General features: G+C 44.6%; 50 protein-coding genes, 1 tRNA gene and 1 pseudogene (2 of these 52 cut by a window edge). 31 read left to right on the top strand and 21 right to left on the bottom strand.

What is annotated here, in order from left to right; genetic code table 11:
• Nucleotides 1–643, bottom strand: partial view of a phenylalanine--tRNA ligase subunit beta gene (gene pheT, locus KO501_RS12035; RefSeq protein WP_216029915.1) — the beginning only. The gene continues 1,745 nt to the left of window position 1, outside the view; only the first 643 of its 2,388 coding nucleotides appear in the window; its start codon is at nt 641–643; its stop codon lies beyond the left edge, outside the window.
• A 16-nt stretch (nt 644–659) separates the two neighbouring features.
• Nucleotides 660–1,640 (bottom strand): phenylalanine--tRNA ligase subunit alpha, encoded by a 981-nt coding sequence (gene pheS, locus KO501_RS12030; RefSeq protein ID WP_216029914.1) that lies wholly within the window; start codon nt 1,638–1,640, stop codon nt 660–662.
• Between the two features lie 239 nt (nt 1,641–1,879).
• Between pheS and KO501_RS12025 the strand changes: the two genes are divergently transcribed.
• Nucleotides 1,880–2,704 carry a hypothetical protein gene (locus tag KO501_RS12025; RefSeq protein WP_216029913.1) on the top strand — a complete coding sequence of 275 codons (825 nt, stop codon included), beginning with the start codon at nt 1,880–1,882 and terminating at the stop codon, nt 2,702–2,704.
• A gap of 155 nt (nt 2,705–2,859) precedes the next feature.
• Here the strand turns inward: KO501_RS12025 and rplT are convergent, their stop codons facing one another.
• From rplT to thrS, 4 genes are all read right to left on the bottom strand, one after another.
• Complete coding sequence (rplT, locus tag KO501_RS12020; protein WP_018981377.1) at nt 2,860–3,216, bottom strand: 50S ribosomal protein L20; 357 nt, start codon at nt 3,214–3,216, stop codon at nt 2,860–2,862.
• 18 nt (nt 3,217–3,234) lie between these two features.
• Entirely contained in the window at nt 3,235–3,432 is a 198-nt protein-coding gene (rpmI, locus tag KO501_RS12015) for a 50S ribosomal protein L35 (RefSeq protein ID WP_044056810.1), read from the bottom strand.
• A 116-nt stretch (nt 3,433–3,548) separates the two neighbouring features.
• Entirely contained in the window at nt 3,549–4,088 is a 540-nt protein-coding gene (gene infC / locus KO501_RS12010) for a translation initiation factor IF-3 (protein WP_216029957.1), read from the bottom strand.
• A gap of 86 nt (nt 4,089–4,174) precedes the next feature.
• Nucleotides 4,175–6,091, bottom strand: a complete 1,917-nt coding sequence (thrS, locus tag KO501_RS12005) for a threonine--tRNA ligase (RefSeq protein ID WP_216029912.1) — start codon at nt 6,089–6,091, stop codon at nt 4,175–4,177.
• Between the two features lie 285 nt (nt 6,092–6,376).
• Here thrS and KO501_RS12000 point away from each other — a divergent pair, with 285 nt between their 5' ends.
• From KO501_RS12000 to KO501_RS11990, 3 genes are all read left to right on the top strand, one after another.
• Entirely contained in the window at nt 6,377–7,432 is a 1,056-nt protein-coding gene (locus KO501_RS12000) for a DUF3080 family protein (protein WP_216029911.1), read from the top strand.
• A gap of 80 nt (nt 7,433–7,512) precedes the next feature.
• The gene (locus KO501_RS11995) at nt 7,513–8,331 is read left to right on the top strand and encodes a MurR/RpiR family transcriptional regulator (RefSeq protein WP_216029910.1); all 819 of its coding nucleotides are present in this window, start codon (nt 7,513–7,515) and stop codon (nt 8,329–8,331) included.
• Between the two features lie 153 nt (nt 8,332–8,484).
• Nucleotides 8,485–9,045 (top strand): DUF924 family protein, encoded by a 561-nt coding sequence (locus tag KO501_RS11990; protein ID WP_216029909.1) that lies wholly within the window; start codon nt 8,485–8,487, stop codon nt 9,043–9,045.
• Nucleotides 9,046–9,054: 9 nt separating this feature from the next.
• Here the strand turns inward: KO501_RS11990 and KO501_RS11985 are convergent, their stop codons facing one another.
• On the bottom strand, nt 9,055–9,450 hold the full coding sequence (locus tag KO501_RS11985; RefSeq protein ID WP_216029908.1) for a rhodanese-like domain-containing protein: 396 nt from the start codon (nt 9,448–9,450) through the stop codon (nt 9,055–9,057).
• Between the two features lie 134 nt (nt 9,451–9,584).
• Here KO501_RS11985 and KO501_RS11980 point away from each other — a divergent pair, with 134 nt between their 5' ends.
• From KO501_RS11980 to KO501_RS11935, 10 genes are all read left to right on the top strand, one after another.
• Nucleotides 9,585–10,820, top strand: a complete 1,236-nt coding sequence (locus KO501_RS11980; RefSeq protein ID WP_252728382.1) for an amidase — start codon at nt 9,585–9,587, stop codon at nt 10,818–10,820.
• Nucleotides 10,817–12,418: a gamma-glutamyltransferase gene (locus KO501_RS11975; RefSeq protein ID WP_216029907.1), complete on the top strand. Its 1,602-nt coding sequence runs from the start codon at nt 10,817–10,819 to the stop codon at nt 12,416–12,418. The genes KO501_RS11980 and KO501_RS11975 overlap by 4 nt, the downstream gene beginning before the upstream one ends.
• The gene (locus KO501_RS11970) at nt 12,418–13,236 is read left to right on the top strand and encodes a sulfite exporter TauE/SafE family protein (RefSeq protein ID WP_216029906.1); all 819 of its coding nucleotides are present in this window, start codon (nt 12,418–12,420) and stop codon (nt 13,234–13,236) included. Before KO501_RS11975 ends, KO501_RS11970 begins: the two co-directional genes overlap by 1 nt.
• 8 nt (nt 13,237–13,244) lie before the next feature.
• Nucleotides 13,245–14,471 carry an alanine--glyoxylate aminotransferase family protein gene (locus KO501_RS11965; protein WP_216029905.1) on the top strand — a complete coding sequence of 409 codons (1,227 nt, stop codon included), beginning with the start codon at nt 13,245–13,247 and terminating at the stop codon, nt 14,469–14,471.
• Nucleotides 14,464–15,693, top strand: coding sequence for an allantoate amidohydrolase (locus KO501_RS11960; protein WP_216029904.1), 1,230 nt, complete (start codon nt 14,464–14,466; stop codon nt 15,691–15,693). Before KO501_RS11965 ends, KO501_RS11960 begins: the two co-directional genes overlap by 8 nt.
• Nucleotides 15,694–15,707: 14 nt before the next feature.
• Entirely contained in the window at nt 15,708–16,076 is a 369-nt protein-coding gene (locus tag KO501_RS11955; protein WP_216029903.1) for a hypothetical protein, read from the top strand.
• A gap of 339 nt (nt 16,077–16,415) precedes the next feature.
• Nucleotides 16,416–17,786: an adenosine deaminase gene (locus tag KO501_RS11950; protein WP_216029902.1), complete on the top strand. Its 1,371-nt coding sequence runs from the start codon at nt 16,416–16,418 to the stop codon at nt 17,784–17,786.
• The gene (locus KO501_RS11945) at nt 17,786–19,165 is read left to right on the top strand and encodes a nucleobase:cation symporter-2 family protein (protein WP_216029901.1); all 1,380 of its coding nucleotides are present in this window, start codon (nt 17,786–17,788) and stop codon (nt 19,163–19,165) included. Before KO501_RS11950 ends, KO501_RS11945 begins: the two co-directional genes overlap by 1 nt.
• A 269-nt stretch (nt 19,166–19,434) precedes the next feature.
• A complete protein-coding gene (locus KO501_RS11940; protein WP_216029900.1) occupies nt 19,435–21,861 on the top strand; it encodes a TonB-dependent receptor in 2,427 nt (808 codons plus the stop codon).
• A 63-nt stretch (nt 21,862–21,924) separates the two neighbouring features.
• Complete coding sequence (locus KO501_RS11935; protein ID WP_354667829.1) at nt 21,925–22,992, top strand: purine nucleoside permease; 1,068 nt, start codon at nt 21,925–21,927, stop codon at nt 22,990–22,992.
• A 50-nt stretch (nt 22,993–23,042) separates the two neighbouring features.
• On the opposite strand, the gene KO501_RS11930 is transcribed toward KO501_RS11935, so the two are convergent.
• Complete coding sequence (locus KO501_RS11930; protein ID WP_216029898.1) at nt 23,043–24,041, bottom strand: adenosine deaminase; 999 nt, start codon at nt 24,039–24,041, stop codon at nt 23,043–23,045.
• 361 nt (nt 24,042–24,402) lie between these two features.
• Between KO501_RS11930 and KO501_RS11925 the strand changes: the two genes are divergently transcribed.
• A complete protein-coding gene (locus KO501_RS11925) occupies nt 24,403–25,734 on the top strand; it encodes an NCS2 family permease (RefSeq protein WP_216029897.1) in 1,332 nt (443 codons plus the stop codon).
• Nucleotides 25,735–25,803: 69 nt separating this feature from the next.
• Here the strand turns inward: KO501_RS11925 and puuE are convergent, their stop codons facing one another.
• Nucleotides 25,804–26,721, bottom strand: a complete 918-nt coding sequence (gene puuE, locus KO501_RS11920; protein WP_216029896.1) for an allantoinase PuuE — start codon at nt 26,719–26,721, stop codon at nt 25,804–25,806.
• Nucleotides 26,718–27,371 (bottom strand): TetR family transcriptional regulator C-terminal domain-containing protein, encoded by a 654-nt coding sequence (locus tag KO501_RS11915; protein WP_216029895.1) that lies wholly within the window; start codon nt 27,369–27,371, stop codon nt 26,718–26,720. Before KO501_RS11915 ends, puuE begins: the two co-directional genes overlap by 4 nt.
• 374 nt (nt 27,372–27,745) lie before the next feature.
• Here KO501_RS11915 and xdhA point away from each other — a divergent pair, with 374 nt between their 5' ends.
• From xdhA to KO501_RS11880, 7 genes are read left to right on the top strand one after another with little or no spacing between them, the layout of a single operon-like run.
• Nucleotides 27,746–29,188 carry a xanthine dehydrogenase small subunit gene (xdhA, locus tag KO501_RS11910; protein WP_216029894.1) on the top strand — a complete coding sequence of 481 codons (1,443 nt, stop codon included), beginning with the start codon at nt 27,746–27,748 and terminating at the stop codon, nt 29,186–29,188.
• The gene (gene xdhB / locus KO501_RS11905; protein ID WP_216029893.1) at nt 29,181–31,529 is read left to right on the top strand and encodes a xanthine dehydrogenase molybdopterin binding subunit; all 2,349 of its coding nucleotides are present in this window, start codon (nt 29,181–29,183) and stop codon (nt 31,527–31,529) included. Before xdhA ends, xdhB begins: the two co-directional genes overlap by 8 nt.
• Entirely contained in the window at nt 31,526–32,347 is an 822-nt protein-coding gene (gene xdhC / locus KO501_RS11900) for a xanthine dehydrogenase accessory protein XdhC (protein ID WP_216029892.1), read from the top strand. Before xdhB ends, xdhC begins: the two co-directional genes overlap by 4 nt.
• Complete coding sequence (gene uraD / locus KO501_RS11895) at nt 32,344–32,850, top strand: 2-oxo-4-hydroxy-4-carboxy-5-ureidoimidazoline decarboxylase (protein WP_216029891.1); 507 nt, start codon at nt 32,344–32,346, stop codon at nt 32,848–32,850. Before xdhC ends, uraD begins: the two co-directional genes overlap by 4 nt.
• Nucleotides 32,851–32,859: 9 nt before the next feature.
• Nucleotides 32,860–33,183: a hydroxyisourate hydrolase gene (uraH, locus tag KO501_RS11890; RefSeq protein ID WP_216029890.1), complete on the top strand. Its 324-nt coding sequence runs from the start codon at nt 32,860–32,862 to the stop codon at nt 33,181–33,183.
• Nucleotides 33,183–34,493 (top strand): guanine deaminase, encoded by a 1,311-nt coding sequence (guaD, locus tag KO501_RS11885; RefSeq protein ID WP_216029889.1) that lies wholly within the window; start codon nt 33,183–33,185, stop codon nt 34,491–34,493. Before uraH ends, guaD begins: the two co-directional genes overlap by 1 nt.
• 3 nt (nt 34,494–34,496) lie before the next feature.
• On the top strand, nt 34,497–35,711 hold the full coding sequence (locus KO501_RS11880; RefSeq protein ID WP_216029888.1) for a urate hydroxylase PuuD: 1,215 nt from the start codon (nt 34,497–34,499) through the stop codon (nt 35,709–35,711).
• A gap of 121 nt (nt 35,712–35,832) precedes the next feature.
• Here the strand turns inward: KO501_RS11880 and KO501_RS11875 are convergent, their stop codons facing one another.
• Together KO501_RS11875 and KO501_RS18355 are read right to left on the bottom strand one after the other, a co-directional pair.
• Nucleotides 35,833–36,240, bottom strand: coding sequence for a GFA family protein (locus KO501_RS11875; RefSeq protein ID WP_216029887.1), 408 nt, complete (start codon nt 36,238–36,240; stop codon nt 35,833–35,835).
• A gap of 280 nt (nt 36,241–36,520) precedes the next feature.
• Nucleotides 36,521–36,697, bottom strand: coding sequence for an SMI1/KNR4 family protein (locus KO501_RS18355; protein WP_354667828.1), 177 nt, complete (start codon nt 36,695–36,697; stop codon nt 36,521–36,523).
• 235 nt (nt 36,698–36,932) lie between these two features.
• Between KO501_RS18355 and KO501_RS11865 the strand changes: the two genes are divergently transcribed.
• The 3 genes from KO501_RS11865 to KO501_RS11855 all read left to right on the top strand — a co-directional run bounded on the left by KO501_RS11865 (nt 36,933) and on the right by KO501_RS11855 (nt 40,280).
• A complete protein-coding gene (locus tag KO501_RS11865; protein WP_216029886.1) occupies nt 36,933–39,257 on the top strand; it encodes a methyl-accepting chemotaxis protein in 2,325 nt (774 codons plus the stop codon).
• A 166-nt stretch (nt 39,258–39,423) separates the two neighbouring features.
• On the top strand, nt 39,424–39,975 hold the full coding sequence (locus KO501_RS11860; protein ID WP_216029885.1) for a YaeQ family protein: 552 nt from the start codon (nt 39,424–39,426) through the stop codon (nt 39,973–39,975).
• On the top strand, nt 39,972–40,280 hold the full coding sequence (locus tag KO501_RS11855) for a hypothetical protein (RefSeq protein WP_216029884.1): 309 nt from the start codon (nt 39,972–39,974) through the stop codon (nt 40,278–40,280). Before KO501_RS11860 ends, KO501_RS11855 begins: the two co-directional genes overlap by 4 nt.
• A 22-nt stretch (nt 40,281–40,302) precedes the next feature.
• On the opposite strand, the gene KO501_RS11850 is transcribed toward KO501_RS11855, so the two are convergent.
• From KO501_RS11850 to KO501_RS11820, 7 genes are all read right to left on the bottom strand, one after another.
• Nucleotides 40,303–41,628 carry a Na+/H+ antiporter family protein gene (locus tag KO501_RS11850; protein ID WP_216029883.1) on the bottom strand — a complete coding sequence of 442 codons (1,326 nt, stop codon included), beginning with the start codon at nt 41,626–41,628 and terminating at the stop codon, nt 40,303–40,305.
• 94 nt (nt 41,629–41,722) lie between these two features.
• A complete protein-coding gene (locus tag KO501_RS11845; protein WP_216029882.1) occupies nt 41,723–42,343 on the bottom strand; it encodes a flavin reductase family protein in 621 nt (206 codons plus the stop codon).
• 157 nt (nt 42,344–42,500) lie between these two features.
• Nucleotides 42,501–42,707 (bottom strand): cysteine-rich CWC family protein, encoded by a 207-nt coding sequence (locus KO501_RS11840; protein WP_216029881.1) that lies wholly within the window; start codon nt 42,705–42,707, stop codon nt 42,501–42,503.
• A gap of 73 nt (nt 42,708–42,780) precedes the next feature.
• Entirely contained in the window at nt 42,781–43,104 is a 324-nt protein-coding gene (locus KO501_RS11835; RefSeq protein ID WP_216029880.1) for a DUF3392 family protein, read from the bottom strand.
• 375 nt (nt 43,105–43,479) lie between these two features.
• A complete protein-coding gene (locus tag KO501_RS18350) occupies nt 43,480–43,671 on the bottom strand; it encodes a hypothetical protein (RefSeq protein WP_252728380.1) in 192 nt (63 codons plus the stop codon).
• A 198-nt stretch (nt 43,672–43,869) separates the two neighbouring features.
• Nucleotides 43,870–45,255, bottom strand: a complete 1,386-nt coding sequence (locus KO501_RS11825) for a hypothetical protein (protein WP_216029879.1) — start codon at nt 45,253–45,255, stop codon at nt 43,870–43,872.
• A gap of 878 nt (nt 45,256–46,133) precedes the next feature.
• A complete protein-coding gene (locus KO501_RS11820; protein WP_216029878.1) occupies nt 46,134–47,006 on the bottom strand; it encodes a DUF1566 domain-containing protein in 873 nt (290 codons plus the stop codon).
• A 137-nt stretch (nt 47,007–47,143) separates the two neighbouring features.
• Here KO501_RS11820 and KO501_RS18345 point away from each other — a divergent pair.
• The 6 genes and pseudogenes from KO501_RS18345 to KO501_RS11790 form a co-directional block, all read left to right on the top strand.
• A pseudogene (locus tag KO501_RS18345) lies at nt 47,144–47,585 on the top strand (helix-turn-helix domain-containing protein); the annotation flags it as partial.
• 909 nt (nt 47,586–48,494) lie between these two features.
• Nucleotides 48,495–51,851, top strand: coding sequence for a glycosyltransferase family A protein (locus KO501_RS11810; RefSeq protein ID WP_216029876.1), 3,357 nt, complete (start codon nt 48,495–48,497; stop codon nt 51,849–51,851).
• Between the two features lie 10 nt (nt 51,852–51,861).
• Entirely contained in the window at nt 51,862–52,935 is a 1,074-nt protein-coding gene (gene ribA, locus KO501_RS11805; protein ID WP_216029875.1) for a GTP cyclohydrolase II RibA, read from the top strand.
• Nucleotides 52,936–54,372, top strand: coding sequence for an asparagine synthetase B (locus tag KO501_RS11800; protein WP_216029874.1), 1,437 nt, complete (start codon nt 52,936–52,938; stop codon nt 54,370–54,372).
• Nucleotides 54,369–55,037, top strand: coding sequence for an arylamine N-acetyltransferase (locus KO501_RS11795; protein WP_216029873.1), 669 nt, complete (start codon nt 54,369–54,371; stop codon nt 55,035–55,037). The genes KO501_RS11800 and KO501_RS11795 overlap by 4 nt, the downstream gene beginning before the upstream one ends.
• 359 nt (nt 55,038–55,396) lie before the next feature.
• Nucleotides 55,397–56,293, top strand: coding sequence for a hypothetical protein (locus tag KO501_RS11790; protein WP_252728379.1), 897 nt, complete (start codon nt 55,397–55,399; stop codon nt 56,291–56,293).
• A gap of 77 nt (nt 56,294–56,370) precedes the next feature.
• Here the strand turns inward: KO501_RS11790 and KO501_RS11785 are convergent.
• Together KO501_RS11785 and KO501_RS11780 are read right to left on the bottom strand one after the other, a co-directional pair.
• Nucleotides 56,371–56,447 (bottom strand) — tRNA-Val (locus tag KO501_RS11785).
• A 110-nt stretch (nt 56,448–56,557) separates the two neighbouring features.
• Nucleotides 56,558–57,671, bottom strand: partial view of an MFS transporter gene (locus KO501_RS11780; protein WP_216029872.1) — the 3' portion only. It continues 116 nt past the right edge of the window; 1,114 of the gene's 1,230 nt are visible here — the last part of the coding sequence; its start codon lies off the right edge, out of view; it ends in the stop codon at nt 56,558–56,560.

The following is a 57,671-nucleotide window of genomic DNA, read 5'->3' as shown; positions in this document are numbered from 1 at the left end:
GAGGACAAGCGTCTGGTGCACTTAATGTAATAGCCAATTTGTCATCAATAGTGGGGGTGACATTGGCCACTTCCGGCTCGTTGACATCGGTACTATTTAATACGCCAACTTCACGAGCAAGGCCGCGGATCCCAAGACAATCGGCACGGTTGGGGGTTAAATCCACCTCGATAATATTGTCATCTAAGTCTAGATATTCGCGAATATCGGTGCCAATAGGTGCATCATCCGGCAATTCGATAATGCCGCTATGATCTTCACCCATGCCAAGCTCAGAAAAACTACAAAGCATGCCGAAGGAAGGCTCGCCACGAAGTTTCGCTTTTTTAATTTTAAAATTACCGGGTAACACAGCGCCCACTTTGGCCACGGCTACCTTTAATCCTTGACGACAATTAGGGGCACCACAAACGATGTCGAGTAAATCGTCTTCACCCACATTGATTTTTGTTACCCGCAGCTTGTCGGCGTTGGGATGTTGCTCACATGCCACAACTTCACCGATCACTACACCAGAAAATTCTGCTGCAACAGGTTCAACCCCATCCACTTCCAAACCGGCCATGCTCAACTGTTCAGACAACGCATCGGTGGAAATTTGCGGGTTAACCCATTCTCTTAACCATTTTTCACTGAATTTCATTGTTACCTTGCCTGCCTTAGTTAAACTGCTTCAAAAAACGAAGGTCGTTTTCAAAAAATGCGCGTAGGTCAGTTACGCCATAGCGCAACATGGTAAGACGCTCTACGCCCATACCAAAGGCAAAGCCGGTAAACTCTTCAGGGTCGATATTGACGGCTTTAAGCACATTAGGATGTACCATTCCGCAACCCAACACCTCTAGCCACTTTCCGTCTTTACGCTTCACATCCACTTCTGCAGACGGCTCGGTAAAGGGGAAATAAGACGGGCGAAAACGCACTTCTAAGGATTCTTCGAAGAAATGTTCAAGAAAATCATGAAGTATGCCCTTAAGTTCGCTAAAGCTCACATTACGATCCACCATCAAACCTTCCACCTGATGGAACATGGGGGTATGAGTTTGGTCGTAATCGTTACGATAAACACGCCCAGGAGAAATAATACGCAAGGGTGGCTTTTCTACTTCCATGGTGCGAATTTGTACACCGGATGTTTGGGTACGCAACATCACATCAGGATTAAAGTAAAAGGTGTCGTGATCGGCTCGCGCGGGGTGATTCGCTGGAATATTCAGCGCATCAAAATTATGGAAACTGTCTTCTACTTCAGGGCCAGTTTTTGATACGAATCCCAACTGACCGAAAAATTGTTCTATACGATTGATAGTACGGGTGACAGGATGCAAGTTGCCCGGTAATTCACCACGACCGGGTAAAGACACATCTACGGCTTCTTCGGCCAGCTTGGCGTTAAGCTCTGCACTGCGAAGTGCATCACCTTTAGCACCGATTAGCTGCTGAATTTGTTGTTTAGCCTGATTGATCTTCTGGCCCGCGGCTGGACGTTCTTCCGCAGACAGCTTACCTAACCCCTTTAATAAGTCGGTTAGCTTGCCTTTCTTCCCCATGAATTCTACTCTGACCTGGTCGAGAGTCGCTACATCTTGTGCAGCGTCAATCTGGCCTTTGGCCTGATTGATAATAGCGTCAAGCTCCATGTTTTCCTCAATTCACATGATGACTGCATGGCCAACAAGATTGCATCTGCATTTGTTCCCGATGGCTAGCCTGAAATAAAGGCAATAGTTTACACGACAGGCAGTGATGAGGGCTACCTTATATCTCTGATATTGACCAATTTTCTTTGTCTTTTTATACAATTTGCAATCTTATTGCTATCTCGCTGCCCTTATGTCATTTTTTGTTCATCTAACGTGACAGCAATGGGTAACCTGTAATGCGCCACATTTTGATCGTTTTATACACTCTTTTACTGACCTCATGTGCAACCTATGTGCCTAGCAACCCATGGCTTATGGTGGACGATTTTGAACACACGGATTTGCAAGGTTGGTACCTTAAAGACCCCCAAAATAACACCCAGCCCTTTATCCCTAGCCCGCAAGTCACACAATTAGTTTACCAAGACGAAAACCAGTCTTTGTTAAAAAAACCGGCAAAAGATGGCGTAGTGGGAAATCGTAAGGCCCTGACATTTAAAGCCCTTCCCCAACCTATTGCGGTGGGAGAAATCGCGACCTTATACACACGAATAAACGTTCAAAGCTTTCCCAACAACCATGCTTTTGGGGTAAGTAACCTGATGCCAAAAGAGATTGTGGATCAAGGATATGATGCCTTTGAAGCCACCTTAAGAGTCACCGATAAACATGAATCTGACGGCTACAAAAATGACGGCACGTTAATGGTAAAAGTGGACAGTGATCACACGTATCGCCAATACGCCAACATTCACAATCCAAATACAAAGGTCGACGGGAAACCCTTGCTACCGGGTATATGGTATGAAATATGGTATGTGGTCAATAACAAAACTCAGGGCCAAGGGGGGCAAGTGTACGACGTTTATGTTAAAGGCGGCGAATTTGAACAGCAAACCCGGGTTTATCAACACGCTGATTTTAGGATGAAGCGAGCGTTACCGCTGATATACTTTCTAGCAAATTGTAATACGGGTCCCCTTAAACAGCCTTATGGAAACGGCGGCCTGTATTATGACGACATCTTTATGAGTAAGGGATTAAACCTGACAACACCGTGATAAAGGTGGTAAGCGGTAAAGGCCAATAGTCGTTAGCCCTAGTTAAACCCGATGAACAAGTTTACTCGCAGAAATTCTAGCGGATTTAGAACGAAAAACGGCGAGCATCCTGCTCGCCGTTTCCCGAAAGAACTTAAACTTAATTTGTTAAAAAATTAAGCTAACGCGCCTTTAGCCGCTTCGACTAATGCGCTGAATGCTACCTTGTCATGTACTGCGATGTCGGCAAGGATCTTACGATCGATTTCAACAGACGCTTTCTTCAAACCGTTGATAAAACGGCTGTAAGACATGCCATTTTGACGAGCCGCAGCATTGATACGTGCAATCCACAATTGACGGAATTGACGCTTACGCTGACGACGGTCACGATATGCATATTGACCAGCTTTAGTTACGGCCTGTACCGCTACGCGATAAACACGTGAACGAGCACCGTAATAACCTTTTGCCTGCTTGAGGACTTTTTTGTGACGAGCACGTGCGATTGTGCCGCGTTTTACTCTAGCCATTAATCAGTCTCCTAAGTCTTAAACGTAAGGCAACATGCGCTGAACCAATTTGGTATCAGAATCATGAACCAGTTTTTTGCCACGTAAGTGACGTTTACGCTTAGTACTCTTCTTCGTCAAAATGTGACGTAAGTGAGACTGTTTGCTTTTAAAGCGGCCAGAACCCGTTTTCTTAAAACGTTTGGCGGCACCGCTTACAGTTTTCATTTTAGGCATTGCTAAAACTCCGCATTGTTTAATATCGACGTTCAGCGTGCAGCACTGTTCATCGGCTAATGTTTGGAAGCAGGGTGTTTCAAAGGTGCAGATTCTTTGAAAACTTTAGACCACTACTACCTCTTGATTGGGGCAAGCACCATGATCATCTGGCGGCCTTCCACACGACGTGGGAAAGACTCACACGTGGCAATGTCTTCTAATTCCGCTTTAACACGGTTTAGTAATTCAATGCCGATCTCTTGGTGGGCCATTTCACGTCCGCGAAAACGGATCGTTACCTTGGCCTTATCCCCACTTTCTAGAAAGCGACGCAGGTTGCGCAGTTTTACCTGGTAATCGCCTTCATCAGTGCCAGGGCGAAATTTAATCTCCTTGACCTGAATTTGCTTCTGTTTTTTCTTTTGCTCTTTTTGAGCTTTACTTTTTTCAAAGAGGAATTTGCCGTAGTCCATCACTTTACAGACCGGCGGCTCAGCATTAGGACTAATTTCTACCAGATCGAGACTTGCTTCTGCTGCTGACTGCATTGCCTCCGCTAGGGAAACGATACCAACTTGCTCACCTTCTTTGCCGATAAGACGTACTTCACGAGCACGGATTTCATCATTAATGCGGGCTTTGTCGCCCTGAGCCTTATTATTAGCGCCTTTAATGTGCTATTCCTCCAAAAATTAATAACGAACACTTGCCTGTTTCTCATGCAGGCAAGTATTAGAATAAGTTGCTGAGTATACCCTAATTACTTAATGGTTTTCTCGGCAATTTCCTTCTGTGCCAGTTCTATGAACGTTTCCACAGACATTGTGCCTAAATCATCGCCACGGCGAGAACGAACAGCCACTTGGCCTGCTTCGACTTCTTTATCGCCACAAACTAACATATAAGGAACACGCTTTAACGTGTGCTCGCGGATTTTAAAGCCTATCTTCTCATTTCTCAAGTCAGACTTTGCTCTAAATCCACTTTTTTGCAATTTTTGTACAGTTTCATGTACATAATCGGCCTGATTGTCAGTGATATTCATCACTACCATCTGCTGAGGGGCTAACCATAGTGGGAAGAACCCAGCAAATTCTTCAGTGAGTATGCCGATAAATCGCTCTAATGATCCTAACACAGCGCGGTGAATCATGACGGGAACTTTACGTTCACCGTCTTCTGCCACATAAGTTGACCCTAAACGGCCTGGCATGGAGAAATCAAGCTGTACTGTCCCGCACTGCCATGCTCGATCTAAGCAATCGTGCAGGGTAAATTCGATTTTAGGCCCGTAGAATGCGCCCTCGCCCGGCAAATAACTAAATTCAATATTTTTCTGATTTAGTGCTTCTGCCAACGCGGCTTCAGATTTATCCCAAATTTCATCACTACCTACGCGGTTTTCAGGTCGCGTTGATAGTTTGACAACGATTTTTTCAAAACCAAACGTATTGTAGGCGTCGTAGACCATGTCGATACAACTACCGACTTCATCAAGGATCTGTTCTTCGGTACAAAATACGTGAGCATCATCTTGGGTAAAGCCACGTACGCGCATGAGTCCGTGCAAGCCACCTGATGGTTCATTACGGTGACAACAGCCAAATTCAGCCATACGAAGTGGCAGGTCGCGGTAAGACTTTAAGCCTTGATTAAATATTTGCACGTGACCTGGGCAGTTCATGGGTTTGATGGCATATTCACGTTTTTCTGATTCAGTGGTGAACATGGCATCGCCAAATTTATCCCAGTGACCCGACTTTTCCCACAACGAGCGGTCCATCATTAATGGGCCTTTTACTTCGCCGTAATCGTACTCACGCAATTTACCACGGATAAACGATTCTAATTCTGTGTAAATAGACCAACCGTCGCTGTGCCAAAATACCATGCCTGGCGCTTCGTCTTGGAAGTGAAATAAATCGAGGGCTTTACCTATTTTTCTATGGTCACGCTTTTCTGCTTCTTCTAAACGTTGCAAATACGCTTTTAATTGCTTTTTGTCTGCCCATGCCGTGCCGTAAATGCGTTGCAGCATTTTGTTATCGCTGTTTCCGCGCCAATAGGCACCCGCCACCTTCATTAATTTAAAGTGATGACAGAACTTCATGTTGGGTACATGAGGACCGCGACACATATCAATGTATTCTTCGTGATGATACAAGCCGGGTTGGGAATCTTTAGGAATGTTCTCGTCGAGAATTTCCATCTTGTAGGTTTCGCCCCGTGCTTCAAAGGTATCTCTGGCTTCTTGCCAGCTGACGTTTTTCTTCACTACGCCATAGTTTGTTTTCGCCAACTCTAGCATGCGTTTTTCTAACTTTTGCAAGTCTTCCTGAGTAAGACTGTGCTCCATATCCACATCGTAGTAAAAGCCGTTATCGATAACTGGACCTATGGCCATTTTTGCATCGGGCCAAAGTTGTTTGATAGCATGGCCGATTAAGTGTGCACAGCTATGACGGATAATCTCCAGCCCATCGCTATCTTTAGCGGTAATGATTTGCAACGAAGCGTCTTGGTCAATGGGATCACACGCATCTACCAGCTCACCGTTGACGCGACCGGCGATGGTGGCTTTCGCTAAGCCCGGACCAATATCAGCGGCAACATCAAGTACAGAAACGGTAGAATCGAAAGCGCGTTGGCTTCCGTCAGGAAGGGTAATTACAGGCATGAGTTATCCTTACAGTGGTGACGCCTACTCTGCGCCACTTGCGAAAAAATGTTAAAAACAACCTTTAAAAGGGCTGAACTAGAGAATACAGATGCCTACTTGCATCTGTTAAAGAGCAAAGAATTATAACGACTTACGCTCAGTGTGCAATGCTCTATTGCAGAGAGAAACCACAATTGTATATCCATCAATGGTGTTTATGAACAGACAAGGCCGGTTTACATGAAACTTTTCATACCGTTTTCCTACCGGCCTAGTAACACATTAAGGGGCAGCAGTTCTTCCATGCATAGTCAACGTCCATTCCCCCAGCTTATCTCGTGGTTACTGCTGTTTAGTGCGCTAATACTTACCGGTTGCGTATTCTCTTTATCCGTTGATGATGATTTGGATGAGTACGCCACCCGCTTGTCCCGCGTGCTTGATACTCCGTTAACCATGCCTTCCCCCTTACCTCCCCATGCCTATCCGGCGCGGCAAACCTTAATCAATAACATCGACAGTATTACCATCGATTTAAACGATTTTTACGCGCTGCGTTCTTGTCAGCTGTCCACCCTCGTCGCTGAACGCAACACCGGGTTAGGCAAGCAACAACAAGAAGCGGCCCGTTGGGCCTACGAAACGGACGTTATCAACGCACTTGATAATTGCGCTCAACAACTAAGCAACAAGCAGTCTGATCTGGCTGAGCAAATGGGCATATGGAGACAACAAAAATTAGACCAACGTCACGCCATGTGGGCAAATCTGATTCAGCTTAGTGAGGAAACCCGTTTGGCGTTTTCCCAAAGCCCACACTTACTAAAAGCACAAAATAATCCTGATGCCCGGGCCAGTATTACCGCATTATCTTATTTATCAACGTTACCTGACGCCCCGTTGCCGGACGGAAAAGAACGGTTTTCACTGCATGAATTAAACAACCAACTTAAAATTATTTCATCGGCCCGGTTACCGGCTAAAATTTGGCGAACCCAGCGCTTACTCACCCAGGGCCTGTCCTCGCTAACAGCACAACTACGTGCGCCACTTGCCGGCCTCTCTTGCCCCGATGGACGGGCATCCGAACAGGCAGAAATTGTTCGTAATGTATTTTATCTGTTTTTTATCGAAAAAATTCAGCCTGTGGCCAGTGTACTGAATCAGTACCATTATCAGTTACAACCTATTTGGCACACCTTGTTGTCTTCACCTGATATTGCCCCCACCTTTAAACAGTATATAAAAGCGAACACCGAGGATGACTTTCGTGCCTATGAGCACGCCATACGTGAACATGTCGCCCTTTGGCAGGACACCCTCAGACGGTGTAATTTGTCTCCGCAAAAAAGCGGGTAGTCGAGGTTTTCCTGCCGGATAGTTGGCAGACAGGCAGAATTCCTTTACCTTTGGTACAGAACATTTTAAGAGTATCTGATATGGCTATGCGTAATGATTTATTGGGGTTAATAGAGCAGCACTATCCGTCATTGCCGCCCTCAGCACGCCAGATTGCCAACTATCTGCAACAACACCCTATTGCGATTGTCAGTAAAACCACCGCAGAAATCGCCAAAACCACCCAAACGTCTAAAGCCACCGTCAGTCGTTTTTTTCGCCAATTGGGGTTTACCTCCCATCAAGATGCCAAAGACACGATTTTGGCCATGCGAGAAAAAGGCTTGCCGGTTTCCTTAGATGATGAAGAAGTAAACCACTTTCAAAAAGAACTGCGGAATATGTCGCTAACTTATGAAGGGTTAAAAACGTCTGCTGTTAGCGATGTGGTTGATTTACTTGCACATTCAGAAAGGATCACCCTCATAGGCTATCGCAATGCGTACCCCCTAGCGCTTCACTTTCGCCAACAATTGAAACAAGTCAGAAGTACGGTAAGGCTGTTACCACAGCCCGGTCAAACATTAGGGGAAGATCTGGTAGATATCCCTTCGAACGAAGTGGTGGTGTTACTCGGCTTTAGACGCCGTACCAAACTATTTAAACGTATTATCAATGTATTGCAAAATCACACAACCATCCTTATTACCGACCCTACCGGGCAAATATACAATCAAAAAGTGGATCACTTATTAGTTTGTCATCCAGGCCAAACCCTCGCCTTCGACAGCTACGCGGCTCCTATGAGTCTGATCTCTTTTCTCGCCAATAAAGTATTTGAAAGGCTCGGAGATAAAGCGGCCAACCGTGCTGCCTATATTTCAAAAATGTACGACGATTTGGGAGAGCTGGAACCTTAGCTTGCCCTTAATGTCTTACATCTAATGACAATAAACTGAAAATAAAACAGTCATACTTATTGATTACTTTTTGACCTTTATGCCAGTATGGTAAGCTTGCTTTCCTTCTTTTACCGGCATGCATGGCAACAAGAAGTGATTTACAGGAGCGTTATGCAACAAGAAATTATACCTCTTGAAGAGGCATCAAGTGTACTGGCATTCTGGTTTGCAGAATTGGATGCAGAACAATGGTTTAAAGCTGATGATGGCGTCGATAACCTAATTCGATCACGTTTTAACAAAACCCATGCCGCTGCGGCCCAGTCTGAATTGTGGCCTTGGCGTGTTACCCCCGAAGGCCGCTTAGCTGAAATCATTGTGCTTGATCAGTTTTCACGAAATATTTATCGCAATGACATGCGTGCCTTTGCTTGTGACAATATGGCCTTGGCCCTTGCCCAAGAAGCCCTCAGATTGGAAGTTGACCGCGCATTAACCAATACCCAAAAGGCATTTCTCTTTATGCCTTTTATGCATTCAGAGTCGTTGGTTATTCACGATACGGCACTGGAGTTGTTTAACGTCAACGGACTGGAAACCCAATTTCGTCATGAGATAGAGCATCGGGATATCCTGTTACGCTTTGGCCGTTACCCTACCCGCAATGAAGCCCTCGGACGGGTCTCCAGCGAAGATGAAGAACGTTATTTACGAGAGCTTGGCAATCGCTAATGGAGTGAATTAGCGGTGGTGAGGTTCTACCGGCAACCCCGCTTTTTTCCACGCATTAAACCCTCCTTCTACATGTACAACATCATCAAAGCCCATATCCATCAAGGTAACAGTGGCTAAGGCTGAGCGCCAACCAGATTGGCAATAGAGGACGAAGCGTTTGCCCCCACCAAACACTGGCTTAAAATAAGGGCTTTCAGGGTCAACCCAAAATTCAAGCATACCTCTAGGGGCATGGACCGCGCCGGGGATCATGCCTTCTCTTTCGAGTTCTCGAATATCCCGTAAATCGATTAAAACAACGTTAGCATCGTATACCGAATCATTGGCTAAAAGCGGCGATAATGCAGTCACCCGCTTTTCTGCTTCTTCAAGCAGCGTTCTAAACCCTTTACGTAATGGCATCACGTTACTCCAACTCGTTGATGAAAAAACCACCCTACTGCACTTGGTCATTTGTTCACAAATTCATAACATAAATGCTCGGTATTATAAGACGTTAAGCTGCTACTAAATTAACCGTTTCACTTGACATCTTCATGAAACAATTGTTTCATGAAGATACTTCATCTCGAAAGTTCCCTATTGTGAATACCACAAATAACCCGTTTATGGCTTTACCCATAAAGCCTGACTGGCTGGATAACTATCCTGCTGAGTCACCAAATTTGCCGCTCAGCGGCTTACGCTTGGCAGTGAAAGACCTCTTTCACATTGCTGGTCTCCCCACATCTGCGGGCAACCCAGATTGGTTATCAAGCCATCCTACGCCCCAGCAGACGTCGTCAGTGGTCACGGCTCTTTTAGATAATGGGGCAAGTTTTGTGGGTAAGACCATCACCGATGAAATCGCTTATAGTTTAAATGGGCAAAATATTCATTACGGCATGCCACAAAACCCCCGAGCACTTCAACGGTTACCTGGGGGCTCTAGTTCAGGCTCGGCAGTTGCTGTATCAATGGGGCTAGCCGACATCGGGTTGGGTACCGATACCGGCGGTTCCATTCGAGTTCCTGCGAGTTATCAGGGATTATATGGTCTGCGACCAACCCATGGTCTTATTAGCACTGACAATATGGTGCCATTAGCGCCGTCTTTCGACACCATTGGCGCATTAACTCGGGATCTCACTACCTTACATAACGTGATGGACTGCTTATTGCCTGACAGTGAAATGCCAAGGTCGCTCCCCTTGTGCGTGGTAAATAATCTAATCGATGAAGCCGCCCATGCCGAAGGACTAGGTCATCACCTGAATTTGTGGCAGACATCTCCCCAGGTGGCGTTTGTCAGCCCCATCTCTATTGATACAAATACATGGCAATTAAATGCCACGTTTCGGATTTTGCAGGGCGCTGAAATATGGCAACAGCACGGACAATGGATCCGTTCTGCTGACCCTCACATCGCTCCGGATATCGCCCAGCGCTTACACGACTGTGCCACCTACACCGATGCGCAAATTCACGTGGCCCAAAAACAACGTGAACAATTTGTTCAATGGTTTTCAACCTTAGTCGGCGACAAAATTCTCGTTATACCCACAACACCAGGCATCAGCCCGCTAATATCCACACCCGCAGAGGATTTAGCAGATTATCGCAACCGCTTGCTGTCTTTGACGGCACTAGCCGGACTAAGCGGCTGTCCTCAATTACACTTGCCAACACATTTGTTGCACGGTGCACCTTGTGGCATTTCTCTCATAGGCCCGAAAGGGAGTGACCGCTTGTTACTGCACACGGCCCAATATTTAGGAACACCTAATCAATGAAAAAAAACAATATGATTGGTTTTACCGCCCCCCATTACGCCGCCTCCCAAGTGGGTAATGCCATCTTAGAAAAAGGGGGCACAGCCATCGAAGCTATGGTAGCCGCCGCTGCGTCCATTGCCGTGGAATACCCCCATATGAATGGATTAGGTGGCGATGGATTTTGGCTCATCAGTGAACCAGGAAAAGCGCCGGTGGGAATTGATGCTGCCGGAGTAGCAGGAAAAAACGCCACACCGGATTTCTATGCCAATGACGATGCCATTCCTAGCCGCGGCGGTAAAGCGGCGCTTACCATGGCAGGTGCGGTCTCCGGATGGATAGAAGCGCTAAAAATCAGTGACTCATGGCAAAAGTCTCTTCCTTTAACGACCTTGCTAGATACGGCAATTAATCAAGCCAATTGGGGCATAGAAGTCACCCAAAGTTTAAGCGACGCCAGTTTTAAGACTTTCGATGATCTACACAGCGGCCCAGGTTTCGAGCAGTTTTTAATTAAAGAAAAACCACTGAAAAAAGGCAAAGTTGTCAAACTTCCCGCATTAGCGGCAACGTTAAAACATCTAGCCAATGCTGGATTAGAAGATTTTTATTTAGGCGAGACCGCCGACAAGCTTGCCGCCGATTTAGCTGCAGCCGGCTCACCGATTTGTGGTCAAGATTTTAGCGATTATCAGGCGAAAATTGTTACGCCCTTATCGGTAACGACCAGCAAAGGCACGCTATATAATTTACCTGCGCCCACTCAGGGCATTGCTTCGTTACTTATTTTGGCCCTTTACGACAAAGTGTGGCAACAAGGAAGTAGCGATACCGACATGGTGCACCTGTTAATTGAATGCACTAAACAGGCATTTTTAAAACGTAATCGTTTTGTCACCGATCCCAGTCGAATACAAACCGATCTGCGACAACTGTTAACCGACAGCAGTTTAGCAGAAATGGCGAAGGCGGTTGATCTTCAACAAGCCATGCCTTGGCCTCAGCCAGCGGCACACGGCGACACCATATGGATGGGTGCCTGTGATGCAGAAGGTAGAATGGTGAGTTACATTCAGTCGCTGTACTGGGAATTTGGCAGCGGTATCGTCAGCCCTTCCACCGGCATCGTGTGGAATAACCGCGGCACGTCCTTTTCACTGGATGCATCGAGTAATCAATACCTGCAACCTGGGCTCACGCCGTTTCATACACTCAACCCTGCATTCGCAGAATTGCACGATGGTAGACGCATCAGCTACGGCACCATGGGCGGCGAAGGGCAACCACAAACTCAAGCGGCGCTCTTCGCCCGTCATGTCTATCACCAACAACCGCTGGATAAATCCATTGCTTTGGGAAGATGGTTACTTGGCCGCACATGGGGAGACGTCAGTCATAACCTCAAAGTTGAACGGGATCTGCACGATTATGTAGGTGCTGGTCTTGCGCAAAAAGGTCATGATTTGGTGGTGGTAGAGGCCTGTAACGAATTGATGGGGCATGCCGGTGCTGTGATCAGCGCAAACGGTGAGGTAAGCGCAGCAACCGATCCAAGAAGTGACGGCAAAGCCATTGTCGGCTATTCCACCGACGGCATAACAGGAGTGGAAAAATAATGACTTTTATTGCAGAAAACATTGGCATTATTTTGGCCATGATGGGAACCGGCGTGTTTGCCGGTATTTTAGCTGGGTTGCTGGGCGTAGGTGGAGGTATTGTTATCGTTCCTGTGCTCTTTTTCCTGTTTCAAGCTCTAGGGATCAGCGCTAACACCGCCATGGTGGTAGCCACAGCCACCTCGCTAGCCACCATTGTCCCTACCTCAGTGAGCTCCATTTTGGCCCACAACAAAAAAGGAAATGTGGATTTTGCCCTATTAAAATACTGGGCACCGTTTATTTTGCTCGGTGTACTCATTGGCAGTTATTTAGTAACACAAGTGGAAGGCAAATGGCTCACCCTCTTGTTCGGTGTTATCGCTACGTTATCGGCTATCAATATGCTGGTAGGTAAAAAAAGCGCCATTTCAGAAACCTTACCTAGCAAAGGTGGGCAAGGCATTATGGCCACTTGTATTGGTTTTTTCAGCAGCATGGTCGGTATTGGCGGTGGCACACTCACCGTGCCCACCCTCACCTTTTGTAACTACCCGGCACATCGGGCGGTAGGCACAGCGGCCGCTGTGGGGCTTATTATTTCCCTGCCCGCCGCTTTAACCATGTTGCTACTTGGCCAGCGTCCAAGTGACGCCCCCTACGCCACCTTCGGTCTGGTCAATTTACTGGGATTTGTCTGTATCGTGCCGCTCACGGTACTGTTCGCGCCAATCGGCGCTTCAATCGCCAATCGACTGAATGCCACAATGCTTAAAAAGGTATTTGCCGTCGTCCTCATCATTACCGGCTTGCGCATGTTAGCGCAGTCGCTTATCTAGGAATTTACATGAAACCTTTGACCCTTCCTCCTCGCCTTTTGATGGGCCCTGGCCCAATAAACTGCTATCCACGTGTACTCCAGTCCATGTCGACACAATTGGTCGGTCAGTATGATCCGGTGATGACCGATTATATGAACGAAGTCATGGCCCTTTATCGCAAGGTATTTAATACTCAGAACAAACAAACTCTTCTTATCGATGGTACCTCTCGGGCGGGTATCGAAGCCGTACTGGTCTCTTGCATAGAGCCCGGAGATAAAGTTTTAGTTCCGGTATTTGGGCGCTTTGGTCATCTGCTAGCAGAAATTGCTGAACGGGCAGGCGCAGCAGTACACACCATAGAGGTACCATGGGGGGAAGTATTCAAACCCGAGCAAATCGAAGCGGCAATTAAAGACGTCCGCCCTAAGTTGCTAGCTATCGTGCAAGGCGATACCTCTACCACCATGCTACAACCGCTGGAAGATTTGGGCGAAATATGTCAACGCCACGATGTGTTGTTTTATTCCGATGCCACGGCTTCTATTGGCGGCAACCCGTTTGAAACAGATAAATGGGGGCTAGATGCGGTTTCCGTTGGCTTACAAAAATGCCTTGGCGGACCAAGTGGTAGTGCCCCTGTTACCCTCAGCGAAAAATACGTTGAACGGGTACGTCGTCGTCATCATGTTGAAGCGGGTATTCGTGACGCCCATCACGAAGATGCTGCTGGAAGCCGGATCCGTTCCAATTATTTCGACTTACCCATGATCATGGATTACTGGGGAGAAGAACGACTAAACCACCACACCGAAGCCGCTTCTATGCTGTTTTGTGCCAGAGAGTGTGCCATTACGTTACTAGAAGAAGGGCAGCAACAGGTTATTCAGCGCCATCAATTAGCGGGTAATGCGATGTTGGCAGGTATACAAGCCATGTCATTAACACCTTTTGGCGATATAAATCACAAAATGACAAATGTGGTGGGCGTGGAAATTCCTAATGAGGTTGATGGCGAAGCCATACGACAAAGCCTGTTGAACCAGTTCAATATTGAAATAGGCACCAGTTTCGGCCCCCTAAAAGGGCGTATTTGGCGTATCGGTACCATGGGCTATAACGCCAGACAGGATGCCGTACTCCATACGCTGCAGTCTTTAGAAACCGCATTGCGCCGAGCAGGTATGTCATTACCTCAGGGCGAGGCCGTAGACGCGGCCATGGATGTGTATGCAGGGCACACTCATGATTGATTTCAATACCCTTGCTCAACTGGTTATGGCAAGGCTTGAAGAACTCGGCAATATTAGCCAGCACCCGGATTACTTGGATCGCCGTTACCTCACTACCGAACATAAACAAGCGAATCGTTTAGTGGCCGGTTGGATGGGTGATGCAGGTATGATCACCTGGCAAGATGAAGCGGGTAACCTTTGGGGTCGCTATGAATGTCTCGATCCCGATGCCCCTCGTTTCATTATGGGAAGCCACCTCGATACGGTACCTAACGGCGGTAAATACGACGGCATGTTAGGTGTTGTTGCGCCTATATCATTAATTCATGTATTAAAGGGGACTCGCACGCCCTTACCCTTTCATTTAGATATTGTCGGCTTTGGCGATGAAGAAGGCACCCGTTTTGGTTCCACTTTATTAGGCAGTAAAGCCCTGACCGGACAATGGCCCGATGCATGGGCCAAGATGAAAGACGAAAATGGCATGAGCTTACCCGACGCCATGCAGCAGTTCGGTTTGTCCTACGAAAAAGTGGATAAAGCAGCCATCACTGATAGCCGTGTACTGGGTTATCTTGAACTTCACATAGAACAGGGCCCAGTGTTAGAGCGAGAACGGGTGCCTGTGGGTGTGGTTAGTGCCATTGCCGGCGCCCGTCGTTTCGAAATAACGGTTACAGGAATGGCAGGCCATGCTGGCACTGTCCCTATGACCATGCGCCAAGACGCTCTCGCCACCAGCAGTGAAATGATCCTTGCGGTAGAGCAGATGGCACAAGAACACAATGTGGTCGCCACGGTGGGCAAAATTGAAAACAAACCTAATGGGGTGAACGTTATTTCAGGGCTAACTCGCTTTTCACTGGATATACGCAGTGAAAATGATGTTCAACGAGATGCCGCTATGGAACAAATCATGCATCGTTTCACACAGATAGCGGCGCGTAGGAATGTCTCACTGAATATAGAACAAACCCATGAAGCGCCAGCGGTGCAATGTGATCATCGGTTACAAAGCATGCTGAAAACCGCCATCAATGAATGCGGTATTCCCGCTTATACGCTTCCATCAGGTGCCGGCCACGATGCCATGGCCATGGCCGTATTGTGCCCGGTGGCAATGATGTTTTTACGCTGTGACCGTGGCATCAGCCATCACCCTGCAGAAGCAATTAAAACAGAAGATGTGGCTGTGGCTTTAGCATCCTTGCACGCCACCATAAAACATCTCGCAACATAACCGCGGAGGTAACAGTGAAAATAAAACGGATCTATCACGATGACGAAGGAAAAAGTCACTTTGGCGAAGTGGACATCCCACTTAGTGACGGCGGCCCTATAGGTTTGCTATCCGAACGGTTCGACGCCGGCACGGTGATATTTAGAGAAACCCCAGCGGACTATGATTTCAAATGGCACCCTGCCCCTGCACGACAATTGCTCTTTATTTTAAAAGGTCGTGCTGAATTTACCGTTTCAACCAAAGAACGCCACGTGTTCGGTGCCGGTGATGTTTTGTTACTTGAAGACACTGAAGGCGAAGGACATTGCAGTCGCGCAATGTACAACGAAGTTAGACACTCGATATTTGTCACACTGCCGGATCACGTGACATTCAGCTAAGCTGACATCGTTACAAACTGCCCTAACATTGCTGCCGTAGATACTTCAAGATTATCCATCCTTTTCTACGGCGGCAACTCACCATTACTGGGCAAGGTCACCATAAAAGTGCAGCATATTCTATGCCCCGTCGACCTGCACTAAGCCTCCCTCACCCCAAGCTAAACAATTATATTCAATTCAGTAAGTTAGATTTATTTCAACACATTGACTAAGTGGTCATGATTTTGCTTTAACTTTGGTATTCTTGTTCTCAATATCAGTGAAGCCAATTTGTATTTACGCACCCTAATAACACTACTACTTTTAACGTTTTCTTCGATTAGTTCAGCATCGGACATGGCAGGCTGGTTTCGTACCTTTAAGCAAACCGCTTCACCCCAAGCCTTATATAATTTTCTCCATGCTTTACCTAAAGGTGGCGATCTACACCATCACCTAACTGGATCTGCATTCAGCGAATGGTGGTGGGCGTTGGCAACGGATACAAAAATCAATGGCGGCTACACGTATTACACTCGCACCAAACTAACCTTGTGTGATGGCCTTGAAACCGACCCTTACAGTCCTAAAGCCCCTTTTTTATTGTTTAGAACCATTCAAGCCTCTACTTTTAAGGCGCTGCCAGCATGCGAACAAGCCGGATATGTCCCCCTGTCAGACCTCTCTCCATCGCAAAAAAACAGTTTTCTTAATAGTTTACGTTTAGACAAAGACGGCGAAGGCCGCACCGTATTTTTTGAACAACATTGGCAGCGGTTAAACGAGCTAACTCGCAATCCTTATTTAACAGGTCAGTTGTTGATTAAGAACATGCAAGCTTACGCCGAAGAACATGTGTCCTACTTAGAAACCCAAGTGAATGTTCATCATATGCTTAAACCTGACGGCACCGCCTTTAGTGCAGATGACGCTCTGAATATTTTGCGACAGGCCGTTAATAGTCAAGAAGGAAAAGACACCGGTGTAACTGTAAAATTTCAGTACGCTATTTTGCGCTTTTTACCTAATGCTGAAGAGACGTTAAGACAAATTTATCAATTTGTGGATGCCAATCGGGATATTTATGTAGGTATCAATTTTGTCGGTCGAGAGGATAACGATAAAGGTCATCCACTGCGGTTTTTATCTGTGCTTAGGGAACTTCGTCATGCTTACCCTAAGATTTCTCTTGCTATACATGCCGGCGAAGTAGATGAACCCAATGAACATGTGCGCAATACACTGCTGCTAGGTGCCGATAGAATTGGACATGGCATAAATACCATTACCGATCCTGACACCCTTTTGCTTATGCGTCATGGCCCTTACCTTATCGAAATTAACCTTATTTCTAATTTGCTGTTGGAATACGTGGATTCTTATCAGCAACATCCTTTTGGAGAATACTTGCGCTTAGGGATCCCAGTGGCTTTATCTACTGATGATCGGGGGATGTGGGACTCTACCTTAACAGATGAATTTTACGTTGCCGTTACCCAGTTTAACCTGTCATGGCAAGAACTTCGGTTGCTGGCTGAAAATGCGATTGCTTATAGTTTTCTTCCTCCGCAACAAAAGCAACAACAACTCACCCAACTTAGCGCCCAATTAGATAAGTTTGAAGCCAATGCGCCCAACACTGACTTTGCAGGCCCAATGCCCACATTGCATCAATTTATTTGCCGGTTTGATGCCCATTTATGTGGTAAAAACAAGACGAGAAACTGATGTCTGAAAAAACCGAACTCCTTTACGGACTCAATGACACTCCCAGCTTTTTAAAAAGTACCACGGCGGCCTTTCAACACGTACTAGCTAGCTTTGTGGGTGTAGTTACGCCCACCCTAATTATTGCAGGGGCCCTTGATCTTACCGCTCAAATTCCTTTTTTGGTCAGTATGGCTTTATTCGTTTCCGGTCTTGGCACCTTTATACAAACTAAGAAAATTGGTCCGGTGGGCAGTGGGCTTGTGGCTATCCAAGGCACCAGTTTTGCCTTTGTTAGCGCCCTGATTTTAGCCGGTACAAGTGTACGCTCAAAAGGGGGCACAGACGCCGATGTCATGGCTATGTTACTCGGGCTATCCATGGCAGGGGCCGTGGTTGAGATCATCTTAAGTTTGTTTATCGACAAAATAAAACATCTACTTAATCCCGTGACCACCGGAATTGTTATTACCGCTATTGGTTTGTCGCTGATAGAGGTTGGCATGACGGATCTGGCCGGCGGATTTGGCGCGTCAGATTTTGGTAGCCTAGATCATGTGGGGTTAGGATTATCGGTATTACTGGTAATCATCTTACTTAATGCCTCAAGCAATTACTGGTTGAGATTAAGTGCGATTTTTATAGGCATGGCATTAGGCACCGCGTATGTCGGGTTAACCAGTGGGATTACTTTCTCTCATCTTGCCAATTTACCGGTATTTTCGCTGCCTTCTCCCCTCGCCTTCGGTCTTGATTTTGATTTAGCCTTGTTTATTCCCGTGGCGCTTATTTACTGCTTTAGCGCCATCGAAACTGCCGGCGATCTCACCGCCAACAGCTTATTTTGCAAAGAACCCATCACCGGTCCGGTTTACCTGAAACGTATAAAAGGCGGTATTCTCGGAGATGGGGTTAACTCGGTTATCGCAGCACTGTTTAATACCTTTCCGAATACCACATTTGGCCAAAATAACGGGGTAATACAACTAACCGGTATTGCCAGCAGGCGAGTCGGTATATTCATTGGTATTTTTTATATTTTTTTAGGGGTATTTCCCTTGGTGGGAGGGCTTTTACAAGCCGTTCCTAAAGCCGTATTAGGGGGCGCCACATTGGTCATGTTCGCGATGGTAGCGGTAGGAGGGTTAAAGATTTTAACCCATCAGCCTTTGGATCGCCGTACTAGCTTAATTGCCGCGTCCTCCTTTGGCATGAGCATGGGGGTGATGATGGTACCTGACATTTTGTCTCAGATGCCCCCGTGGCTGGCTAACATTTTCGCCTCCCCGGTAACCATGGCCGGTGTTACCGCCGTATTGCTAGATATTATTTTACCCACCCCGCCAACGGAGGCCCCGACCCCTGCCACAGCCTTGCCCGCTTCCAACACCAATTCGTAACCCACCGTCGTTCAAAAAAGAAACAACGGTGCAATGGCCATTCCAATGCGCACCAATTAGGTGCGCCATTTATATAAAAAACTTTACGCAATCTTTACCATTTTGTTAACAATACTGGTTTAGAAAAATTAAATATTAAATACAGCAACTTACAACTCTGTAAAAGCCTGACCAAACGGACAACTTTCTGGCACTGATTGTGCTATTCCACCTAGGAATGCACAAAAACGCCCGCCCAAAGAGGCAAATAATTAAAACAGAGGACAAACATGAAACACACACGATTTGCGGTTTCACCGCTAGCCAGAGCCATTACCTTTGGCCTGGTGTTTGCACCTGCGGCTGTCTTGGCCCAGGAAGCTGATTCACCAAGTGAAGAAGAAATAGAAAAAATCGAAGTTACAGGTTCACTGGGTAGTCTTCCAGGTCAAGATGTTGAAGCTGTGTTTGGTTTCGGGAAGTCGATTCTCGAAACACCTCGATCTGCCTCAACGATCAGTGACGAACAAATGTCGCGATTTAACGTCTCAGATATTGACGAACTGGTGGCGTTTGCACCGGGTACATTTACCCAGTCATTCTTTGGTGTGGCGGGCTCTCTTGATATTCGAGGCAACCCTGGAGAAACCTATTTCCGTGGTGTCAAGCGGTTGGATAACCCGGGTAACTACCCCACGCCTATTGGTGCTTCTAGTCGTATCGATATTGTACGGGGTCCAGCATCTCCAATTTACGGGCCGTCTAAAATTGGGGGTTACCTCAACTTTAACCCAAAATCTGCTAGAGCTTCCTCGGGCCAGTATCTTGATGAGCCAACTGGCGCATTATCCTATACCCACGGCTCTTGGGATAAAAGCGTACTTACCGCTGAAGTAGGTGGACCTGCCACTGTTGCGGGTAAAGAAATGGGGTACTATATTTACGGCGAGGTGGAAAACTCAGGCAGCTATTATGAAAATTCCGCCACTGATCAATCTATCTTACAAGCCTCATTTAATATTGATATCTCTGACAACCTGCGCATTGAATTTGGTGGTATGTACCACAAGTACGATGGTAATCAGGTGGCCGGTTGGAACCGCTTGACCCAAGAGTTGGTGGATAACGGCACCTACATTACAGGTACGGCGCAACCTCTCGATACCGATGGCGACGGCTTAATCTCCCACGATGAATATGGCGCGGTAGACCTTGGTGGTCAAAGTGAGTTTAACTTTTATGTACCTGCTGCGGCATTTACTGACGCCGAAGCCACTCCGCTTATGGCCCTTGAAAATGTGGGTACGACCACATTAAGTGGTTCACAAACGCTGGTAGCACCGGAAGACCGCCTAGAGAACGAAGCCAATACCCTATACTTCGATGTGATTTACTACACAGAAAACTGGGAGATTAAAAACCAGTTATTTTACGATGGGTACGATAACATCAATGAAAATGCCTACGGATTTTCTCAGTTTCATGATAGCTGGGTAGTAGAGGACAAACTGGTATTTGCCACCGAAATGGATATCGATTCGTTATTTGCCCAAATCCAGATTTCTCCGTCTATTCGTTACACTGACTTTTTACACGGCGACGATTTTACCTACGAGTACTTTAACCGTCGTGACCTCACCATGCCATCATCAGCATTGGACAAGCGTCAGTTATCCACACAAATAGGCTATAACTTTGACAACTATGATGAAGGTAATTATTTGGATCTAGGCCTAGCGGTCATGACCGATCTTACCTGGGAAAACGGTATTAATTTAGTCCTTGGTGCCCGTTACGATACCATCGACATTGAAAGTACATCCCGTGCCGATCTTTTATTAGGTGCTGATGGTACTGAAGCTCCGATTACCGACAGCGAACGGGTTGGCGGATGGTCGTGGAACGCCAGTTTCTCTTATAAAACCCCATGGGGACTTATTCCCTATGTCACACGTTCTCGCCAAGCTACAGTTATAGCAGGGCAAGGTGCTGAAATCCCAGTAAGTACGTTAAACGCCAGTGATGCCACCGCTTTTGATGACTCTAACTTGCTAGAATTTGGTATTAAGGGCTCATTCCTCGATGAAAGCCTCTACTTCGCGCTCGCCCATTACGAGTCGGACAGAACCACTTACAGTGCACAAAACACGGTGACCAATGGTGTTACTGATAATAGCGGTACCGAATTTGAGCTACGCTGGGCGGTAAACCAAAGTTTAGTACTTACCGCAGGCTATTCTTATAACAAAACAATTAATGTTACCTCTTTGAATGATGGCTCCCAATTTGGCTTCTTTGGTCTTGAAGATATGGTCAACTTGGAAGACAAATCCTTGGTGTTAGGTGGTAACGTCATTGGTTTGAATTTGGTAGGGCCCGGTACATCTAACCCTGAAGGGAAAAAAGCCGGTATACCTGAGAACATTTATACCTTCACCGCCACCTACGATTTCCAAAACGGTTATGCTTCAAGCATTAGTGTGATTGACGTAGATTCAACCTTCTCCAGCTTCTCAGGCTCGGTGACCCTACCGTCATACACCTTAATAAACGCGGGTCTTTCTTATCAGGCCGAAGATTGGAGCGTTAACATGACAGTGAAGAACCTTACTGACGAACGCTATTTTAGAGCTAACTTCTCTGACTTGTTTGGAAGCCAGATTGTTTTGCCAGAACTACCCCGTCACTTCAACGTAAAATTTGATTATAAATTTTAAGTTGAAATGATACGTCTACGGCATGCATCAGCATGCCGTTTTTTTATTTCTAAGGAGAAAAATGTGAAAAAAAGTGTATGGCTACTTGCGCCGCTTTTCTTGCTGTTAGGCAGCGTCAGTGCAATGGCCAAGGATGCACCGTTAAAAGTCAAAGCGGTTATCGTTACCATGTTTGAAATTGGTGAAGATGAAGGGGACAAAGCCGGTGAGTTTCAAATGTGGAAAGAACGCTACGGCCTCGATACCCGATACCCCTTTCCTCAGTCTTTTCATGATATTTATGCCAATAAAGAAAAAGGTGTATTGGCCATCGTAACCGGTATGGGAACCGCTAAATCCTCCTCAGCCATTATGGCTTTAGGCTTAGATCCTCGCTTCGATTTAACCCAAGCGTACTGGTTGGTGGCCGGTATTGCAGGTATGGATCCCAATGACGGAACGGTGGGCTCCGCAGTTTGGGCCCGTTATTTGGTGGACGGCGATCTTGCGCATCAAATAGATGCCCGTGAAATTCCCGAATCTTGGCCCACGGGCTACTTCCCCCTTTTCGCCCATGAACCTAAAACCCAAAAAACCGATGAAGCGCCAAAAGCGTTAAATGGCGAAATGTACACATTGAATACTGGTCTTAGCGAATGGGCCTACCAACAGACTAAATCTCTCAAGTTAATGGACACCGATGCCATGGCGGCGTTACGGGCAAAATACACCGACTACCCGAAAGCACAAGCCGCCCCCACTGTAATGATGGGCGACCATTTAGCCGCATCCACCTTCTGGCATGGCAAAATGTTGAATGACTGGGCCAACCACTGGGTATCTTACTGGACCCACGGGAAAGGAAACTTTGTCACTTCAGGCATGGAAGATACGGGGAGTTATCAATCGATGATTTATTTAGATCGTGCCGGAAAAGCCGATAAAGATAGATTTATGGTATTGCGAACTGCCAGCAACTTTACCATGCAGCCTGCAGGACTTACCGCTGCCGAAAACCTCAAAGCGGAAAGTTCGGGAGCCGGTTACGCCGGTATGGTGCCGTCTTTGGAAGCTGCCTATTTGGTAGGAAGCACAGTAATAGAAGAACTTTTAGCCCACTGGGATCAATACGAGGCCACACCGCCAAAATAACACACGAAATTCGTCCGGTACTGTTGTACCGGACACCTTTTCGCTACACGTTAAATTTCATCCACCTGAGCCAGCCATTTTTGTTTGTCACCGTCAGGCAAAAAGCTAGCTTTAAAACTGTTTTTTACTAATTGTCGACACTGCTGCTCAGTCATACCTAGGGCCGTTTCTAAAGCCATAAAATTTTCGTTTAAAAAGCCGCCAAAATAAGTTGGATCATCAGAATTTACCGTCACCAACAAGCCATCTTCCAATAAATCAAGGATATTATGGGCCGCCATATCCTCTATGACTTTCAACTTGAGGTTACTTAAGGGGCAAACGGTAAGTGGAATTTGCCGATGCTTAATTAACGCCATAAGCTCTTTGTCTTCGGCACAACGCACGCCGTGATCAATACGATCAATACCTAACAGGTTAATGGCCTGCCAAATATAATCAGGCGGACCCTCTTCACCAGCATGGGCCACCACTTTAAAACCAATAGCACGAGCCTGACTAAATACCCGTTCAAATTTCTCTGGCGGGTTTCCTAATTCTGAACTGTCTAAACCTACCGCATCGATAATGTCATACCAGGGCTCGGCATCCTGCAAAGTCTGAATAGCATCGGCCTCACTGAGATGGCGAAGAAACGACATAATTAAACGTACGCTTACCCCCCAGTCAGTTTTTGCCTCAGTGATTGCACGCAAAAAACCTGTCATAAAGACGTCAAATGCCACTCCCCGGTGAGTATGGGTTTGGGGATCAAACATGATCTCGGTATGCACAATGTTGTTTTCTTTACAGCGCAGCAAGTAGGCTTTCATCAGTTGATAAAAGTCGTCTTCTTCCCTGAGAACATCGGCCCCCGCGTAATAGAGATCTAAAAAGCTCTGTAGATCAGAAAACTGATAAGCCGTTTCAATTTCAGCCACCGACTGAAAAGGTAATTGAATACCGTGTTTTTGCGCCAGCTCCCACATAAGTGTGGGTGATAAAGTACCTTCTATGTGCAGATGTAACTCTGCTTTTGGTAGCGCTTTTATTAGCGTTGTCAGCGCCATAATTTTACTCCTTTGTCGGTGTTGGCCTATAAGTAACCAAACACCAAACTATTTTATTATTGGTAAGGCTTTTTTGCACCAGCTTAATACAAGCTAACTAAAATAGTGCATTTTACGCAATTCCCCTTGCCTCTTACAGCGTCTTTGCACTGCTGATTTGTCATGAATTCATTGCATAAGTTTATGTAATTAGAGACACTTTCTCTTCCGTCATTGGAAAATCTCTTTTTAAATCAATAACCATAATACACCTAATTTTGTATCAAGCTGAATTAAAAGCATAAATCACACCATTGTTGACTACATGGTCAGGTTATTGCTTTAGGTACGACAATATGAACTATTCATCCAGAGAGAACTCATGTCATATGCGCTATTAGATCGTTTGTTTAAGTTGCAAGCAAACGGAACCTCGGTGAAATCTGAAATCATCGCGGGAATGACCACCTTCGCAGCAATGTCCTATATTCTAGTGGTTAACCCAGGCATTCTCGGGTTAAGTGGTATGCCCGTAGCCGGTCTTATTACTGTTACCGCCTTAGCAGCATGCTTAGGTAGCCTTTTGATGGCGATAATGACCAATTATCCGGTAGCCTTAGCACCAGGCATGGGCTTAAATGCTTTTTTCACATTTACCATTTGTATGGGTCGTGAAGTGCCATGGGATGCGGCATTAGGTATTGTGTTTTGGAATGGCGTGTTGTTTTTGTTACTCACCTTAACCGGTGTTAGGACTAAAATAGCTGAATCTGTACCGCCCTCGTTAAAAGTAGGGGTACAGTGTGGTATTGGTTTATTCATTGCTTTTATCGGCCTTAAAAATGCAGGGTTAGTGGTGGATAACCCCGCCACCTTCGTAAGTTTGGGTGATTTATCCGATCCCGCTGTATTATTAGCCTTTGCCGGAATATTGCTAACCATTGTGGTGGTTATGCGGAACATCACCGGCGGCATTCTTTTATCCATTATTGTTCTTTCAATAATTGGGGCCTTTATTCCCATTGAAAATGGATTTCTTACGCAACATCCCGATTCAGTTTTTGGCCTACCCGATCCTATTTCAGATACCTTTTTTGCCATGGATATCTGGTATCCCATCGAACATTTCTCTCAAACATGGGACCTCATTTTCGCACTTATGTTCGTTAATATGTTTGATACCATCGGCACCCTTATTGGTGTTTCCCGCCGTGCAAACCTATTAAATGACGAAGGGCGATTACCTAAAATAGGTAGTGCCATGACCGCTGACGCATCGGCAAGTGTGGTGGGTGCAGCACTCGGTACGTCTCCGGTTACCAGTTATGTGGAATCTGCCGCAGGTGTGTCCGCCGGCGGTCGCACTGGGCTTACTGCCATTGTCACTGCCCTATGCTTTTTGTTTGCCCTATTTCTCACACCATTAATGAAGGTGATCCCTTTGATGGCCACCACACCGGCTCTCATCATGGTGGGTATTTTGATGATGGATTCTATACGGCAACTGGATTTTGATGATTTAGGGGCGCTGGCTACCGCCTCAGTAGCCTTGTTAGCGATGCCGCTAACCTTTAGCATCAGTGAAGGTATTGCCCTTGGCTTTATCACGTATGTGGTCACCATGGCTGGTAGTGGCCGCTACAAACAAGTTAGCAAACTCACCTATGTGTTAGCACTGGTCTTTTTACTTCGCTATATCTTTAACCTCAAATAATAAAAACCCCCATTGTGATTACCACAATGGGGGCTTTTTTATCTGTCTGAACGGATATCCGGGAAGGCGTTACTCCTGATACGGGAAGTTTGCCTGCCAATGCAACGCAATGTCTTCCCTCGTTGCCAGCCAAACTTTATCAAAACTTTGTACATATTCGATAAAGCGTTTTAACGCTGCAATACGAGCAGGACGCCCAATTAAGCGACAGTGCAGCCCTATTGATAACATTTTAGGCTGGGTTGCCCCTTCTTCATACAGCACATCAAACCCATCTTTCAAATACTGATAAAACTGCTCTCCACTATTAAACCCTTGGGGCGTGGCAAAGCGCATATCATTGGTATCTAGGGTATAAGGTACCATCAACAAAGGGTTACCGTTTTGTGTATCATAATAAGGTAAATCGTCGGCGTAAGAATCAGCGCAATACAAAATATCATCCCGCTCGGCGATCAATTTTAACGTATTAGGGCTGGTGCGCCCGGTATACCAACCGGCTGGCTTTTTACCTGTTAGCGCCTCATGTTTGGCAATGGCTTGTTCTATCTGAGCACGTTCTGTGTCTATATCCATGTCCTGATAATGGATCCAACGTAAAGCGTGACTCGCAATTTCCCACTTTGCATCAAGCATGGCTTTCACCGCATCCGGGTTTCTTTCCATTGCCATGGTAACGCCAAATACAGTAACCGGGATCTTCTTTTCTGTGAATAAGCGGTGCAGACGCCAAAAGCCCGCACGGCTACCGTATTCGTAGATAGATTCCATACTCAAGTGGCGATCTGGGTAGGGTTGGGCGCCCACGATTTCAGAAAGAAACATTTCTGAATGTGTATCGCCGTGCAACACACAATTTTCGCCGCCCTCTTCGTAATTAATTACAAATTGTAAAGCGACACGTGCATTCCCCGGCCAATTGGGGCTTGGTGGCGTACGACCATACCCAATGAGATCCCTAGGGTAATTGCTGTTATTGTTTTTCATAAACTGTCTATCTTATATTTTTCAGGGACATCAAGTCCGCAACCGGTTAACGTAATAGTGACAAGATGATTTGTCGCTTCAGCAAAATCGGCCTTTTTCATTTTGCTGCCCCGCAAGCGGGTTATCTGAGTTGAAAAATCCGCATAGTGCTGGGTACTTGCCCAAATGTTATAAAGCAAAAAATGCGGATCGATGGGGCGCATTTTGTTTTGTTCAATCCAAGTGTTAATAATCGCAACCCGGCCTTCCATCCATTTATTATGCGCATCGTTAAAATAGTTATCGAGGTTGGGTGCACCGTTGATTATCTCCATGGCAAAAATTTTCGACGCCATAGGATGGGTGCGAGATAATTCCATTTTTTCAGCAATATAAGCGGCTAAGGTTTCTGCCGGATCGTCGTGTTCGGTTGCCATATCAAAACGAGAATTCCACAAACTGAGTGTTTGGCTTAATACTGCAATGTATAGGTCTTGCTTGGTCTTAAAATAATACAATACGTTGGTTTTAGGCAGACCAGCTAAATCAGCCACCTGCTGCACAGACGTACCCCGAAATCCCTGATAGGCGAAAGCCTTTTCGGCCGCAGCCAGAATAATGGCTCGATTACGAGCCCCTACACTGGCATCCACTTTTGATGTTTGGGTCATGACGCCATTTGATTCCTTCTAAAATTTGTCAAACCTGACTATTCAGTCATAGTGCCATAGTTGTAAAAATCCTAAAAAATTTTTATTTTTTCTCTCAATTCAGCCTTGCACGCCAATGCGCACAAATCTTGCAGAAAATTCAATGATGACAATGTAATTATAAAAAATCGGAAAAAACACCCATTTTGGGTGCTGTGTTGCTTTACAACTCCCCAGTTTGAGGCAAACCATATTCGATTTTGCACCAAAATGAAACGCGCCGCACTAGCTGGCCTTTTTTTAACACAAAAATCTGACCAAGTGGTCTACTTTTTAGTGATGAATACAGATATAGTAACGCGTCTAAACGACTTTATTAATACATGGAGCCCGGCATGGTCCGCTTTCTCTTAAATGATGAACCTGTGGAATTACAGGTAAACGACCCTAACCTTACGGTTTTGCGGTACCTACGGGAACAACAAAGTCAATGTGGTACCAAGGAAGGCTGCGCAGCCGGTGACTGTGGTGCCTGTACCGTGGTAGTCGCCGCACCAACCCCGACGGGGGATGAACTGCAATATCGTACCATCAACAGTTGTATTGCCCTGATGTCTTCATTGCATGGCAAACAATTAATAACCGTAGAGAACTTAGGTAACGCCAAGTCTCTTCATCCGGTACAGCAGGCCATGGTCGATAACCACGGTTCTCAGTGTGGTTTTTGCACACCGGGTTTCATTATGTCTGCCTTCGCGCTATACCACTCGTCGGTAGAGGTAGATCGAGAAGAAGCTATCCATGCATTATCTGGCAACCTTTGCCGCTGTACAGGTTACCGCCCCATTATTGATGCAGCACTATCCGCCTGCGCTCAGCGCCAGCCTGATCAATTTGACGCCCAAAAAGAGCAAACAATTAGCGCCTTATTGAAGTTAGGATCTAGCTGCGCCGATAAAGATGCGCAGGCTTTAATCATGCCGACAAATCGCCAACAACTTGCCGACGCCATGGCCTCACATCCTTTAGCCAAGTTAGTGGCTGGCAGTACCGACTTGGCACTGGATATTACCCAAGGACAACAGCAATTTGACACCCTTATTAGTTTGTCTCAAATGGCTGAACTTAAACAAATAGAAATTACCGAACATACCCTTGAAATTGGTGCAATGGCAGCGCTAAACGACGTGGCCTGTGCAGTCACTGAGGTATACCCACAATTACAGGAATTGTTTACTCGCTTTGCCTCGTTGCCCATTAGAAATCAGGCGACGCTGGGCGGGAACATTGCGAATGCCTCTCCTATCGGCGATACACCGCCAGTTATGTTGGCCTTAGAAGCTAGCCTGGTATTAGACAATGGGGAGGAATGCCGAACAGTGGCTGCTCGGGATTTCTTTACCGGCTATCGCCAAACCGTAATGGCGAAAAATGAATGGATTAGGCGGGTGATTATTCCGAAAAAACAGCCAAATCAACGTGTGGCCGCTTATAAGATATCAAAACGCCAAGAAGACGATATTTCCGCGGTGTGCGCCGTGTTTTCATTGACCATTGAAAACCACGTTGTGACTAAATTAACCAGCGGCTTTGGCGGAGTGGCTGCCACCCCAGTTTGCTGTCCTGAACTCGAGCAGGCGTTGGTGGGACTCACCTGGTCAGATCCCACCTGCCTAGCCACAGGTAAACAAATACTTGCCAACGCATTCAGCCCCATTGACGATGTTCGCGCCTCTGCGGCATACCGCAAACAGGTATTGGCCAATTTATGGCACCGCTTCTGGCTGGAGCATCAAACAGACAACCTGATCCCCACTCGAGTGGTATCCCATGCGTAAATTAATTAATACACAGCCTACATCTTCGGTAAACAGCCCACTCGGTAAGGGCCGCAATCACGAAAGTGCCATTCGACAAGTGTGTGGTGAAGCCCGCTATGTGGATGATATGCCTGAACCGGGCAACATCGCCTATGCAGCTATTGGCACCTGCGCTCATACCACTGGCACTATTGTCACTTTGGATCTAGATGCCGTACGGATGTCTGAAGGGGTTTTAGATGTCATCACCATCGAGGATATTCCCGGCCATACAGATATAGCGCCCGTGTTTGACGGCGACCCCATTTTAGCGGACAAAACGTTACTGTTTCATAATCAGCCTGTGTTCGCGGTGTTGGCAGAAACCGTCGACCAAGCGCGCAGAGCAACCACCAAAGCAACAATCGTTGTTAACGAGACAGCGCCTACCTTGTCGGTAGAACAAGCCCTCGCACAAAAATCCTTTGTACGCCCTACCCATACCTTTGGTAACGCCGATGCAATACACACAGTAAAGCAATCCTCTCATCAGCTAGAAGGCAGCCTAAGCATAGGTGGCCAGGAGCATATGTACCTGGAAGGTCAAGTTTCCCTGGCCATACCCGATGAAGAAGATCGGATGAAAATATATACGTCTAGTCAACACCCTAGTGAGGTGCAAAAACTGGTGGCAGAAGTGCTAGGTATAAAACTACATCGCGTTGTTGTGGATATGCGCAGAATGGGAGGCGGTTTTGGCGGTAAAGAAAGCCAAGCGGCCCAATGGGCATGTATTGCCGCCGTTTTTGCATCTCGCAATGGCCGCGCTGTAAAATGCCGACTGCCCCGCCAGCAAGATATGATGGTAACCGGTAAACGCCACCCCTTCGAAAATCAATGGCACGTAGGCTTTGACCACCAAGGCTGCATTGAAGGCGCCGATATCGAGGTGAACGGCAATTGTGGCTACAGCGCCGACCTTTCTGATGCCATTGTAGATCGGGCCATGTTCCACGTAGACAACGGTTATTACTTAGGAAACAGTCATGTTGTCGGACATCGTTTAAAAACGTCCTTTGTCTCCCATACTGCTTATCGCGGTTTTGGCGGGCCACAGGGCATGATTGTGGCCGAAGCCATAATGGATGGCATCGCACGCCAGTTAGGGGAAGATCCCCTAACCATTCGTAAGCGCAATTTATACGGTGAACAAACTGGCTCTACTACCCCTTACGGCATGACCGTAGAAGATAATGTTCTGCCTGAAATGATCGGGCAGTTGGAACAAACCAGTGAATACTGGCAACGTCGAGAAGCGATCACCGAGTTTAACCGCAACAGCCCTATCATCAAAAAAGGGTTGGCATTAACGCCGGTTAAATTTGGCATATCCTTTACCGCTAAACATTTGAATCAGGCTGGCGCACTTGTTCACATATACACCGATGGCACTATTCAGGTGAACCACGGCGGAACAGAAATGGGGCAAGGGTTACATACTAAAATTGCTCAAATTGCTGCCCATGAGTTCGGTATTGATATGGACCATATCGAAGTCACCGCCACTCGTACTGACAAAGTGCCCAATACCTCTCCCACGGCAGCGTCTTCAGGTACAGATCTAAACGGTAAAGCAGTACAAAATGCCTGTATTACCCTTAAAGAACGACTAGTATCATTTTGGGCCGATGAATTAGGCATTGCCGCCGATGACGCCGTTTTTAAAGACAACGGATTGTTTATTGGTGAACACCAGATTGATTTTGCTGCCTTAGTGCAGGCGGCCTATATGGCGCGTATATCGTTATCATCCACAGGCTATTACCGTACACCGAAAATCTTTTATGACCGAGAAAACGGCACCGGCCGCCCGTTTTTCTATTTTGCTTATGGGGCCGCCGCCACAGAAGTACTCATCGATACACTTACCGGTGAAAACCGCGTTACCCGAGTGGATATTCTTCACGATGTGGGGGCAAGTTTGAACCCAGCTTTAGATAAAGGGCAAATTGAAGGCGGGTTTATTCAAGGCATGGGTTGGCTTACCACCGAAGAACTGAAATGGGATGACAGCGGAAAACTCACATCAAACAATATGGCGACCTATAAAATTCCGGCTATTGGTGATACCCCGGAGATCATGAATGTAGATTTATATAGTCGGCCTAACCCCCAAGACAGTATCTATCATTCCAAAGCCGTGGGTGAGCCGCCCTTTATGTTGGCCATTTCCGTGTGGTGTGCGCTAAAAGATGCCATTAGCAGTATCACCGATTATTCCATCGACCCACCTCTTCAAACTCCTGCTACTGCGGAACGTATTTTACAAGCCGTAGAGCACGCCAACGGGGCCGCTGGCAACGAGGCCGGTTTATCATGACGCCAAATACTTGGTTTGATGCGGTTAGCTTTTGTCACCAACGTGGCTATGCTTATACCTTGGTTACCGTTTTGTCGGCCGCCGGTTCTACGCCTCGGGAATTGGGAGCGAAAATGGTGATTACTGGCGATAGTCAGTTCGACACCATCGGTGGCGGCCATCTTGAATTCGAAGCCGTGCACAAAGCGCGAGAGTTTCTGGTGCAAGGTAAAGAACATCAACATGTGGAATCTTATCCTCTGGCCAGCCGGTTAGGTCAATGTTGTGGCGGCGCCGTAAAATTACTGTTTGAGGTTAAGGTACTGCATTGCCAAACCGTGGCGATCTTTGGTGCCGGTCATGTGGCTCAAGCGTTAATACCTATACTGGCCCAGCTTCCTTTACAAATAAAATGGATTGATAGCCGCTCAGAAGCATTTGCAGGGGTTAACGTACCTTCTCATGTTACGACCTTACATGATGAACAACCCGAAGGTGAGTTACTGGAACTGGCTGACAACAGCATGATTTTGGTGCTAACCCACGATCATCAATTAGATTACCGCATTGTTGAGGCCGCATTGAAACGAGCAACATTTCCTTACGTGGGCATGATTGGCTCTGACACGAAAGCCAAACGTTTCATGACCAAATTGCAGCATCGCGGCTTTACTGAAAATCAATTAAACAGCTTTGTCTCGCCTGTGGGCGAATTGAGTATTCCAGGTAAGTTGCCCATGGAAGTGGCGGTATCGATTAGCGCCCAGATTATTCAGCGTATTCACGCTGCCTCTCCCACCAAGAATGCACAAAACAAAAGTAAGGAGGTGACAGTATGAAATTAAGCACCCTTAACGAACTGGCTAAAGACGAGGCAAATGCCTGGTTTACGCAAACATGTGCAGCGCAAACATGGACGTCCTCCATGACCGCGCTACGCCCTTTTGAAAGTTCAGCGGCGGTCATATCCGCCGCCAAAAAAGTTTGGCTTAGCATGGAAAAAGCGGACTTTTTGGCCGCCTTTGCCGCCCACCCTATGATTGGTGACATTGACACCTTACGTAGCAAGTTTGCCAATACGCGAACCATTGCGGCAAACGAACAGTCAGGCACCGCCAGTGCCGATGAAGCCACCCTGCTTGCCCTCAAAGCGGCCAATCAGGCTTACTTAGATAAACATGGTTTCATTTTTATTATATGCGCGACAGGACTATCAGCCGAAGCGATGCTATCGGCATTACAAGGGCGCATTGACAATACTACAGCGCAAGAAATCGCGAATGCGGCTGCAGAGCAAATTAAAATTACCTGCTTGCGCATCGAAAAAGCACTCGAGGATTAAGGAAATAGAATGATCACACTTTCCAGTCATGTGTTAGATACCACATTAGGTAAGCCAGCAAAAAAACTTCCGCTATCTCTTACATTGCCCGACGGCAGTATGCATAAAGGGATAACCGATGACGATGGCCGCTGCAAAACATGGGGAGAGCTTGAGTTTTTACCCGGCGCTTACCATTTGCGTTTTCACTGCGAAGCCTATTTGCTAGAAAAGCACGGTGAGAGCTTTTATCCCTTCGTCGACATTCACTTTACTATGGAAGAAAATGGCGGTCATTATCATGTGCCCCTGCTTATTTCTCCCTTCGGCTTTAGTAGTTATCGGGGTAGTTAGTGAGTAAAGCAAGCCAACTTTTTCGGGGCAAAATTTTGCATTTTCCCCACGCAACAGATAACCCCGATGAAGACGTTGTCTATATCCATGACGGTGCGTTAGTTGTTGAAGACAAACATATTGTTGCTATTGGAGAATACGCAGACATTCAACCTGCCTATGCCCATGCCCATGCCACAGTGATTGATCATCGCAACCACTGGATCATGCCCGGGCTCATTGATAGCCACCTGCATTTTCCACAAACAGAAATGCTTGCCTGTTATGGTGAACAGTTACTGACTTGGCTAGAAAACTACACCTTCCCAACGGAGCGGAAGTTTTCAGATCCTAATTACGCCACGGCCATGGCTGAGGTGTTTATTCGCCAGCTATTAAAAAACGGCACCACCACGGGTTTAGTCTACCCTACGGTACATGCTAATTCTGTGGATGCCCTATTTAACGCAGCGTCATCCATGGATATGGCCATGGTAACTGGCAAGGTGTGCATGGACGTGAATAGCCCTGACCCGTTAAAAGACACCCCTACCCAAGCAGTTGACGACAGTTTAGCCCTAATAAAAAAATGGCATAATAAAGGTCGTAACTGCTATGCCATTACCCCTAGATTTGCGCCCACCAGCAGTCGTGAACAATTACAGGGCTTAGGCGAACTAGCAGCGGCCTACCCCGACGTATTTATACAAACCCATTTATCAGAAAACCAGCAAGAAATTGCGTGGGTTAAGCGTTTATTTCCCGAACGCGATGGCTACTTAGATGTTTACGATCATTATGGATTGGTGCGGCCTCGTGGTGTATTTGGTCATTGCGTGCACTTGTCAGACAAAGAATGGGCGCGTATGGCAGAGGCCGGAGCCACCATTGCTTTTTGCCCTACTTCTAATTTGTTTTTAGGCAGTGGTTTGTTTCCGTTAGACACCGCCAGAAAATACGAAGTGCCGGTTACCCTGGCCACTGATGTGGGCGCAGGTACCACCTTCAATATGTTTAGAACCTACGGCGAAGCCTACAAGGTATGTCAACTTCAGCATACCCGACTGTCCCCTTTACAAGGGCTATATCTAATGACTCAAGGCGCCGCACTGGCCCATCAGTTAAGCCATAGCATTGGTAATTTAAACCCTGGTAGCCATGCTGATTTTATTATTGTAGACCCGGCATTTGATGAGTTAACCAGCCACCGTTTACACAATAAAGACAGTAAAGAAGAAACCCTTTTTGCTTTGTCGATGCTAAGTGACGACAGAAGTATTCGTGAGACCTGGATAGCAGGCTCTCCCCAGTTCCAACAACAGGAGAAGTAACACATGCAGGGACTTGACTGGCTCTCGCTATTTTTACGTTGGTTTCACGTTATTGCAGGCGTAGCTTGGATTGGTGCGTCCTTCTATTTTATCTGGTTGGATAATAGCTTACGCACGCCACCAGAATGGAAACAGAAAAAAGGCATTAAAGGCGACCTGTGGGCCATCCACGGCGGTGGCTTTTACGAAGTGGCAAAGTATGCCTATGGTCCTGAAACCATGCCCACCACTTTGCACTGGTTTAAATGGGAAGCCTACACCACGTGGCTTAGCGGCTTTGCCTTGCTAATTGTGGTGTATTATTTAGGCGCGTCTGCGTATTTAATTGATCCGAGTGTCAATGCGATGTCGCCAACTCAAGCTATCCTTTCCGGGTTGGGTATTATCTTCGGTGGCCTTGCCTTGTATGAAGGGGCATGCAGAAGCCCTTTGGCTAAATCCCCTAAAGCCTTTGCGTTATTTCTTATCATCTTATTGTGCAGTGCCGCATGGCTAACCGCCCACTTGTTTAGTGGCCGAGGTGCCTATATTCACGTTGGCGCATTGGTTGGCACGATTATGGTGGCCAACGTATTTTTAAACATCATGCCTAACCAACGTAAAATGGTGGCTGCGGTGGCAGCGAAACAGGATATCGACCCAGCCTGGGGCGCTAGCGCCAAGCTGCGCTCAGTACATAATAATTACCTAACCCTACCTTTGCTGTTCATTATGATCAGTAACCATTACCCCATGACGTATCAACATCCGCAAAATTGGCTGGTGCTTATTGCTATCATGGCGTTGTCGGCTTGGATTAGACACTTTTTCAATTTGAAACATCAAGATGTGAAAAAACCATCCATCCTGATAAGCGGTGCTATTGGCATGTTGGCGTTAGCGGTTTGGGTATCGTGGCCACAAGCGGCTTCCACTTCTGCACCAGCGACAAGCCTTTCAAAAGCCCCATCCAGTGTAGACAAAACGCCCTTACAGGCGAATGTAGAATCGCTGATCCATACTCATTGCGTGGGTTGTCATGCATCAGCTCCCACCGATGATGTTTTTAAAGTTGCCCCACTGGGCGTGAAATTTGATAACTGGCAGGATATCGAGCGTTATGGCCCACAAATCTATCGCCGTGTAGCCGTTACTAAAGACATGCCATTTTTAAATAAAACAGGGATGACAGAAGCAGAACGCCAGCAAATTGCCGACTGGTATGCCGACTCACAGTAAATAACTTAGTGTTAGTTAACCAAGCCTGTATTGTGCTAATACAGGCTTTCTTTTTATGTGTATATTCCCCTCCACGACTTTTCAGTCATGCCCTGCAGCAAATTACTATTCAATAATGAGGTTACTTAGGCAGTTTTTTATAGCCAGGTACACGGTGCAAATTTTTAGACCAGTTGGCGCAACTATCCTCAAAAATTTTAGCCGTGGGGGCAATGGGAACTGGGCTATCAAGGCTGCCAGCGGGAACCACTACGCTGTTAATACTGTGGGCGTACGTAGGTAGTGCTGAACCGCAGTGTTGACAAAAACTTTTTGCATGAAGTGTGTTTGGGTGCAAATAAGTGCTGACGTAACTTTCACCTTGCAACCAATTCAAGGTGCTTCCTTTAGCAAATAAATTTGCAGCATGGGCTGAACCGGTGTCTTTTTGACAGCGAGTGCAATAACACAAGAAAAAAGACTGAAAATCACCTACAAGCGCATACTTCACGCGACCACAAAGGCATGATCCGCTATGTTTTATCGTCATTTTAGTGTCGGGTTAGCGTGCTAACCCTCTCCGCTAGTGCTTCAATCAAACTGGTTTTTTCTAATTTAAATGGATATACATTCTCGTTAGCTTGAACAACAAAAGAAAAGAACAAAAACTGGATTAAAATTACCTTATTACCTTTTTTCTAATTCAGCAAATGTTGAGGTTAATTTTTTTAGCTCGCCTGTTTCATGAAACCATAAAAAAACGGCATTTAAAAACCTCTCGGCTTCCTTAATAAAAACCATTTGGTCACCCAAGCCGTTGCCCGCAATGGCTAAAGCCTCTTTTTATCCGAGGTATCTTTAATAGAATAAAACGTCCAGTCATCATCGTCGGTTGACGTTTCGCCACCATTGTCCAATTTCATCGCTGCACGGTATTCCTCCGGCAATTTCACGCCCAATGCTTGTTCAGTCTTCGCTAATTGGTCTTCTGACAAGGTAAATGGCACATCTGTCTCCTTGGTTATCTCTCGTTGCTTGGGTACATAAAAATGTATCCCTACATCACGGTATTGTTGCCGTTACTTTTGCACAATCAATTATTGTACTCAACAACGTTAATTAAATAGCCATTTAACGGTGGCGCTTTCGTTTTATAAAAAATCGGCTATATCTTAGTTAAGGTTCGTTTCTGCAAAAAATGCATCAATAGACAACTACCTGTTATCACAAAGAGGAAACAGAGTGACACTGAAAAAAAGATTAATTATTGCTTTTGTATCTTTAGTATCAATTGCAGTGTTACTGATGGCCGGTTTATCGCTATATGTGTCGGTAACCAGCGCCTCTGACGCGCTAGAAACCTCAGCAAAAGATAAATTGCGACTACAAGCGGTACAATCGAAACAAGCGATTCAAGATTACTTATCTTTTAACGAAAAACAGATCCGTAATTTTTCTTCGTCCTCCTTAATTGTAGAAGCAACTAAACGGTTTGTTCCGGCGTATAAAAAGTATGCACTAGAGCGCGAGGCTTACTCGCCTTCTCAAGACAATTTACTCTCAAGTTACTATTCCAATGAGTTTGCGCAGCGATACCAAGAGCGCAACGTCGATGCCTTGGCACAACCGACCTCGCTGATTCAACCGCTTCCGTTACACGCAAAGCAACTGCAGCATGACTTTATAGCTAATTCCCGCTTCCCTATTGGACAAAAGGATGCGCTGGTGGATTTAAATAATAAAACCACCTATGCAACCGTGCATTCTCAATATCATGAGGAAATAAGACGTTTTTTAAACGAATTTGGCTATTATGATATTTTTATCGCAGATGTAACGACAGGAAACATTGTCTATAGCGTCTACAAAGAATTAGACTTTGCGACAAGTTTGATCGACGGCCCCTATGCAAACACAGAAATTGGTAAAGCCTTCTCGTTATCGAAAAGTGCCACCGACAACAACCTCGTAGCGGTAAGTAAAATCGCCAAATACTTACCCTCTTACGATGCGTTAGCCGGGTTCTTATCCAGCCCAATAACAGATGAAAATGGGACGGTTATTGGTATTTTAATATTTCAGATCCCTATCGATAAAATTGGCTCAATACTCACACACAACCAAAACTGGTCTGAAAATGGCTTTGGTGCGTCAGGAGAAACCTTTTTAGTTTCGCCCGACAAATTATTGGTTACAGAAAGCCGCTTTTTCTTAGAAAATCAAACCGATTATATAAACGCTCTCGAAGTCCAGCAGCCCTCAGTTGCAGGCCGAATCAAGGATGCCGGCACTGCCGTTGGTATACAGCCGGTGAAAACCTCATCCGTTAACCTTGCCTTAGAAGGGAAAGAAGGTTTTACAACACTTGAAGATTACCGTGGCGTACAAGTTTTTTCTTCCTATATCCCCCTTAATATTGGCGACTATACCTACGCGATTTTAGCTGAAATAGATGTAGACGAGGCGTTGTCGCCAGTCTTCGTTCTTCGCTCTACGTTAATGCTATCCACCTTAGTAGAAGCTTTAATTATTTTGTGTATCGCAATTGCACTGGCACTTTGGTTAGCAAAAGTTCTGATTAAGCCACTATTATTGTTTGGTAAAGCCTGCAATGAACTTTCTAGCGGAAATGGCGACCTTACCATTCGACTAACGCCGTCATCGATACCCGAAATAGATAACATCATTCTTCCCTTTAATACTTTTATCGAACAGGTTCAAAAAATTGTTCGTAGCATTAAAGACAATGCACAACGTTTGTCCCATGCCGCAGAGGAATTGAGCAGTGTGATGGAACAAAGCAATAAAAGTGTTACCGAACAAAAACAAGAAACACTGATGGTTGCTAGCTCCGTTGAAGAACTGTCTATGACCATAGCCGATGTATCACGAAGTACTGTTGAAACCCGTGATGCCAGTGATAACGCCTCGGACAGCCTTAAAGAAAACATGGAACGAGCAACACTTGCAGCCGACAATATAAAGCTGCTGGTAAAACTGCTTGGCGACTCAAAAGACGTGATTTCATCACTGCAAAATGAAGTCTCCTTAATCAACAGTTTACTAAGTGATATTACATCCATTGCTGATCAAACCAACCTTCTAGCCCTTAATGCTGCAATAGAGGCAGCAAGAGCTGGCGAAGCTGGACGGGGGTTTTCGGTGGTTGCCGATGAAGTAAGGACGTTGGCAAACCGCTCTCAAAAGAGTACCGTCGAGATATCCCAGATAGTAGAAAGAATGAATAATGCATCGAGCTTGTCGGTTAAGGAAATGGATAAAGCATCCACCGCAGCTGATGGCGGCATCCACCTTGTCAATTTGGTGACGACGGCGATGAACGAGTTATCTCAAATAATTATAAACGTTAAGAATATGACTGATAGCGTCGCCTCGGCCACGGAACAACAAGACGCAACCTCAGACAGCGTGAGTGAGAATGTGAATACTATTGCGGCACAATCCGAAGAAATATCCCACGGCGTGAAAATAGCCACGGAATCGGCGCAAAACTTATCAATTATTGCCAAAGAAACGAATACCTTGGTGTCTAGTTTTAAAGCATGAGCTAGGCCCATTGATAGCATCGGGAGTATCCGCCGTGGCGACAAATACCACAGCGTGAACTGAGTAAAAGGTTACAGAAAAATCCGCCGACCTAAGAGCGCAACCCAGCGTTAACTGATACTATACGCCGCAAATCGCAATACCTTACCGATGAACCGGAATCACCATGGCATTAAAAGCAACTATCTTTAAGGTCGACCTGTCGATAACCGACATGGATCGCAACTACTATCACGACCATAATCTGACCATTGCTCGGCACCCATCTGAAAACGATGAACGCATGATGCTTCGAATCATCGCTTTTATTGCCAATGCCCACGAAAGACTCCAATTTACCAAGGGGTTGTCTGACGATGAGGTGCCCGATTTATGGCAAAAAAGCTACAGTGACGAAATTGAGTTGTGGATTGAGCTTGGTCAACCGTCAGAACAACGTATCAAAAAAGGCTGTAATCAAAGTCAGCAAATGATGATTTACGCTTACGCCGACAACAGTTTTGATATGTGGTGGAAAAAAGAAGCCAACGCCTTGGCCCTCAAAAAGAACTTATCGGTGTACACCCTACCAGGCCCACTTGCGGCGGTGTTAGCTGACACGGTACGCCGTTCGATGCAAATTCAGGTAACCATACAAGACGGACAGATGTGGCTAAACATTGAAGGCGCTGACTGTACACAAAGCGTGGAAATAGTTATAGAGACCCCCATGCCATGAAAACACTGTCTAGCGTACAACGAAAACAGCAAGCCTGCGTATTAAGCGTTGCTGATACCCTTGAACAACAAGGCCGGGAAGAACTTGAGGGTATGCTGCAATGTTGGTTTGACATGCAATATCACCACTTCCCCGATTCCCTTTTACTGCGTTTTCAGTTTGCAGATGAGGCCGCACTAATCGCTGCCCAGCCCACATTGAAAATATGGCAAAAGCGTTTAAGTGCAGCCCTCGTGAAAAAAGGCGTGGTGCTAAAAGACATGCGCCGACATTTGGTATTTACCCTAGATGGGCCTGAAACCTAAAGGGTTACCAGACCCCGTCTATTTAGAGTGTCATGGCCGCTAACCAACCAAAGGCGATCAATGGCAGGTTGTAATGCAAAAAGGTAGGCACCACCGTCTGCCAAATGTGTTCGTGTTGCCCGTCAACGTTTAACCCTGATGTTGGCCCCAAGGTTGAATCTGATGCTGGTGAACCCGCATCACCAAGAGCCGCTGCCGTGCCCACAAGCGCCACGGTAGCCATGGGTGAAAACCCAAACGCTATAGCAAGTGGCACATAAATAGTCGCAATAATTGGAATGGTTGAAAACGACGAACCAATACCCATCGTGACTAATAAACCCACAACCAGCATAAGAAAGGCCGCGAGCGGCTTGTTGTCGCCAATAGAGGTCGATAACGACTGAACCAAGCTTTCCACGCCATTGGTGGCTTTCATCACTTCAGCAAAACCCGCCGCCGCAATCATGATAAACCCAATCATTGCCATCAAGTGGACACCTTTAGTAAATACGTCGTTGGTGTCTTTCCAGGCAACCACACCGCCTAGGTTAAAAACGGTAAAACCCACTAAAGCACCGATAATCATCGAGCCAGACAACAATTGCACACCCAGCGCAGCAATGATGGCGACGATGGATACGATAATGTGCTTTTGGTTGATGGGTTGGGTTTCAGCTTGGGGCGCGGTGTATTCGCTCACGGTATATTCTCGGGGTTTGCGATAACTGATAAATACCGCCACTAACAAACCAAAAACCATACCGGCACCAGGCAATAACATGGCATGAGGAATTTGCGCGGCAGTGATGCCGGCAAGGCCATTATCGTGCAAGTTTTTAAGTAGGATATTGTTTAAAAAAATACCTCCAAAGCCAATAGGTAACACCATATATGGCGTAATCAAACCGAAGGTTAAGACACAGGCGACTAAACGTCGGTCAAGTTTCAGTTTGGCAAAAACACCTAATAGAGGGGGGATCAAAATCGGAATAAAGGCAATGTGCACAGGAATAATGTTTTGCGATGACATGGTAATAAGCAGCAACGCAAAAATCAGCGCGTATTTTAAACCGGTAGACGCCGCTTGATTGTCATGCCCAATAAAACGCTTGATAACAGATTGTGCCAGCAAATCTGTTACCCCAGAACGAGAAATTGCCACGGCAAACGTACCCAACATAGCATAACTTAAGGCAATGGTTGCCCCGCCACCTAAGCCACTTTCAAAGGTTGATACGGCGTCGATTAGACTCATGCCAGAATACCAGCCACCAACGATGGCACTAAAAACAAGCGCCACCACCACATTTACACGCATCAATGCCAAAACCAGCATGATACAAACAGATAAAACAACTGGGTTCATCGTTATCTCGAATCGTTATATTTAAATTTTTATATTATTCAACGTCTTCTATCAGGATGATGAAGACAGAGGCTTTCTTTACGAACAGTGACAATTATTCCGGCCGTAGCATTTCAAAAAAGTTGTCTTTAGATAGCGTAAAGTAATCACCTTGCCCGCCACCCCGGGTGACAGGCGCACTTTTAAGGGTACGGTAAACGCCATTTTCTATGAGGGATTTATCGATATGCACACCCACCACTTCGCCGATAACAAACCAACTATTGACGGCATCGCCGCTGGCTGTTTTTAGCTGCACCACATCACTCAGCTTGCATTCCATACTTACTTTGCTTGCCTTAACCCGAGGTACATCAACCACTTCGCTTTTTACACTGGCAAGCCCGGCATGGTCAAATTCACTTTCATCGAACGTCAGGGGTTTACTGGTTGTATTCATCGCTTTTGCTAAATCTTCAGACACTAGGTTCCAGCAGAATTCACCGGTTTCCTGCACGTTAATAAGGGAATCTTTTTTACTGCCTACCACCGAAAAACCAATAATGGGGGGCGTATAGTTTAACGCGTTAAAAAAGCTATAAGGCGCAAGATTTAGCACCCCAGACTTAGACTTTGTGGATATCCACCCAATGGGGCGCGGTGCAATAATGGCGTTAAATGGATCGTGAGCAAGGCCATGCCCGTCTTTGGGTTGATAAAAATGGGTTTGCTTCAAAACCATTCCTTAAAAAGTATGTTAAACAGAACGGTAGCTATTATGTGGCTACGCGCCTTACCGATTCAAGATTATCAAAAATAAGGTAGCCGGTGCACAATTATGTTGAACCAGTCTTACCAAAGAAGTTCATTATTCCCAAAGGGAAGCACTGCTTTTAATTGGGCTTTTTGGCGCACCCTTGGCAAATACAGGCTTTGTGTTTGAGATTGGCCGGTACTTGTTGCAACACATGGGGAGTAAACACAACGTCTGCGGCCATGCACCAACAAGGTTGCTCACTGCCTGATACATTGGCGCATTGATTTGGACTGTTGCACAAGGGGCAGCATGCTGGATCTATGGGGCTTTTTTGCTTATTCATTTAACCGCGGTCACCTTGCGTTGAGTTTGATAAAAAGTAGCAGATAAATGATTGTCGTTCAAAAGCGCCCCTTTTAAATATAACGCCGTCGTTCGGCCAATAGCCCCATCACCAAGAACGCACCGATAAACGCGACGCCGCGATAGTGATAAGGCAGATAAAAAATTATATGTTTAAATAACGGCGCGGCCCATAAGGTCAACGCCCCATAGCCAAAGGCACACAAGACTACAAACAACAGGCTGCGCAGTAAAAAATGGTAACCTTTGATGAACTGTTTGATGTGCTTATTGATGAGATCGCCATAGATTACCAATAGCGTCGCTATTAACATCAAGCTCATCTGATCGTAATAAGGACTAAGAAACTGATTAATTGGAGAGAGAAACTGGGCCATAAACTACAATGACATAAAAAGAATTAATTCAACGATTATAACATATTAGCGCAGCTATGAGCGGTGTTAATCATTACAATGTACCGCCTCATACAAGCCTCCATTCAAGTGACGCTAACTACTAGTGAGAAAAAATATTTGGCTTCAGTAAAGAAGGTACTCTTTTTAATCTTTGTTCTGCCGTACCATTCATCGAATGCAGCAACTATTTCACGAGTGCTTATGCTCTGCGCGTATAGCCGCAGGATTTTATCGTCCATGGATGCAAAGCGGAATTAATGCTTTTTAACGATTTTGAGCACAAAGGAGCCTTCACGGTCGCGAAGCGTGTCGAATTCAAACTCCCAATCTTCGGTTTTAACCCTTTTACTGCTCTTACCGTGGCGATTGTTCGCTGAGGTAGAGTTTTTGGTGCTTTTCGTAAAAAAGATGTTCATCCATTTCAGCGTTCAATGCCGCTTCAACGGTGATCTTTTTCAATAGCTCACTGAATTCATTTAAGTCTTCAGGTGTTTTAATGCCTTTGACCGCTTCCTTTGCGAGAGCTTCAAGCTCTTTCTTATTCATATTAATCTTCCCATCCTTAACTTTCTATAGAATAAATTGAGATTGGCAGGTACATAAAATTAGTAACCCAGCACATATAAACACCATATCCTACCAAAACAACCTTAGTTTCCTTTAGCTGTAAAGGATATCATCCCTTTTGTCTAACAAAGCAATATAAAAGATATCATTATTTATGAACTTCCTTCATTGAAAATTTCAACGCAAAGAACGCTTTGCATCATCTAATATACGATAAAATTCCATAGAGTTGTTTATAAAATCTGAACGTGGTAATTCTTTCATTGTTAATAAAAAGCATAGAGTCTCAAGAGCAATAACACTTTTAAATGGGTCAATTTTATCTTTGACCTTCCAATCTAGAAGTCCATGTGCAGCCTTTGCTCTCACTAATCTAGAATTGATTAAATGAGCAGTGATAGAAGGAATTGTATCCAACAATGGAAATTCTAAGGAAAGCTCTTGTATCGTCCTATCAATTTGCTTTCTAAAGGTTTCATAGTTTAATTTACTCAACAACCCGTTAATTCGCCCTCGATCTTGAATGAAATCGTACTCTGAAGTCTTTTCAATCACCAAATTTACAAGATCATCAATAACGTTATCTCTTCCTAATTTCTTCGGTAAGAAAGTTGGAATGGACTCTAACCAACGGAAGGCGTTTAAAGCTCTTTCAGACGTAAAATGATTCTGGTTTAAAGATAAGGTCCTGTGCATATGCCTTGATGCATCACCCCAATCAGTATCAGTAAGCTGGACCCAAACCTTCAGTGCAGCCGCAAATAAATCCATTTCATCTTCAGTGTTAACCCGATATAGAGCCATTCTACTCTGTTTAAATCGCTCACCGAATCTTTGGTCTACCCACATCACTTCATGCATGCTCAGTTTAAAGTCTTCTTGATAGTTTTGTTCTATATGCTCATTCCATTTATCATATGTACATCTCGATATACTGACATTTTTCGGCAAAATCGTATTACCCAAGCATAGAGTTACAAAGCTCAAAACACACCATATACCATTATGAATGTCTTCAAGGTTAATTGGCTCATTAAATTCAACGCAACAATTAATACCCTTTATTATCGGGTCAACATTTAAATCAGAATTTATACCGAACGAAATATTAAAAGTAATTTTATATCCAGAAACTGCAATACTAAAAAGACTAGAATTAAAATCTCCATTTCTATATTTATGAACAAAGTCAATCAAAATATTACCATTCGAAAAAAGCTCTAAAGCCTCATCGATCGAAAAGTGTATTCTTTTAATCTTATCGGAAATTCCCCATGGACTGGGGCCAATAACAGCTGAATCCGAATGAACGATATTTTTATTATACCTCTTCCCAGATCTACATATTGCTGAAGGTGAAATAATACAGTTGTGCAATGAGATAAAGTTGACATTGGTGTCTTCGAGAATTAGCTCCCCATTATCAAAAGAATAAAACTCTTCCCAATTATAAACTTCAGCGCAAATGTCATTATTTCTGGTATCAAACGTTGCGGGAAAATTTTTACCACTACTTTTTTCTCTACAAACCGTGATGGTATTTTTATAATTTCTATTTTTCATCCTCTTTCCCTAAGGTATATTTTTTGTTACTAGTAATAATGTCACTCAAACAATTATTTAGATCTCTATGTAGTGAGATATCCGTCAATTGTTTTAGTGATCCTATCGAGGAACCAGAGCCATTACAAACAGCACTATATGATGATCTATTTGAGCAAGAACTTTTCGTTTTAGATAATTCAATTTTAACACGATGTCCTCTATCTAAGATTACAGTTCACGTCCCCATCTGTAGTACCTCAATAACACGTGGGATGCTGTTATATAATCAACGGCAGCCTTCCCAAGCTTTGGAAATAGATGATTATCTAACAGCCGACACATTTTGTCTGCCGTGATTTTAGGTTTCTTCGAGCTGTAACTTTCAATCCATTTTTCACCAACAATCCTAAACGTATTAGAATGCGATTCGGCTTGCCTTATTGCTTCTTAACGATGTAATTCTGGATCAACGCTCTCTGCCAATAATATTCGATACTCGCTGCACTTTTTACGAGCTATGGTGTCCACTTCCCCTAAACTGAGACAGACTTAATTGGAGTTTTCTGCAATGATTAATGCAGGAGACGACTATGAAAAAATCACGCTACACACTGGCTATACATATGTTTGATAACGCAGGTTAAGACCCTTAGGCAAGAGCTACATACGCCGATGTGGGATCAACGAAGGTGTATAAAGAAAATCATATTGATTTGTTTCGGGCTAACAAGATAGATTTATAGAAAGTATAAATTTCGATTTACCTTACAGCTTCAGCTTATTAATTAACCTAACCAAAGTTCCAGACAGGGGAAAGTCTAGATTAAAATATAAAGAAGAATATACTGATTTAATGCTCAATAAGTACAACTAATCACCATTGACGCCATTGGCTATTATTTCTTCACAAGCCTCACGTGTGTAGAGGCTGGCTCGCTCGCCTGAATATTAGATTTCCCTCCTATTCGCCCAAAAGAAACTCTAGTATAAACAACGGCTCCATGAGAAGTGTCGTAAATAGTTGAAGAACGATAACCACTGATATCAACGAAAATGTTTCCAGAGAATAATGGACTGTATATGGAGGCATCCTGACTAGTATCTTCACACTGTTCTTCTGTATCAGTTAAGAAATAGCGTGGTTTAGCTGAATCGCAATAAACTAGCGTAATCAATTCCGATTCAGTTGGTAGACGGAATTCAGGAGCATAGGCGTCTATGTACGTTTGTGTTTCTGTATGCGATAACCTCGCGGGATCACCTAAACAAGTGTTTTGCGCTTGACTGAATTCTTGCCCAACCGCACACTTCATCCAAATAAGGTTTGTCTGGAGATCTAGGACAGTATCACCTTGGTCGGTATATCGCGGTGCTACCGTAATTAAATCAGAATTCGCGATTTCTAGCGAACCTTGCTTTGCCACGACCACAACTCTATATAAGGGAGATAAATCATCTGGCTTGTATATCACGGGTGAAGTGACATCAAGCAACCTAATTGAATTTTCATATACTGAGTAATTTTCAAAATCGAATTCTAATTCAGAAGCTAGATAAACATCATAGGACTCAACTGAATCATCATTACTCCATGTAATTGAAATTTCCGCGTCTTGCGCAACCGCTTCAACATTTTGAGGAGCATTTAAAATGGGTTGCGGTACTTGTGGGGAAGCATTTTCAGAACCTTCTCCGCCACCACAGCCAGTTAATAGCAGAATTAAAAATGAGGTAAAACATAAATTGAATACAGATTTTTGACAAGCCATCAATGCCCCTTTACTAACAAATAATTAATATAAGGAGAATAGCATATCTATAACATTTTAGCTAAAATCGTCGATTGAAAATATTTAGGTGCTTACTTGTGTGGTTCATAGAAATCGTTTCAATATACTATGACTCTATGAATAAAGAAATTAAACAGCGTTTGAAGTGGATTGAGCTTTACGAAGAAACCAATAATGCAGGCCTAGTTTGCCGTCGGTGTGGAATAGAGAGTGGTACAAGCGATACAGAGAGAAAGGCCTAGACGGCCTACAGGACGTTTCTAGACGCCCTCACAACTCCCCATTAATAATCTAATCGAAGAGTGGATTCTCAGCCTCAGAAAAGATGGAAAGCTTGGTGTCAGACGAATTCAAAATGAATTTCTTCGCGAGCATAACTTTCAGCTATCCCTTGCTTCAATTCATAAAGTGCTGACTAAACATGAAGTGAAACCAGTAATTTTTCACCGGAAGAAAAAGGACTTTATTCGATACCAAAGACCTATTCCAGGCGACCGAATTCAGATGGATACATGTAAAATCGCTCCAGGGATTTATCAGTATACTGCTGTTGATGATGTAGTGTAATCGTGTGGCTATATTCTTTATTCAGGCATGTATAATTAACCTATTACTCATCTATCTTATTAGATACACGCCAACCAATAGACCACAAGTATCGACCATTTATTGAACCTGTTGATTTATCTTCCCTTCCTCCTGTCATAAAAGCATTTTTAATTAGTCCTGTAAGATCAATCTATACTGCACCTTCTATATATTGCCGAGTCTGGATATTCATCGATAACCGAGGTGCAGCATTCGATATTTATTATACAACGAGTCTTCACTAGATTAATCATTACAGAGAATAAGTACAGAATTAGATAAGTAAAAAAAGAGTAACTTTTACGAAAAGCAGGAGGCTAGTCAAATAACACTAGAAAAAATACATTATGTTTGCATGTGACTTGAAAATAGAACTTTTGGTTTGTTACGTTAGTGATTAATAACTTGAAACGTCTTAATAGATGGTGCGTCTACCCTGATTCGAACAGGGGATCTCTACCCCATTCTATTTAGCTGTAGTGGTCAAGTAATAATAACCAACGCTAAGCAGTGAACTCGAAAATAAGTCGCGACCCTTTACAAAATGCTTTTGACACAAGTGGACACGCTGCCACCACAATTTATACTAAAGTATATGTTTCCGTAATCGGCCTTTTTATTGCCAAATCGGCACAGATATTTTAACATCCGACCAGCTCTAAGTTCTGCTCTGTGCTCAAATCAGGATTAATAAGGATATTAATTTGACTCATTTGATTTATTTCCCCCTGTAATATCATTCTCCAGTCTAAGTATTAGGTTGCAAACACTCTTGAGTATAAAATAAGGTTTTAAACATCATTCGAGAACTCAATGCTCTCCTTAGTATTCTAGATAACTCACGAAAAACCTCGTTAATAAATAAAGGACTGATAAAGTTTGACGTCACAAATCAAGATAGCAGTAATTGTGGCCACCAAAAATCGTCACATGTTACTGGCTGAACGCTCGCTACCATCAATAGCGCATCAATCTAAGCCTCCCGACTTTCTAATAGTATGTGATGATTCTGATTTAGATATTCGTAGCCTGAATCGAAACTCTATTCAAGACATCGAAATACCGAACTGTAGTGTGACTTATAGAGTAAACACGCGCACTCATGGAGCAAGTGGTTGTTGGAATAGCGCGGTTAAATATCTGGCATCTCAAGTGGACGCTGCAGAAAATGTAATGTTAGCGTTTTTAGATGATGATGACTCATGGCATCCCAGTTATCTTGAAGAGTGCGTGAAAGCAGTACAGTCTTACGAATTAGATATGGTAGCCAGCGGATTGAATCGAATCGAGAGTAACTGTCAGTGCCCTATCCAGATCCTCGCCCCAGCCAGATTAGAAGCCCAGTTGTTTTTAACCGGCAACCCTGGAATTCAAGGCTCTAATCTTTTTCTTCGAATGAGTACTTTCCTACAAAGTGGGGGGTTTGATGAATTTCTAGCTAGCTCTACCGACCGCGATCTTTGTATTCGATTAAGTGAGTTAGGCACCCTACGTTATCAAGCTCTCCCTAGGTTTTTAGTTGATCACTATGCTGAGACCAATAGAATTCGACTAAGCAATAGCGGAGGGAAATCAAAACTTAACGGCCTTTCTTCTTTTTGGAAAAAGTACCAAAGTCGAATGAACACATTAGAGGCCGCAAGTTTCAAACAACGAGCTCATGAACTTTTTGCTTGGAAACCACCAACAAATAAAGTTTCAGAAAATTGTTGTCCTGATAATAAAGCTATTGTTCTATGTTGTTCAACTTCAGTGACCAGGGAATTACTCAATAAGATTGTCGCATTTTTCCATTTTTTCCGAACAAGCGATCTTGTAGGCTTAGATGTTGTTTTCCACATTGAACCTAACAACAGATTCTACGAGAACTTAGCAAACACTTTGAGAAACTTGGGACTTGGGTGCTTTCCAGTCAAGGAATTTGAGCTCCTAGAAAGCTACGCCGTCAATGTTTCAGAACTTCGACCAGGCAGTACTATTTGGGTAATAGATAGCCTTGCAGAATCTCACTTAGAGCTTTTTAACGATTCAGAATCATATCTGACCTGTAACGGCGCAAAAATGGTCAATCCAGCAAAGTGCCCAGAAACGATGCTTTCACGAGGCGAATTAGAAAAGCTCAAAGAAGAAGTTTACGCTCATCGATTAGTTTCTGCAGAACACCGAGTTAACCACCATTTCAATACAAAAGACTTACGTTTACTAGGTTCTGGTTCAGAAGCTATTGTATTTACGGATGACACAATCGTTTACAAATGCATCGATTATTGGAAAACGCGCACCCCGGAAGCGCAGTTCGAATTCTTACGTGATTGTGGCGCCAAATGGAGAAATATTCCTGGTATATATCCACTCAAACACGTCATTAGGGACGGTGCTTGGGTTCTCTTAACATATCCATTTGAAGAAAGCTCTCCCTATAACGGTGGTTTCGAAAAGCGCTTGATCGAACTCATTAACGGTTGTACCCGCGCAGGTATTGTCTGCAACAACATCCACCCTAAAAACCTGATAACAACAGAAACAGAAGTTAAGCTTATCGATTATGGGTCGGATATTCGCCCATGGAATGAATTAGGGTTCGAGCATATGGCTAGGCGGGCATATTTATCATGTCACCACGCGCATCGCGACGATTTAAAGCAGCTCATGCGCAAATCTCTTACTCATTTAGCCATGCCTGAGTTGGCTGGTTTTGAAACTTTTCGTGCGAAGCTAGACTACCCTATTAACCGCTGCCAGCTCGTCGAAACGACACTAGAAAAAGCACCTAATCATCAAGCTTTCAAACTTGTAGTAGGCGTCATTTCTACCGACCCACTGACGCTCATGCCGCTACTTAATAGTCTAAGAGTTTTACACGACCATCCAAGCATAACTTCATTATCAGTTTTTGTTTTGTGCAATGGCTGTACCGTAACTGATTTTATCAAATTGAGAGATGAATCATTTGGTGATCTGTTAACAGTTAATTTTATTTCAGAAGAAGTCCAGCTTGCCGATGCAAAATCAGGGCTATTTGGTTCAAAAATTCAAAGCCGACCTTCAGGTCAAGTGGGTATAGCATTTGCTCGAACAATGCTGCAACGTTACATCGGTGGCGAACTTGTAAAAACTTCGGGCACGATAGGCTGGTTACTTGATGACGATATGCGCATTGATGAGCGAGCCCGCAAATACATTGGATGGTTACCTGCGTTCCGCGAGCAACGCATAGATGTTCTTTTCGGCGCTTATGAGGGTTCGTCCCCTAACCCACCATTGAACGGTTTGAGAGTTCAACTGATGGATTTAGTGCACAACGCAGCTTGGTTAGCGAAACTACCAGATGATGCGTTATTGCCCGACCGAACTGAAAAAAATAAAGCAATTCGTAACACGTTCCCAGACTATTATTATGACCTTTCTCGAAAGCATAGCACTCATTTAGAAACACCTCTTTGGCTTGAGCCTAGTTATCCATTTGAAACTGTCAAAGAAGCTAAAAATCGATTATTCGCAGGCGCTTTGGGTATTCTTGATGGTACTCCATTGACTCGTTCAATTATCGCTGCTCCATGTCGAAATCCAATTAATGAAGCAAAGGATTCTGTAAATAGAGGGGGCTGTACATTTATTCTCAACCCCCAAGCACTTTTAAAAACTCCTAATTTATCCGCATTATTAAATGGTAAAGAGGTACGCCGTTCAGACATGATATGGGCAATCATTAATAAGCATTATCAAAGGATGACGCTTAAGTCAGTTGCGTTTCCTGTGCACCATGTCGGTCGAAGTTATTCAAAAAAAACAATAAATTCAGAAAAAGTACAATGTGAAATAGTTGGCTCTGCACTCTATGCCGGGCTCGTCGAATTTTTAGGTGAAAACTCTGAACACAGAATGAAGTTTTCAACAGATGAAGTGGCAGATATCTATTCGCGTTCAATGAATCATATGGACACTAGAATACTGCTTTTGGAGCAGAGTTTTTACCGTATTTCGGGATTGGCAAAAGCGATTAAAAACGGCCCTTTTTACAAAGAATTAAAAGCTTTAACAGATTGTCTCGAGCAGGAATTTGCACTAAAAGCCTTTGAAAAAATAAAACTCGAAATTAAAAACGTAGATAAGAATGAAATATCCCGCTTTTTAAAACAGATGACAAGTTTAAGCGACGCCTACGCTACATCAATAAATCAAGGGAAAACGTGTAAAAGTCAAAGCTCTAAAATCTGTGAGAGCAATGAAGTATAGGAGAAGTATTGTGAAACTAAAAATTGATAATTGGTGCACTCTTCCTACGCCAATGGGCAAATTCCGAATGTATGATAGTTCCGACGAAAATTACAGTGTGATCTGTATGGGTGATATCTCTGCTCAGGGAGAATGGCCACTCTTTCGAGTACACTCTTCGTGCCGTGCGTCTGAAGTATTCGGCGCTTTAGATTGTGACTGCGCTGATCAACTGACAGAAACAATGAAAAACATTGCCTCAGAAGGACGTGGAATTGTTGTTTATCAGCTGCAAGAAGGCCGTGGGCATGGCTTATCGGTAAAGATAAATGCTGTTCGAACGATGGAAGATAAACAAGTCGATACTGCAGAAGCTTTTGAACTCCTTGGTATTGAGCAAGACGTTCGTAGCTATGCGGAAGCGGTGTCTGTTTTAAAACAACTGGACATTGAAAAAGTGCGGTTGGTATCAAACAACCCTCGTAAACACCAATTCTTGAATGATCATGGTATCCAAACCTCGGTTGTGCACACAAACCCAAATATTCGGCCTGAAAACAAGGAATACTTGCATACAAAGAATGACAAGTTAGGTCATAATTTGCCTCTCGAATCAGAAAGTAATAATGATAAACCTGTTCACTTTTATCACTCTGATCAACCGTGGGGAGAACTATCAAACTTTTCGAGACATTCAGTTTTCATCGACAGTATCATCTGGCCTACGACAGAGCATTATTATCAAGCACAGAAGTTTGAATCCCACCAGCTTAAGGAACAGATTAGATGTGCTGCTAGCCCAATGTTAGCCAAATCTATAGCTCATCAACATCTAGAAAAATATGGACGAACCGATTGGATTAACGTTCGAGAGCGTTTCATGCTGAGAGCTTTACGGGCAAAATTCACACAACACCCCGATCTGGCAGCCAAGCTTCAAGACACAGGACACCGCTTGCTTATTGAATTGACAGATAACGATGAATATTGGGGCGATCCTGGGGATGGTTCTGGCCAAAACCGTCTTGGTCAACTCTTAATGCAGGTAAGAGCGGAACTTAAAAATGAAAGCGCTGTTCCAACCGCCTTGGCAGAAGTTAAATAAATGTGCGGCCTAGTAGTATTAGCGGGCAAACAAGCCGAAATATTGATCCCGGAATGCATCGAACGAATCAAACATCGTGGACCTGACGAACTAGTTGTATTGACAGAGAATGAGTTCGCTATCGGATTTCGGCGCCTTGCTATTAATGGTACCGCTGATAACGGCCGGCAGCCTTTTGAGCATAAAGGCTGGTTAGGGGGTATAAACGGTGAGATCTATAATTTCAGTGATTTGGCATATCGATATCAACTAAAAAGTCACGAATGCGATACTAGTGTTGTTTTACCGCTTTATTTGCAACTAAAAGAAAACGTGATTGAAGAATTAGATGGCTTTTATTCTGCTGTTTTAATCGAGCCCGACAGAATCCACGCCATTTGCCTTCGCGACGCTATGGGGAAGAAACCTCTTTATGTTGGAAGTTCCCAAGGCGAGATATTCATATCCAGTGAATTAAAAGCATTTAAGTCAATTGACTGGTTTGAGGCGATACCCAAAGGTGTTGCGAAAATTTGTTTGAAAACTGGTGCAGTGACATTAGTTAAAAGCTTTAGCAGTTTTCAAAGTACCTTGTGTATCAAGCAAGCTTTAATTGAAAGCGTTCGCAAACGACTGCCAAATCATAAACAAGCGGTAGCAATCTTCTTAAGCGGCGGGTTAGATAGCTCACTAATTGCAAGCATTGCATCGAAGCTTCGAGACAATATCGTTTACTTTACGCTTGGTAATGCCGACGGAGACGATTTAAGTGCTGCTCATATTGTTACACAATATTTAGGGCTGAAAAACGTAGTTGAAATTCCTCTTCCTATGATTGCCGAACTACCTAGCCTCATCAATCAGGTTGTTTACGCTACTGAAAGTTACAATCCCTCAGTAATAAGCAATGGTTTAGCTACTTTTCTTTTAGCAAAGGCTGCAAACCAAGTTGGTATTAAAGTAGCACTCACCGGCGAAGGCGCTGACGAGCTTTTTGGTGGGTACCATAGTTTTTCTGAAGTTGAACCCTGGAAAGCAACAAGAGACCAATTAATAAGAGATATGACATTCACTGAGCTACGTCGACTTGATATGGCATGTATGGCCAACAGTGTTGAGCCTCGATGCCCATTTTTGGATAGAGAAGTTAAAGCTTTAAGTGATACGTTGTGCTATGACGAGCTATACAGCAACGGAGTGAACAAAGCCACATTAAGAACGATATTTGACGACTTTCTTCCCTCTAACATTTTGCTTAGGAAAAAGGTCTCGTGTGACGTAGGCTCAGGTATCAGGGGAATGGTGGTTAATTATTTAAAACGTAATGGCCGTAGAGAGAGAGATGAGCTTCTCGATATTTGGAAGCAGCATTTTCAGTTTGACCACTCCGATGACTATTTTCATTCGTATCCTGTTTTCGACTCAGCAATCAATGCTAGAGGAAAAAGACACCGATGATTAGCGAGATCCAACAGCTTATGTATGAGCATTTCGCTACCACTCCATTTCATAACTTGGATTTACTATACGGTCGCCCATGTCAGGGACAGGTTCCCGGGGGTACTTGTTCAGATAAAACACTCGCCTTTCTCACTGATTTGAAAAAGCTTAATGTGAATGCTCAACTTCACAGCGCGTTCATTGGTGGACAAGAAGTTCATCGTTTGGTCCGTATTGATTTTGAAGGACGAGTATTTTTCGCAGACGTGGGAAACGGCTGGCCTGCACTAAACCTATTCCCAGCAGGTGAAAGCGTTTCTTTCAAATGCTTTGGTATGAAATATCGCTCTGTTGTTACGGAAAATTGGGTTCGCGTATTTCACCGAAGGCAAGGTAAGGAAAGCCTTCAGATGGAAATAAACGTCACACCTAAACCTGAAGCTGAAATTTACGAGCAAATAAATTCTCGCTACACGTCCGGTATTGAATACCCATTTTCAAAAAGCCTTCGTTTTTCGCAAATAGTTGGAAACGCGTTTTTGTTTTTAAGAGGCAATTGTTTGGAGCGATACTCTGTGCACAGTTTCTCTTCAATAGAGCTAAGTGAGAGAGATATTCCCGCCGCTATAAATAGTGAATTCGGTTTCGATGTAGAAAACTATTTTTCTACACGAAATTTATAACGATGATTTATTTTCCGCTTTCAATACATATTCCATTTCAATGTGAATAGCGATTCTGGAATCGCTGTTCAAGTTCACTGTACTGAACTTCCACCAATTACATTAACCCAGCCATTTCGATAACATTTGTTCATTATTTTACATTTATCTGCGAGCTTCTCCGCTGTTGCGCTACAGCTACTTTATATCCAATCGTTCCTTTTTCTTAAACCGACCATCTTTTACACAGGCATAAAGCAATTGAGCCATCAGTTTCGGAAGAAAGGTTCAAGCTTTTTGTTTACAGAGCCAAAATTTTTTAAAAAATAGCTTCAAAACTTAACACACTGTTATGGAATTTAACTGAACGGAGTAATTCCATGACATCTTATGAATCTAATAGTAGGCAAGTTGAAGTACAAGGTCAGGTCTACGATAGCTTGTCCGCAGCAGCCAGAGCCTTTGGATTAAATAGCGATAAAGTGCTCGAGCGAATCCGCTGCGGATGGAACATCTATGAAGCGCTTGAAATTGTTGAACGAAAAGTACCATCTTTAAACTATCAAATCCGTATTGAGGAATTCGCGGCCCAAGAGAAAATTAAACCCGTTAGTGTAGGAAAACGCCTTTCCTTAAGACGAAGACGCATTAGAGAGTGGCTTAACCTGCTGGGCCACTCCCCTACTCGTCATAGCAATGCCTTAATTGTCATAGATTCAGAAGGGCGTACTTTTAGCAGCTTAAAAGAAACTGCTGCCAAAAAAGGCATGCATCGCTCAACATTAAAAAACGGCGGCTTAAAGCTTGTAAAAGTGAAGAAATACCCCTTTGAATCGGAAATGTCTATTTCCGCCGAATCCATTTTACTTTTGTGCGCTCATCCAAATTTACGGTTAAAAGACGACTTATTCTCTTCTTATAGCCATTACCTCCTTTTAGATGATCAAGTTCTTCTGCATTTGTTCTTCCGAAACACTGGGGGTAATGAGTTTATTGCATTTGCATCGATTGACGGCGTCACGCTATTTAGTGTTAACTGCTCGGCAAACGGCTACGGCAGACTCTCAAACAGCATATTATTTCGCAACGCCACCTCGTTAAAAGCTAATGAAAAAACAGCATTGCATTATTTTAGACAGCAAAAGAACAAGGGAATAGAATCGCAACTTGGTCACGAGTGGTCACGAATTGTGACCAAGCTGACAGAATTCATCTTTTTTACAAGAGAAAAACGAAAAGAAACAGTAATTCTAAAGAAACTGTATAAAACCGATTAATTCAATGCTGTCAGTGAGTTAGGAAACTAAAATACTTTTAAAATGACGCTGGAAAAAACTTTTGGAAGAATAATAGATGGTGCGTCTACCCTGATTCGAACAGGGGACCTCTACCATGTCAAGGTAGCGCTCTAACCAACTGAGCTATAGACGCATTTAGAAGTGCCGCCACCACCACGATTGCGGTGAACGGCGCGTATAATAACGGGGCGCTATAACAGGTGCAAGTTATTTTTAGCTCTTTGCTTGCTAACTGCTGTTGTTTTATACACTTTCCCGTGCTGGCGCTTCTGCGGAAGCGGTGCTTGCGCGAAGCCCCCGTTGTTGTCGCATTTGTACGGCACTTAGTGCCCACATAACAAAGCCACCGGAAAACAGCAAAGCGGCGGTATAACCGGTTTCGTTAAAACTCGCCCCGGTAGATAACAAGGCACCGCCCACCCAAGGCCCAATAGCATTGGCGGTATTAAACGCACACTGCACAAGTGCTCCTAACATGGCATGACCTGTGGCCGACACATCTAGCAGCATAGACTGTATTACCGATGCCAACCCCACACTTGCGCCCAAGCAGAACACACTGACATAAAGCCAATAAATATTAAACGCCGCATACACATACATCACCGAAACAACAATGCTGCACAACAGCGCAATCCCTGTGGTGGCAAGCGGAAAGTGATCAGCCAGTTTACCACACACTAAATTTCCGATAGTCGTGCCTATACCAAACATCATCATCGCAATAGAAATGGTAAATACTGGCGTTTCGGTTACGTTAATAATGGTGTCGGCCAAGTAAGTGTAAATACAAAACACACCACCAAAACCGATGAAAATAATGCCAGAGATAGACCATACTAATTTATTTTTCAGCACACTAAATTCTTCAGCCAATCGTGTGGGCTTTAAGATGGGGCAACTCGGTACCACAAAATAAATTAAAAACACCGTAATAAAGGCAAGCATGGCAACAACGCCCATACAGGCACGCCAGCTCATACTTTGTCCTAACAATGTCGCTAAAGGTACGCCCACAATAGTGGCCACGGTTAACCCTGCAAAAACCTTCGACATATAACTGGCGCGCTGGCCTTTAGGTGCCATATCTGATGCGATCAGCAAAGCGGTGGCAAAATACGCACCATGAGGCAAGCCACTTAATACTCGATAAAACACCAGTTCAGGTAGGGAACTGGCAATAGCACTTAGACTATTGCCAATGAAGATCATACTGGCAAACAAAATAAGGGACGTTCTACGATTGGCTTTGTTAGTCAGGATCATAAAAAGTGGCGCGCCAATTACCACGCCAATGGCATATCCGCTGATGACATTTCCAGCCATAGAAGGGGTAATAAAATAGCTTTCAGCGATC

Source organism: Alteromonas sp. C1M14, from assembly GCF_018860965.1.
GTDB lineage: Bacteria > Pseudomonadota > Gammaproteobacteria > Enterobacterales > Alteromonadaceae > Alteromonas.
This window is presented reverse-complemented; position numbering and strand designations above follow the sequence as displayed.

Excerpts from the sequence above, each read along its gene's own strand:
- KO501_RS11835 (WP_216029880.1), bottom strand. The coding sequence starts at position 43,104 with ATGGCCCAGTTTCTCTCTCCAATTAATCAGTTTCTTAGTCCTTATTAC.
- xdhC (WP_216029892.1), top strand. The coding sequence starts at position 31,526 with ATGACGCCAAATACTTGGTTTGATGCGGTTAGCTTTTGTCACCAACGT.
- KO501_RS11850 (WP_216029883.1), bottom strand. The coding sequence starts at position 41,628 with ATGAACCCAGTTGTTTTATCTGTTTGTATCATGCTGGTTTTGGCATTG.
- KO501_RS12025 (WP_216029913.1), top strand. The coding sequence starts at position 1,880 with ATGCGCCACATTTTGATCGTTTTATACACTCTTTTACTGACCTCATGT.
- rpmI (WP_044056810.1), bottom strand. The coding sequence starts at position 3,432 with ATGCCTAAAATGAAAACTGTAAGCGGTGCCGCCAAACGTTTTAAGAAA.
- KO501_RS11860 (WP_216029885.1), top strand. The coding sequence starts at position 39,424 with ATGGCATTAAAAGCAACTATCTTTAAGGTCGACCTGTCGATAACCGAC.
- uraH (WP_216029890.1), top strand. The coding sequence starts at position 32,860 with ATGATCACACTTTCCAGTCATGTGTTAGATACCACATTAGGTAAGCCA.
- pheS (WP_216029914.1), bottom strand. The coding sequence starts at position 1,640 with ATGGAGCTTGACGCTATTATCAATCAGGCCAAAGGCCAGATTGACGCT.
- xdhB (WP_216029893.1), top strand. The coding sequence starts at position 29,181 with ATGCGTAAATTAATTAATACACAGCCTACATCTTCGGTAAACAGCCCA.
- KO501_RS11800 (WP_216029874.1), top strand. The coding sequence starts at position 52,936 with ATGTGCGGCCTAGTAGTATTAGCGGGCAAACAAGCCGAAATATTGATC.
- KO501_RS11985 (WP_216029908.1), bottom strand. The coding sequence starts at position 9,450 with ATGCCATTACGTAAAGGGTTTAGAACGCTGCTTGAAGAAGCAGAAAAG.
- KO501_RS11930 (WP_216029898.1), bottom strand. The coding sequence starts at position 24,041 with ATGGCGCTGACAACGCTAATAAAAGCGCTACCAAAAGCAGAGTTACAT.
- KO501_RS11875 (WP_216029887.1), bottom strand. The coding sequence starts at position 36,240 with ATGACGATAAAACATAGCGGATCATGCCTTTGTGGTCGCGTGAAGTAT.
- KO501_RS11945 (WP_216029901.1), top strand. The coding sequence starts at position 17,786 with ATGTCTGAAAAAACCGAACTCCTTTACGGACTCAATGACACTCCCAGC.
- KO501_RS11975 (WP_216029907.1), top strand. The coding sequence starts at position 10,817 with ATGAAAAAAAACAATATGATTGGTTTTACCGCCCCCCATTACGCCGCC.
- KO501_RS11995 (WP_216029910.1), top strand. The coding sequence starts at position 7,513 with ATGGCTATGCGTAATGATTTATTGGGGTTAATAGAGCAGCACTATCCG.
- KO501_RS11825 (WP_216029879.1), bottom strand. The coding sequence starts at position 45,255 with ATGAAAAATAGAAATTATAAAAATACCATCACGGTTTGTAGAGAAAAA.
- xdhA (WP_216029894.1), top strand. The coding sequence starts at position 27,746 with ATGGTCCGCTTTCTCTTAAATGATGAACCTGTGGAATTACAGGTAAAC.
- rplT (WP_018981377.1), bottom strand. The coding sequence starts at position 3,216 with ATGGCTAGAGTAAAACGCGGCACAATCGCACGTGCTCGTCACAAAAAA.
- KO501_RS11840 (WP_216029881.1), bottom strand. The coding sequence starts at position 42,707 with ATGAATAAGCAAAAAAGCCCCATAGATCCAGCATGCTGCCCCTTGTGC.
- KO501_RS11855 (WP_216029884.1), top strand. The coding sequence starts at position 39,972 with ATGAAAACACTGTCTAGCGTACAACGAAAACAGCAAGCCTGCGTATTA.
- KO501_RS11965 (WP_216029905.1), top strand. The coding sequence starts at position 13,245 with ATGAAACCTTTGACCCTTCCTCCTCGCCTTTTGATGGGCCCTGGCCCA.
- KO501_RS18350 (WP_252728380.1), bottom strand. The coding sequence starts at position 43,671 with ATGAATAAGAAAGAGCTTGAAGCTCTCGCAAAGGAAGCGGTCAAAGGC.
- KO501_RS11960 (WP_216029904.1), top strand. The coding sequence starts at position 14,464 with ATGATTGATTTCAATACCCTTGCTCAACTGGTTATGGCAAGGCTTGAA.
- KO501_RS11925 (WP_216029897.1), top strand. The coding sequence starts at position 24,403 with ATGTCATATGCGCTATTAGATCGTTTGTTTAAGTTGCAAGCAAACGGA.
- thrS (WP_216029912.1), bottom strand. The coding sequence starts at position 6,091 with ATGCCTGTAATTACCCTTCCTGACGGAAGCCAACGCGCTTTCGATTCT.
- KO501_RS11880 (WP_216029888.1), top strand. The coding sequence starts at position 34,497 with ATGCAGGGACTTGACTGGCTCTCGCTATTTTTACGTTGGTTTCACGTT.
- KO501_RS11820 (WP_216029878.1), bottom strand. The coding sequence starts at position 47,006 with ATGGCTTGTCAAAAATCTGTATTCAATTTATGTTTTACCTCATTTTTA.
- KO501_RS11790 (WP_252728379.1), top strand. The coding sequence starts at position 55,397 with ATGACATCTTATGAATCTAATAGTAGGCAAGTTGAAGTACAAGGTCAG.
- uraD (WP_216029891.1), top strand. The coding sequence starts at position 32,344 with ATGAAATTAAGCACCCTTAACGAACTGGCTAAAGACGAGGCAAATGCC.
- KO501_RS11915 (WP_216029895.1), bottom strand. The coding sequence starts at position 27,371 with ATGACCCAAACATCAAAAGTGGATGCCAGTGTAGGGGCTCGTAATCGA.
- KO501_RS11980 (WP_252728382.1), top strand. The coding sequence starts at position 9,585 with ATGAAACAATTGTTTCATGAAGATACTTCATCTCGAAAGTTCCCTATT.
- KO501_RS11950 (WP_216029902.1), top strand. The coding sequence starts at position 16,416 with ATGGCAGGCTGGTTTCGTACCTTTAAGCAAACCGCTTCACCCCAAGCC.
- KO501_RS11970 (WP_216029906.1), top strand. The coding sequence starts at position 12,418 with ATGACTTTTATTGCAGAAAACATTGGCATTATTTTGGCCATGATGGGA.
- puuE (WP_216029896.1), bottom strand. The coding sequence starts at position 26,721 with ATGAAAAACAATAACAGCAATTACCCTAGGGATCTCATTGGGTATGGT.
- KO501_RS11990 (WP_216029909.1), top strand. The coding sequence starts at position 8,485 with ATGCAACAAGAAATTATACCTCTTGAAGAGGCATCAAGTGTACTGGCA.
- KO501_RS12000 (WP_216029911.1), top strand. The coding sequence starts at position 6,377 with ATGCATAGTCAACGTCCATTCCCCCAGCTTATCTCGTGGTTACTGCTG.
- KO501_RS11940 (WP_216029900.1), top strand. The coding sequence starts at position 19,435 with ATGAAACACACACGATTTGCGGTTTCACCGCTAGCCAGAGCCATTACC.
- KO501_RS11795 (WP_216029873.1), top strand. The coding sequence starts at position 54,369 with ATGATTAGCGAGATCCAACAGCTTATGTATGAGCATTTCGCTACCACT.